Source organism: Reella acinonychis (genome assembly GCF_052828705.1).
In genome coordinates this window covers 459694-517364 of record NZ_CM128256.1, presented here as the reverse complement: position 1 = coordinate 517364, position 57671 = coordinate 459694, and the positions used below count along the sequence as shown (strand labels likewise).

Genomic DNA, 57671 nt, shown 5'->3' with positions numbered 1-57671 from the left:
CGTGTACACAAAATAATATGTAGTTATTTATTCTGCACGAGAATGATCCTAAATGAAGCACAGAGACACAATTTGAGTGAAAATTAATTATCCGATTTAGTAGATGAAAAAATCACCAGAACATTATTCTGGTGATTTTTTAGCAATTACGATAAGTAATTGGATTTTGTGGTGCTTTATAATCTTCATTGGAGGAATAGGTTAATTTATCAACCAGTTCTTGGTAGATCGGTGAATCTTTAGGTAAAATTTTTCCTTCAAATCCCCATCGTCCTTGCCGTTCAATAGGTGCTTCAACCCAATGAGAAATTTCATAGACAGCCAATGTCCAACCTCGATAAACAGCAACGGCATATTTCACTTTTTCGCGGCGTTGGCTCATTTTCCAATAACCACGAGTTCGATTATAAATTTCTTGTTCAATATCAGCTTGTTTAATTTCACCTGATTTAAGTTTACGTTTTAAATCATTATAATTTCTATTAATTGTGATTAAAACAATAGGCAAATCCGTTTTTAATTCTTGTGGATCATAAAGATTTTTCAATTCAGATAATGACATCAAGCCTTTTTCAGATGAATGCGTTCCACCTTGAATATTTGTTAATGGTTGCTGATTAGGTTTGACTAATGATAATAAATCAATCGCTAAAGCCTCGTATTCTAATGCTTGGCTCTCGGTTTGGATATTATGACGAAGAATGTAATATAAAGGTTCAAGTCCTATTTGATAAATGTCTTTAATTAATTCAATTTTTTCACTTTCTTTCGCTTTTCCTGTCAAAACTCCTTTCGCGTGTTGAAATACGCGGTTTCCTTTGCCTTTTCCAACATAAAAAATATTTTGGTCACGAGGATCAACTAAACAGTAAATGTAATAATTGATTTTTTCTGTGATTGAGATTGAAAACATATTAATTAACCAATTACAATTCTTGCTCTCGAACTAAAGTGAATTTATGGTTGCATTTACTACAACAGTAGTAATAACGTTTTTTTACCATTGTTGTTTGCATATATCGCTCACGAATTTTTCCCGATGCCATTTTTTCACGGACTTTTGTTTTTCCTATCCAGCGATCTATTTCTTTTGTGCTCTCTAATTCAACATCTCCAGAATCACAATTAGGGCATTGAATTAAAGAAGTATTACTTGTAAAAAGTAAAAAAATTAAAATAGCTAAGGCTACGAAAAATACGGTTGTACCTTTTCCTTGAAAAAAATTGCCACCGCCCTGAAAAAATTCAGCCAAATATATTAAAACTATCAAAAATGATATTGTTCCAGCGATACACCTAATCAATTTCCAAAGAATACGCAATGTCAGATCCTCATTTCAACTAATTTGGAGTAGATTGTAGTCAGAAAAATTTTGAGTTCCACCAACAATTAATGTATAGTAAACACACAAGTTGTTGTAAACACTAACGAATTTGTAGGTATGAAATGAACGTAAACGAGAAAATTCGCAAGATCAGAGAAGCAAAAGAGTGGTCGCAAGAGCAAATGGCAGAAAAAATGAGTATGTCATTGAATGGTTATGCCAAGATTGAGCGAGGCGAAACAAAGTTGTATTTGGATAAGCTAGAACAGATCGCACAAATTTTGGATATTGATATTGTTAGTTTAATTTCACCTGATGACAAAAATGTTTGTGTTCAAATTAGTGAGCATATACATTTAAGTCCTGTATATCAAGGAAATAACGATCAATCATTAATTATTGAGATTGAGAAATTAAAACTTGAAGTTAAACATAAAGATGAATTACTTGAACAAAAGCAATTAGAAATTAATAGATTAGATCGTATTATACAATTATTAGAACAAAAATAAGTGAAAGCTGTTGTTGAGAGACAACAGCTTTTTTACATTACAATTCAACACTTTGATTCATACATTGTTCAACAAAATTCCCCCAATCGTCCATTAATGGTTTACGTTGTTCGAGATAGGTAGAACGATTGTAAGCATTTCGTACTTTATTTTGGCTTTTATGCGAAAGGCAAGCCTCAATAATTTCAACATTCAAATCAATAAATTTTTCACTTAGATAAGTGTTTGCAATAGAGCGCAAACCGTGTGATGTCAATATACCCTTGTAACCCATTTGTTTGATATTGTTATTGGCAATTTGCGCACCAATGGGTTGCGAAGGTTTTTTGATGCTTTGGAAAATGTAAGCACTACGACCTGTTATGGGTTGCAATTTTTGTAAAATTTTAACCGCTTGTTTTGAAAGTGGGATTGTAAAGGGCTGCTTCATTTTCATTCGTTCAGCAGGAATGTGCCAAAGTGATTGTTCAAAATCAATTTCAGCCCATTTGGCATTAGCAGCTTCTTTAGGACGAGCAATCGTTAAAAGCAAAAATTTAATCAATGATTTAATGATGAAATCAGCGTGTGAATCATTTAGTGCAACGAAAAATTCAGGCAAATGTTCAGGACGAATGGTTGGGTGATGAGTGGATTTGGCTTTAACAAAGGTTTCAGCAATATCAGTACATTTATTGTATTCGATAATGCCACGATTCACCGCAAATCGCATTATTTCGTTGATTGTTTGCAATAACGATATGCCTGTTGCATTAACACCACGTTGGAACAAAGGGGTTACCATTTGAGTAACTTCAATGGGTTTAATTTGAGCAATGGGAATATTGCCTAATGTCGGAAAAGCATAGAGTTCAAGACGACGCCAATGATTTTTTAATGTTGCGGTTTTGATTTCAGCTGATTTTTTTGACTTCCATTGTTCAGCAATCGCAAAAAACGTATTTTGTGTTGCTTGCAATTTTTCGTACTTTTCAGCTTTGATATGTTGTTGTGGGTCAATGCCGTTAGCAACAAGTTGTCGATATTCATCACGCAATGCACGTGCTTTTGATAGACTGATTGCAGGATATTGACCCAATGACATTTTGGTTCGTTTTTTCGTAATCGGCTGATAATAGTTGAATCGCCACGATTTTGACCCCGTTGTCGAAATCAACAGAAATAGTCCGCCACCGTCAGTCAATGTATAGGGTTTATCAGCTGCTTTTGCTTTTTTGATTTCAGTATCAACCAGTTGATGTACCTTTTTCGCCATTGTTCACCTCGTATAAGTTCAAAACATGAACATAAAATCATCGTTTATAGCTATAATAGTAACCATAAAAATAACCACCTCAATGATTGGATACCAATATGGTTACTAAAAAGCTGGATTTTGATGCGATATTATGAATTATAATGAGTTATTCAAAATATGTAAACCTATTGATAATTAAGGTATTTTGCTATTTTGTGGTATACTCTGAAATATTAGAGCAATTTATATATAAAAATTTTCCTAACACCTCATAAGTTATAATTCCATCATTTTCACTTATTAAATTTTTAAACCATTTAGTATTAGTGCTATTTTTGTCAATATCTAGTACTTCAAAAATTTCACTTTTAGTTAAAGGCTTTTGGTATAAAGAACGGGATGGCGCAGCCTCTTTATTGGATAACATCAATATATTAGGATTTTCTTCTGCAAATTTAGCAACTCCTCTTGCTAGGGTGCCTATATTTGTTAAGCGTTTAACGGCTTCAACAACAATATCTTGCATACAGCTAGGAACCCATTTTAATCCCACTTTACCATTTTTTGCGGGTATCCATCGAATACCTAATTGCTTATTTCCTAAGCTATCATTCTCCCATTCTAAGCAATTAACAGATAACGACATTAACTCAGAACAACGAGATGGAGCAACCATAAGTAGAGCCATAACAGCTGTGTAATATTCAGTTTCTTTGTCTAAATTGGGGGCATCATGAAAGAGTTTAGCTACCAACATCATTTCTTCATCAGTTGGCATTTTACTGGAGCGGTATTCTTTTCCTTTTTCATCCAGTAATATAGTCAAATCTCTAGGGCGTTTGTAAGGACTTTTCCATAAAGGTAGTTGAGGTGTAATTTGATTTTCTCTACAAAAATCAAATAATTTTTGAATTTGATAACCTAATTTATTGACTGATTCCGTACCTTTTTTATATTTTTTTGATACGATATTTTCTACTTCATGAATAACTAAATAATCAAGCTGAAGTATGTCAGCTTTTCCTTTAATATTGTAGAGAGCCATTTCAACTATACGTAAAGATTCAGTATGTCGGGCTAAATTCCGAATAGGATTTAGAGAATAAGTATAACGAATATAGGCTTTGGCAAATTCAATGAATGGTGCAGCTAATGGCTCATATTTATAAGCTGTAGATTTAATTCTTTCTGTGGAAAAACGAACCTGAACTGGATAAATGCTGAATGTTGTTTTCCATTGGTTGTTTTCCCAGCAATCATTTCCAAAGGTAGTAAGCTGATTTTTACTGAAATTAATAAATTGCTCTAAATTAGATTTAGGATTATTATCTTGTGGAGTAAAAATTAGATTATTCATAATTAGTGGCTCCCAATAGTTCTTTTCATATCATTGCAAGCTTGAACAACATACTCAACAGCTAAAATAATACGATCTTTGGATGATGCATAATCTATGCTTTTGGTTTGTTTTAAACGTTCTTCCTTTTCCTCATACAACTTATTTAAGATTTGTTGATGAGGACCATCAACGAGCGGTCTAAACTTAGGACATAAATAACAAGTTTCATAGCCAGTTATACAAAAATCATTTGTACCACAAGCACCTATTGTATCTATTCCGTTATTGGTTATTAAAGATGTTGGATCGTGCCCCCTCTCGCTTTCATTTAAGTTAGAAATAATTCTACCTGTAAATGCTTGAGCTAGTTTTCCCATTTCAGCACCCATAACACGATCAATGTATTGCACTGTATCAGCTGTATTTTCAGTATAAACTTTAACGTTTTGTGTATCTGTATGATCTAGGAGCTCTGCTATAATCGTTGCCCCACCCCCTTTTCTTCCTAGATTTGTTCCTCTAGTATGGCGAAAACGTCTTGCTGTTACATGAATAATTTCACCTGTTCGTTCTGAAATTGCTTTTTGGTGAATACAGAATTTTCGTAATGCGTATAGCTCCAACGAAGAAGCAGAATAATGAAAAATATCTTTGTTTAATAATGAAAGATCAAAATTCCTATTTTTGATATTCTTCTTTAAACAATTCCAATCAATAAACATTGGTAATTTCATTTTATAACTAGAAATAAAGGTTTCATCAACCAGACTAAGCAATTTCTTATATTGATGTTCCATAAAGTTTAGGAGAATTAAATATAAGTCCTCTGTGATAGCAAGCTTTTTAAACGTTTCTCTAAATAGCCCTCCTCTTTTTTTTGCACTAGGGATATTTAGAAAATAATTCCATGTTCCTTGAGAGATTTCCTTTCTTAGGTCTTCAAATTTTAAATGGCGTATTTGAATGGGTCTTCTAGCTGTAGATTGAAGTAAGTGAATATATGCATATGTTTCAAATGAAATAAGATCTTCTCTCCAAAGTCTAGCTAGTTCAGCCATTAAAGCTAAAATTTCATTTTCGGTAAATGCTCCTGTATAAGGGCATCTCATTAATACCGATTTACCTTTATCATTTCCACTCAAAGTAAAACTTTCTAGCAACGACACAACAGATTTGTCAACTCCATAATAGCCATACTCATGCCATGACAGTAAAAAACCCTTTAATGCTCCTAAATGCCACTCACGTTCTTTACCTAAAGTAGCTTTCCAATTTATTATCACAGATGTATCAATAATATTTGAGTTAGTAGTCATTACAAATTCTTGGAATCGACGATGCATATTAAAAGTATGGTAGCTAGAATATTTTTCAGCATAAATAGCAAGTGTTTTTTTAAATCCTTCTAGTGTTTTATGATCTATATCTAATACAGATTGAGAGAAATTAATTGTAATATCTTTACTTATATGCCAAGAGTTTTCATTTTCATCAAATACATACCCATCTCTTGACTGTCTAAAACGTTTATTCTGATTCATAATTATCAACCTTTTTTTGAAAGTCAATCTGAAGATCTAATAATATTTTGTTAGCTTTTTCTCTTATATAACGTTGATTATAAATATTTCCTGATTTCTCGGATGTATGTCCCATAAGATGTTGTCTCATCTTTGCTTCTTTTTCGGGAGAAATAAAATCTTTATGAGAAGAATCATGATTTACATTTTGATTATTTTTATCCACCTTTCGTGAAAAATCTAAGTTCCATTCATGACGAAACATATGTGGATGAATAATCGAAAATTTAGAATCTATCTTTTTCATCGTTGGTACAATAACATTATCAAAAGAACTGGTACTAATTGGGTTTCCTTGTGTTTTTCCTTTTCGATGGGTTACAAATAAATATGGATGTTTATTAGCGTTAGGAATCTTAGAGCGATAGTTCATAATATAGTCATTGATAAGTTGAGCTATATTTTGTGAAATAGGAAGTCGCCTTTCTTTCGTTTTACTTACAGCTTGCTTCTTCCTTGTGTCAAATTTATCATCATGCGTGCGTCTAATTGTAATTGAGGATTTAGCTGTTCCTATATCAATAAATGGGATTTGAATTGATAATAGCTCTCCTCTTCTAATCCCTAATTCCTTTAATAAGATAAACATTAAATGGTTTCTTTTTCTAATTCCAATATCTTGAAATGGATTATTAGGATTAGAAAAGCTAGCAATAGACATAAACTCATCTAACAATCCATCAGGTAGCTCACTTTCTGGTTTGATAGATAATGTTTTATGATTTTTAGGTCTTGACTCTTTAATTAACGTAATTAGTTTCGTCAATTTTTCAATATATTCATTAGATACATTAATTACTTTAGATAGAAATAATATGTATTCTGAAAGCGTTGTTAGTCTATTATATTGATGACTAAGAGATACGGCAGAATAAATATCAATAAATTGAGTCCTACCTTTCATTAACACACTTTTTTTTGTATTGATTACATTCTTTCGCTTTTTTACATTTATTCTCATATGTTGGATAAGAGATTCTAATTGGTTTTCTGTTAAGAGTACTTTGTTATGAATTAGATCACTAATAACAAGATTATTCTGTTTTTCCCAATTCATTATCCACTGTATAGTTCCCAGCTTATTTCTAATTGTGTTTACTGCGGATTGATTACGTAGTTCTACAGTTACCCATAAGGTTGAATAAAAATCAGGAATACCAGTTTTAACATTAACCAATATAGGAAAACGTTCTCCATTTGAAAAAAGGACTGTTTCTAATCTATGCATATCCATTTAATTTACAAAAATATCATATATAAATACTATCAAATTAAAGATATTGTGTCAAAATTAATGTAAAAAAAGAGAACCCTTTTAAAATAAAGGGTTCTCTATATTTATATGGATTTTATTTTACAGTTTTAAATTATATGTAACTCAGAACGGAATATTATCATCCCCGAAATCATCTACTGGCGCTTGAGTAGGTTGAGTTTGTTGCATAGGCGCTGACTTAGCAGCTGGTTTGCTATAACCTGTATTGCTACCAAAACCATTATCTTGTGGTGCAAATCCACCTTGGTTTGCATTGCGGCTATCTAACATTTGCATTACATCGCCTTGAATTTCGGTGGTGTAACGCTCCTGACCAGATTGATCTTGCCATTTGCGTGTACGTAAGCGACCTTCTACATAAACTTGTGAACCTTTACGTAAATATTCCCCTGCAACTTCCGCTTGACGACGATAGAACACAATACGATGCCATTCAGTCACTTCGCGGCGTTCGCCTGTATTTTTATCTGTCCAACTTTCACTGGTTGCCACACTAATATTTGCGACTGCTTCGCCATTTGGCATAGTGCGAATTTCAGGATCATTACCTAAACGTCCTACGATAATTACTTTATTGATACCCGCCATAATTTCCTCTTTTGACTCAAAATTTGTTGTTTATTGTGCCTGAAAACAACTGGAAAATCTATAAATTTTCACTGGTTATTTTAACAGATATAAAAATGTGTGATAATAGTTCCAGTTTTAAAAAATAATGTTGTGATATTGGAAAGCGAAATGGATCAAATTGATATTCGAGGGGCCAGAACCCATAATTTAAAAAATATAAACCTCACTATTCCACGTGATAAATTGATTGTCATCACTGGTTTATCGGGTTCTGGAAAATCCTCTTTAGCCTTCGATACGCTTTATGCTGAAGGGCAGCGTCGTTATGTGGAAAGTTTATCTGCTTATGCACGTCAATTTCTTTCCCTAATGGAAAAACCAGATGTGGATAGCATTGAAGGTCTATCTCCCGCCATTTCGATCGAACAAAAATCAACGTCGCACAATCCTCGTTCTACAGTGGGTACGGTTACCGAAATTCACGACTATCTTCGTCTTTTATTCGCTCGAGTGGGGGAGCCACGCTGCCCTAAACATGATGTGCCATTAGAAGCGCAAACTATTTCGCAAATGGTGGATAAAGTATTAAGTTTACCTGAAAATAGCAAAATGATGTTACTTGCTCCCGTAGTGAAAGCGCGTAAAGGCGAGCATGTCAAAGCGCTAGAGCAAATTGCAGCGCAAGGTTATATTCGAGCGCGAATTGATGGCGAAATCTGTGATCTTTCCGATCCTCCAAAATTAGAATTACACAAGAAACATACCATTGAAGTGGTGGTTGATCGATTCAAAGTGCGGTCTGATTTAGCCACAAGATTAGCGGAATCTTTTGAAACCGCATTGGAACTCTCGGGTGGTACAGCGGTTGTTGCTGATATGGATAATCCAAATGCAGAAGAGCTTATCTTCTCCGCTAATTTTGCTTGTAGCCATTGTGGTTATTCCGTACCCGAATTAGAGCCACGGTTATTTTCATTTAATAATCCAGCAGGCGCTTGTCCAACCTGCGATGGCTTAGGTGTGCAGCAATATTTTGATGAAAGTCGCGTGATTCAAAATGCATCGATTTCTTTGGCAAATGGGGCAATTAAAGGCTGGGATCGTCGCAATTTTTATTATTATCAAATGCTCACATCCTTAGCGAAACATTATCAATTTGATATTGAAACACCTTATGAGGACTTACCTTCGCATATCAAACAAATTATTTTACATGGCTCAGGGCACGAAGAAATTGAATTTACCTATTTAAATGATCGTGGTGATAGCGTGATTCGTCGTCATAGTTTTGAAGGTATTTTAAATAACATGGCTCGCCGTTATAAAGAAACGGAATCTATGTCAGTCCGCGAAGAATTAGCTAAAAACATTAGCACGCGACCTTGTGTGGAATGTGGTGGCTCACGATTACGTTCAGAAGCGCGTCATGTTTATTTAGCGAACACGACACTCCCAGATGTGTCCGAAATGAGCATTGGTGAAGCATTGGTTTTCTTTGAAAATCTTTCCTTAACAGGTCAAAAAGCGCAGATTGCAGAAAAGATCTTAAAAGAAATCAAAGAGCGACTTTCTTTCTTAGTCAATGTTGGATTAAATTATTTATCTCTTTCACGTTCAGCGGAAACCTTATCTGGTGGTGAAGCACAACGTATCCGTCTTGCTAGCCAAATTGGTGCTGGATTAGTCGGTGTCATGTATGTATTGGACGAACCTTCTATTGGCTTACACCAACGAGATAACGAACGTTTACTTAATACTTTGTTACACTTACGTAATTTAGGCAATACAGTGATTGTGGTTGAGCATGATGAAGATGCCATTCGTGCCGCAGATCATATTATTGATATTGGACCAGGCGCAGGGGTTCATGGCGGACAGGTGATCGCACAAGGCACCGCTGCACAAATTATGACAACGCCAGAATCCATTACGGGTAAATTTTTGTCGGGCGAGGAAGCAATAAAAATTCCCCAAAAACGCACCGCACTTAATAAAGAAAAATTGCTCAAACTCAATGGTGCAAGCGGGAATAATCTTAAATCCGTTGATTTAGAAATTCCTGTTGGACTATTTACTTGTATCACTGGTGTTTCTGGCTCAGGCAAGTCAACGCTGATTAACGACACGCTATTTCCTCTAGCTCAGAATGCGCTAAACCGCGCAGATAATATTCATTTTGCGCCTTATAAATCCATTGAAGGTTTAGAACATTTCGACAAGGTGATTGATATCAATCAAAGTCCTATTGGGCGAACACCACGTTCAAACCCAGCCACTTATACGGGATTATTTACCCCAATCAGAGAACTCTTTGCAGGCGTACCTGAAGCACGAGCAAGAGGATATAACGTAGGACGTTTTAGCTTTAACGTGCGCGGTGGACGTTGTGAAGCCTGTCAAGGTGACGGCGTGATCAAAGTGGAAATGCACTTCTTACCTGATGTATATGTGCCTTGTGATCAATGTAAAGGTAAACGCTATAATCGTGAAACCTTAGAAATCCGCTATAAAGGCAAAACCATTCATCAAGTACTTGATATGACAGTGGAAGAAGCGCGTGAGTTTTTTGATGCGATTCCTGTAATTGCACGTAAATTACAAACCCTTATTGATGTGGGATTATCCTATATTCGTTTAGGGCAATCTTCTACTACTTTATCTGGCGGTGAAGCACAACGTGTTAAATTAGCCACAGAATTATCTAAACGTGATACGGGGAAAACCCTTTATATTTTAGATGAGCCAACCACAGGTCTGCATTTTGCGGATATCAAGCAATTATTAGAGGTATTACATCGCCTACGCGATCAAGGCAATACCATTGTGGTGATTGAACATAATTTAGATGTAATTAAAACGGCAGATTGGATCGTGGATTTAGGTCCAGAAGGTGGCTCTGGTGGTGGACAAATTATTGCCACCGGTACACCAGAACAGGTTGCTCAACATCCACATTCTCATACTGCACGATTCTTAAAACAGATATTAGAGAAATAATAAAATGGCTTAAACTGATAGAAAGTTTAAGCCATTTTTATTACCTTAAAATTAAGTTAGAAAATCACTTCTAAACGTAAAAACGCACCGAGATGATGTTTACGATCATGCTTTCTATCATTGTAGAAAGTCAGTTCAGGTTGAATAAAGACCCACTCGCGCAAGATTGGTTGTCGCCAGTTCACAAAAGGTCCATAATGATTAACATCAAATTTCTTACGCCCAATATCGCCCCCAATAGAAAGACCATAGTTTAAACGTTTATAACCAGCGAAATTATGTTGGCGGTAAAGACTGTTGCCCCAAGTTGTGTTTTCATCCTCATCATGTGTATATTCCAGATAAGTATGGTTATTGAAAAAGGTGCTATCAGAATCTTCAAATTTATTCTCTAGGTTAGTGCGTAAATAATGCTTACTCTTAATTCCATAACGATAAATTTGCTCTAATCGGGTTGAGAATTGGTCATCATGTTGCCATGTTTTACTTGCTTTGAAACGTAAAAACACATCAGCGCCTGAACGAATACCTAAATCGACATCCGTATCAATTCCCCATTGTTTAATGCCATCAGACCAGCGGATCGCAAAGGAATTATTGTCATGACGCGCTTGTTTCTTATCGTAGTGTTTATCCTTTTCCAATGGGGTGCGATAATTAGGTGCCGTTTGGTTACCATCGCGAGATTGGTTATCTAAATCTTCATCCCCCATCACCACGCTAATATGTTTTTTCAACGCAGGTAAACGAATTTTCGCGCGCACTCTTGGCTTTATTGAATAACCATCATAATGATTCCAAGCGCTATCTAGCATCAGACGTAAATTGGCGCTCGCGGGTTTATTCGGATCTGGTGTTCCCACCCAATCATCAATGGTATTCGACCAACTATGAAGCGTTTCTTTTACTTTCGCATGCTGTTGATCCACGACAGTATCATTTGCTAGTGCCATGGTTGGCAGTAAAAATACCACAATTGGCATCGCCCGTTTTATCTGTTTCATGGAATCCCCCTCATAAATCAGCTTTCATATTACGCTAAAATAAGAAAAATCCAAACACAATCCTCTTTTCAAAAAGAAAAATTTTGAATACAATTAGCGCGCCTCAATTGAGGTAATTTATAACTAAATATAATTAAGGAAAATCAATATGAAAATTAGTGCTCGTAACCAATTAAAAGGTAAAGTAGTATCTTTAGAGCGTGGCGCGGTAAATGCGATTGTGGGAATTGACATTGGTGGACAAGTCATCACTTCAACTATTTCTGTTGCAGCAGCTGAAGAATTAAAACTTGAAGTTGGCAAAGAAGCTTATGCTGTAATTAAAGCAACTTCTGTAATGATTGCAATCGACTAATCATTATCCAAAAAGAAAGAGGCAATTTATTGCCTCTTTTTCGTTTCTGACGACTGAAAAAGTGCGGTGGATTTTCTTTCATTTTTATTTTCGCTATAATGCCAAGCTCAATGTAGAGGGACTTCAACAATGACGCAATATAATAAATTACGAATTGAATGGGATTGCAGACGCGGTATGTTAGAGCTTGATAAAGTGATTATGCCATTTTATCAGCAACATTTTGATGAACTATCCGAAGCACAAAAAAATACCTTCATTCGTTTGCTTGCTTGTTCCGACCTACAATTATTTTCTTGGTTTTTCAACCGCACTTCTGCGCCTGATGAAGAATTACAGGCAATGGTTGACTATATCCAACAAACACTTCAATTAAATAAATAACTTTTTGCAAGATTTTGAAAAAAGATTGAACTTTTTACAAAAGGCTTGCTCTAATTCAATACAAGACACTTGCGGCTTTTCAGTTAAGCAAGTAACAAGAGAAAATATGGCTGAGCAAATTACAGATCAGGCTTTAGTAGAAAGAGTGCAGCAAGGGGATAAAAAAGCCTTTAATTTGTTGGTTTCTCGTTATCAAAATAAAGTCGCAGGTTTATTAACACGTTATGTGCCACGAAATGATATTCCTGACGTTGTGCAAGAATCCTTTATCAAAGCGTATCGCTCAATGGATTCCTTTCGCGGTGAAAGTGCTTTCTACACATGGCTTTACCGAATCGCTGTCAATACAGCAAAGAATTATTTAACGGCGCAAGGTCGCCGACCACCAAATGAAGATATTTTAGCAGAAGATGCTGAAAGTTATGATTCAGGTGTCAATTTACGTGATGTCGATACGCCAGAAAATGAACTTCTGTCGGCAGAATTAAAGAAAATTGTGTTTGATACCATTGATTCCATGCAAGAGGAATTAAAAACAGCAATTACATTACGTGAACTTGAAGGTTTAAGTTACGAGGAAATTGCCGAAATTATGGATTGTCCAGTTGGCACCGTACGTTCTCGCATTTTCCGCGCTAGAGAAATTATCGAAAATAAAATTGGTCCGTTGTTACAACGATAATGCAAACGTTATAACAATGACAAAAAATTAATATTGGGGTATTTACATGCAAAAAGAGTTACTTTCCGCATACATTGATGGTGAACAAGTAAGTAACGAATTCACTGCAACATTATGTCGTGACGAGGGCTTACAACAAAGCTGGCAAAGTTTCCACGCAATTCGTTCAGTAATGCGTGAAGAAACACCAGTTTTCCTTGGTGCTGACTTTACAGCGAAACTTGAGAGTCTCATTGGAGCCGAAGAAAATATTCAAGTATCACAGCCGTTGCCAGAAGAAGTGAATACATCACCATTTATGCAAAAGCTCAAAGCTATGTTAATGCCATTAAGCCAAGTTGCAGTGGCCGCAACAGTTTGTTTAGTTGCAGTGTTAGGCGTGCAAAGTTTTAATGCAAATCAAGCAGATAAAAGCGCAGATACACCGGTTTTACAAACCTTACCATTTAACAATGGCGTGCAACAAGTAAGCTATAATGCGCCAAGCAAAGATGTCATTAGCAATGAACAACTTGAGCAAAAAAATAAACGTATGGGCGCGATGTTACAACATTATGAACTACAACGCCGCTTACATGCAGATGGCATGAACTTAGGTCAAAATCACAAGTAATTCCCTCTTTAATAGATGATCACCACCCTTTGAGGTGGTGATTTTGTTTAGGACAGCATATGGCAAAAATAATCAAAATTTACACCGCACTTTCATTATTCTTTGGACTATCCTCTGCAGTATGGGCGGAAACAGCATCGCCAAAACAATTATTAGAATCCATGCACAAAGCACAAAGTCAGCGAAATTATCAAATGCTGTTCGTGCAAAACAATGTAGCGGGTTTACAAACTTTCCAGTACAAACATATCAATACGGACAATAAAAGTTACGCGCAATTAACCAACTTAGATGGCGCTAAGCAAGATATTATTCGCCGCGATAATTTAGTCAGCTACTTACACACCAATTTTGCGCCATTTACTATTAAAGCGGCACATATTGTGGATCATTTGCCACAAATTATGTCCTCCAATATCAACAAGTTAGCTGAAAATTATGACTTCTCAGATTTGGGGCGCAATCGTATTGCCGATCGCTTAGTGAAAATCATTAAAATCATGCCAAAAGATAATTTTCGTTATCAATATGTCGTCTTCATTGATGATGAAACCCAACTTGTTTTACATAGCGATATGATTGATCGTGCTGGCAATGTGTTAGAAAGTTTTCATGTGGTTAACTTAGAATTAAATACGGATAAACAATTAAGTGAACAACTGGATAGTTTGACTTACCCTCCATTATTAACAGAGCAGCATGAGGCTCAACAAAAAATAACCAACTGGACAACCACTTGGCTGCCAAAAGGTTTCCACATTATTCATGAAAGCATTGATGTAGAAAATAAAGAAAACGAGAAAATAATAGAAAGTCGTTTATATAGCGACGGTTTGTTTTCATTTACCATTTATGTGGCAGACAAAATCATTAATGAGCAACAAGAAAGTCTATGGCAGCAAGGGGCGAATACTATTTATAGCGAAACCATTAACGACAAGGAAATTACCTTAATCGGACAAATTCCTGCTGCTACTGCCAAACGTATTGTGCAAGATATCAAATTCAAATAGGCAAAATATGATTACCGAAAAAGCCATTGTGATCGACTATCAAGCGGGCATTGCTACAGTGCAATGTCAATCAAAAACCGCTTGTGGTAGCTGTTCAGCCAAACAAGCTTGCGGTGCAGCTGCCCTTTCTGAGCTCAATGGCGAAAATACGCATCATATTTTTACCTTGCCTTGCATTACGCCATTAAAAAAAGGGCAAATTGTGGAAATTGGACTATCGGAAAGTGCGGTGCTTTTTTCCGCATTATTACTCTATGTTATTCCATTGATTACGCTTTTATGTACCACTCTAATTAGCGCTCATCTGTTTGACAATGAATTGATCAGCGCTATTTTTATCCTTTTTTGCACCGCACTTTCCTTTTTTGCTATTCGTATTTACGCAAAAAAAGTACAAAAAAAATCGGCATTTCAGCCGATTTTATTAAGAGTGGTAGCGTAAAGCTATTCTGCTTTTTCTGTTGGTTTACGTCGCTTACCAATATTTTTACTGTCTTTATGACGTACTTTTTGTTTCGCGGTTTTAGTCGCCGGTTTCTTGGTGTGCGTCGCTTTTCCTTTGGACTTCGACTTCTTACTACTTTTCTTTTCTTCACCCTCTTTCGGTGCTTTAGTTCGAGGCTCAAGTCCTTCAATAATGCGAGGTTTCAATAATTCGCCCGTATAGCGTTTAATTTTACCCAATAAGTAATAATCATGCGCTTCAACAAAAGACACCGCTGTCCCTTTTTTACCTGCACGAGCAGTACGACCAATACGGTGCAAATAAGTATCCGCACTATAAGGCAAATCAAAGTTCATCACATGGCTGACATCTTCCACATCTAAACCACGCGCTGCCACATCAGTGGCGACAAGAACAGTTACTACGTTATTTTTCAGTTTATCAATGGCATTATTACGTTGCGTTTGCGCCATTTCACCCTCTAAATAAGTGCTACGAATCCCCCGTTTACGTAAGGTTTCAGACAGTGTTCTTGTTTCTTCACGACGACGAACAAAAATAATACCTCGGCTTACTTCTTCATCAGCAATAAAGCGTGCCAATAATTTGGTTTTATGCTCTTTACTGTCTGCATGATAATACCATTGATTGATTTTCTTACGCTCACGACGGCTTGGTTCAGCATCAATTTGCACCGGATCTTGCAATAAGCGCCCTGCAAAGTCCGTTAATAACTCGCCTTCCAAGGTTGCAGAAAATAATAGGGTTTGCTTACGCCAACGGGTTTCTGCCGCAATTTTTTCTGCATCTTGCCCAAATCCCATTTGCAACATGCGATCCGCTTCGTCAAAGATCAAAATCTCAACAGAACGGCAATCAAAATTTTCTTCTTTAATGTATTGCAGCAAACGACCTGGCGTAGCAACTACAATATCTTGGTTTTTATTAAACACTTCACCATGGTTTTGATACGCCACACCGCCTGTAATAGTCGCAATGCTTAAATGAGTAAACTGAGCTAATTCTTCCGCTTGCTCCGCTACTTGCATGGCTAATTCACGCGTTGGAGTAAGTACCAATACTCTTGGTGGACCCGGTTTTCTTCGTGGATAATCTAGTAAATGTTGGATTGCTGGTAATAAAAAAGCAACGGTTTTGCCTGTACCTGTTGGTGCAGAACCTAACACATCTTGTTCATCCATCGCCGCAGGAATGGCTTCCGATTGAATAGCAGTTGGGCGGTTATAACCTTTTTTAACTAATGCTTTTAATAGTTCTGGCGAAAGATCAAAATCATCAAAAGTCTGTGCTGACATTATTTTCTCTACTTATCGTTGTCAAAATTGTGCTAGATTATACCGCACTTTATGGGCTTAGGGGGATTTATGTCAGGCTTTCGCTTTAAACAATTTCATATTCAGCATGATCGCTGCGCAATGAAAGTGGGAACGGATGGCATTTTATTGGGTGCTTATGCGGATATTTGCCAAGCACAGCGTATTTTAGATCTCGGCACAGGCACAGGTTTAGTTGCGTTAATGCTGGCACAACGTAGCAATGCAACAATTTATGCCATTGAATTAGATAATGCGGCTTATTTACAAGCACAAGAGAATATTCAACATTCCCCTTGGCAGCAACAAATTCAACTTATTCAACAAGATGCGTTGGAATTTTGTCAAAAGTGCGGTGAAAAATTTGATCTTATTGTAGCAAATCCCCCTTATTTCGCACCGGGCATTGATTGCAAAACAGAGGCAAGAAATCAAGCGCGTTATATGCAACAATCCCATTTAGCTTGGTTAGAAAGTGCAGCACAATGTCTTGCACCTAATGGAAAAATCCAATTTATCTTACCTTTTGATTGTGCAGAAACTTTGATAAAACAGACCGCACTTTATTGTGTGGAACGTTTAGAAATTATGACTAAATCAGGCAAAGCGCCACAACGGATGATCGTTTCTTTTCAATCTCAACCCAAACCCACAATCACAAAATCGCTCACCATTTATAACGAACAAAACCAGTACAGCCAAGATTTTGTTGCGCTAACCAAAGATTTCTACTTAAAAATGTAAAAGGGCGTAGAAAACGCCCTCTTAATTTATTTTAATTTTCCGCTCTGACCAACTTCGTCCAGTTCCAATAGCCATATAAGGAATTTAGCAAGTAAGCACCATACATCAAGTACATCGCTGGCGTATTTTGCCACAACACAATGGAAAGCACATTCACTGCAATCCATAAAATCCATTGTTCACGATAACGCAAAATCATCAACAACTGTGCAACCACCACTAATACCGTCGTTAATCCGTCAATATTGGTTGAGCTACCACCTGCTGCAATCAGCGCTTGCACAAATAAGAAAGTACCAATAGCAATAGTCGCAAGTAAAATTATCCAACCTTTCGGCGTTAATGATTTGGCAATCACCGCTTCTGAATTTTGCTCTTTTTGTAAGTTTTCTTTCCACAGGAAGTAACCAATAAATTGCGCAGGAATATATACATACAACGTGGTATTCATTTCCCCTAAAAAGTTATTTCCCAAAGAAATGTAAAAATAAGTATAAGCGAAAATTAAACCGAAAAAGTAGTTACTCACTTTCCCTTTACTCACAAACACCACACAAAGAATACCAGCGATCCCTGAAACAATTTCTAATAGGGAACTTGGTTGTGCTGCTTGAGTGAATGCCCAAATTTGTGCAGCGATAAAAATCGCTAACCAAATCAGTTCAAAAGGTTTCCACCCACCGAAAAACTCATTTTTAATTGTTTGAAAATTCATCTAAATGCCCTCTTATGTTTTAAACTGAGCAAATTCTTACACCACGAACGACAAAAGTCAATGATAAATTACAAATTCAATGAAAATACACCAAACTTTTTATAATTTTGTTATATATAGAATACAAAATAGAATATTTATCTCAACAAAACCCAAATTTTGAACTTTTTATGCTAAAGAATCAGGCATAAAAAAACTGCATTCTACTCGGGAAAACCCTTTCAAATGCAGTTTAATTAGTTAATTAGCTAACGAAGTTAGCGAGGTATTACCATTGGTAACCCATACCAACACCACCAGATACATGGCCTTGGCTATTTGCAGTACCTTGGATCTTCAAGATAAGTTTACCATTGTCACTTGCTCTTGAGTAACCCACTGCAACCGCAGATGCGCCACCGTATGTACCAGCTGCTGCTGCTACCATTGATTTACCAGGAATGTAAACCTGTGGTAAAGAAGCTGCTGCTGCTGCACTTGCACCAACGCCACGAACACGTTTATCAAGTTTGTTCACTTTGTTGTTGACATTTGCAACATCACCTGCCACTTGATGTAACTGGCTACCATTTACAGCGTCCTTACTGTCTTTCGCAATACGTCCTGGTGCAACGTTAGTGATCTTGACTGCTTTACCGCCTTTACCACCAACTTGTAAATCACCATTCTTATTGTTAGTGATATTCACAGATGGACCTTTACCATTGTTCAATTCAACACCTTTGAACTCTGGAGTTTCAGCAATTTCTACTACTAACTCACCGTCTTTGTTAGACACATGAGTATTCTTCGCTGAAACTGGTTTAGCAGGTTTACCACCTTTATTTTCAATACCACCACGAACAGTTAAGGTTTCGTTCAGTTTCTTAACAACTTCTTTACCGTCGTTACCTTTGAACTTCAAGCCGTCGTTTAAGGTTGCCACTTTCTCTTCAACTGGGTTACCTTTCGGATCTACCGCAGGTTTACCTGTTGCAGGATCAACTGGTGTATAAACGATACGTGGTTTACCATCAACACCGTCTTTGCCAGGGATACCTGGGAAACCGTCTTTACCATCAACACCAGCAGGACCTTCACCGATCTTCAAGGTTGCGCCAACGCCATCTTTACCGTCTTTGCCTTTCGGACCTTGTAAACCGATAGAACCATCCTTACCATTGATAGCAACTGCTGCGCCATCAGCACCTTTCGCACCGATCGAGCCGTCTTTACCATTAATAGCGACACCAGATTTACCATCTTTACCGTTTACACCGATATATCCGTCAACACCGTCTTTACCCGGTTTGCCGTCTTTACCTGGTACTGATGGGCTACCAAGCACTACGTTATCTTCTAACGCATAAGTCACTTTAGTTGTTGAGCCATCTTGTTCTTGTTTCACTTTCAAGTTTTTACCTGAATTGAATTGAACAGTTTCACCAGGTGCAACAACTGATGGTGGGTTACTATCTGTTTGTTCAAAGTCTTCTTTATCTTTACCAGTCGTTGCTTTCCAACCACCATTGTTGATAACAGTTACTTCTTTAACAATTTTCTCTAAGTCAACATTGACTTTCACAGTACTAACTTTACCTTCATCATCAGCTTTAACTTCTACTGTGGTACCTGTACCATTAGCAAAGTTTACAGTGTCGTAAGGTTTCACAAAGTCAACTGGAGTGCCATTGCCTTGTAAGTTCCATCCTGCATTCAAGATGTCGCCAACGGTTGCTACATTAGTTACTTTGTTTTCAACACCATTTGGTAAATCCTGTGCTTTCGTCACTGGTTCACCATTTTTATTTACCGCATCTTTGTTATAAGTGTCCGGTAAATTAGACTTAATGTTGTTAATCGTAACTGGCGCTGGGTTACCATTTTCATCACGACCTGCAAAGGTTACTGTGTTTTTATTTTCATCTCCTGGATGACTTACGATAGTGATTGGGTTCACTTTCTTCGTATTATCATTAGGATCTGAAGTACCAATCGTCAAGCTATTGAAGTCTGGGTTTTCAGCAATCTTAACAATTAACTCACCATCTTTGTTTTCAACATAAGTATTCTTATCTGAAACTGGTACAGATGGAATCTTAGCATTTGGATCATTTGGATCTACTTTACTATCAATACCACCTTTAACTGCTAAGGTTTCGTTCAATTTCTTAACGATTTCTTTGCCATCGTTACCAACGAACTTCAAGCCGTCGTTTAATGTTGCCACTTTCTCGACCACTTCTTTATCACCGTTTTGGTAAACGTATTCGATACGTGGTTTTTGTGGTTTACCATCTTTACCGTTCAAGCCATCAACGCCGTCTTTACCGTCAACGCCAGCAGGACCTTCACCGATTTGAAGTTTAGCTGAAACTCCGTCTTTACCTGGTTGACCGTCTTGACCATCCTGACCATCTTTACCATCTTTCGGCTGTTTAAGCGTAATGGTTTCAATATCTTTCAAGTCTTTGTCAACATTAAAGGTAACATTGCTGACTTTACCACCTTCAGTTACTGTTACATTCGCTTTAGTATTTTTACCATCAACAAATGCGACTGTATCATAAGGTTTCACAAAGTCTTTCTCAGTTGTATTCTCTTTCAAGTTCCAACCTGCATTCAACACATCACCAACAGTTGCACCGTTATTAAAGATTTCATCTTTATTAGCAGGTGCAGATTGAGATTTAGTTTCATCACCTTCAGCAACTTCTGCATTTTCTGATGGTTTACCACCAGTAGGTGCGTCAGAACCGTCTGCATTAACAATTTTCTTATCACCTTGATTGTAAGTGTTCGGTAAGTTACCACCTACATTTGATAACTGCATTGGGTTTGTTTTGGTGTCATTGTCTCCATTGTTCATAGATGCGATGACATCACCTTTATCAACTGGCGTACCTGAACCATCTGGTTTGGTATTAAAGGTTACTGTGCCATCTTCAGCTACTTGTTTATAAACTTTGTCACCAGCTTTGTTTGTGTAAACCACAGGCATATCTACGTTTACGGTAATTTTACGTAAGTTATCACCTTCGTTTTTACCTTCAACGCGTACAGAACCTTCACCAACAAATTGAACTTCGTTCGCATTTTTCACAGTATTACTGTAATCGTTGTTTTTCGCAGAAACAACCCAACCCATATTACGTAAGTCACCAACAGTTGCAACATTGTTGTCTGATACATAATCAGGAGCGTCTTTATCACCACCTAAGTTGACTAAACCATCAGCCGCTTTCTTGGTATCAGGAGCGTCAGCTTGAGTATATGGTTTCAACCCACTGTTCACATTACCAATTGTGATCGGCGCACCTTTATCATTTGGTGCAGCATTTGGATTCACCGCATTTACCGTTAAATCTGCTGAATCAATTGGTGTTGAGTTCAAATCAGGTTTACCGTCAATGCCCACTTTGTAGAACTTATCGCCTACTTTAGCAACTGGATTGCCTTCAGAATCTGTAAACTGAACTGGCATACCAACAACATTTACGCTAACGTTGGTTACCGTGCCGTTTTCATTTGTTTCAACAACATGTTTAGTGTTTGCTCCATCAACAAAGTTTACTGTGTCGTAAGGTTTCACAAAGTCACGATCTTCACCGTTTTCTTTCACATTGAAACCAGCATTCAACACATCACCAACAGTTGCAGCGTTAGTTACTTTGTTTTCAACACCATCTGGTAAATCCTGTGCTTTCGTCACTGGTTCACCATTTTTATTTACCGCATCTTTGTTATAAGTGTCCGGTAAATTAGACTGAATGTTGTTAATTGTAACTGGCGCTGGGTTACCATTTTCATCACGACCTGCAAAGGTTACTGTGTTTTTATTTTCATCTCCTGGATGACTTACGATAGTGATTGGGTTCACTTTCTTCGTATTATCATTAGGATCTGAAGTACCAATCGTCAAGCTATTGAAGTCTGGGTTTTCAGCAATCTTAACAATTAACTCACCATCTTTGTTCTCAACATAAGTATTCTTATCTGAAACTGGTACAGATGGGATCTTAGCATTTGGATCATTTGGATCTACTTTACTATCAATACCACCTTTAACTGCTAAGGTTTCGTTCAATTTCTTAACGATTTCTTTGCCATCGTTACCAACGAACTTCAAGCCGTCGTTTAATGTTGCCACTTTCTCAACCACTTCTTTATCGCCGTTTTTGTAAACGTATTCGATACGTGGTTTTTGAGGTTCCGCATCTTGACCGTCTTGACCATTTAAGCCATCAACACCGTCTTTACCGTCAACGCCAGCAGGACCTTCACCGATTTGAAGTTTCGCTGAAACTCCGTCTTTACCTGGTTGACCGTCTTGACCATCCTGACCATCTTTACCATCTTTCGGCTGTTTAAGCGTAATGGTTTCAATATCTTTCAAGTCTTTGTCAACATTAAAGGTAACATTGCTGACTTTACCATCTTCTGTTACTGTTACATTTGCGTTGGTATTCTTACCATCAACAAATGCGACTGTATCATAAGGTTTCACAAAGTCTTTCTCAGTTGTATTCTCTTTCAAGTTCCAACCAGCATTCAACACATCACCAACAGTTGCCGCGTTAGTTACTTTGTTTTCAACACCGTCTGGTAAATCCTGTGACTTAGTTACGTCTTTTTCATCACCTGGATTTAACGGATTATCCTTATTGTAAGTGTCCGGCAAGTTAGAATTAATATTATTAATGGTCACTGGTGCTGGATCACCATTTTCATCACGACCTGCAAAGGTTACTGTGTTTTTATTTTCATCTCCTGGATGACTTACGATAGTGATTGGGTTCACTTTCTTCGTATTATCATTAGGATCTGAAGTACCAATCGTCAAGCTATTGAAGTCTGGGTTTTCAGCAATCTTAACAATTAACTCACCATCTTTGTTCTCAACATAAGTATTCTTATCTGAAACTGGTACAGATGGGATCTTAGCATTTGGATCATTTGGATCTACTTTACTATCAATACCACCTTTAACTGCTAAGGTTTCGTTCAATTTCTTAACGATTTCTTTGCCATCGTTACCAACGAACTTCAAGCCGTCGTTTAATGTTGCCACTTTCTCTTCAATCGGCTTACCATCTTCACCTACCGCAGGTTTACCTGTTGCTGGATCAGTTGGCGTATACACGATACGAGGTTTACCATCAGCACCGTCTTTGCCTGGGATGCCAGGGAAGCCGTCTTTACCATCAACACCAGCAGGGCCTTCGCCGATCTTCAAGGTTGCACCTAAGCCGTCTTTACCGTCTGAACCATCCGCACCCTTAGGACCTTTAGGACCTTGTAAGCCGATAGATCCATCTTTTCCATTGATAGTCACTGAGGCACCATCTTTGCCATTTACACCGATAGAGCCGTCAACACCGTCTTTGCCTGGTGCACCATCTTTACCTGGCTCACTTGGTTTACCAAGTTCGATATTATCAGCAATATCCACTTTGTAATCAGTAAGGTTAGTAGCAGGATCTTTATCTCCAGACGTTACTTTCACATTAGTTGAACCAGCACTTACAGTTGTACCGTCAGCGTTTACAGTGAACGTAATTTTGTCATCAGTTTCGTCTTTATTTACGTCATTAACGTTTGTGCCTTTAACAACCTCGACTTCTTTACCACCAGTACCTGTGCCATCACCTGGCTCACCTTTAGGGCCTCGTGGACCAGTTGCAGGAACGTTAGTGTCGGTACCATCAATTGTCCAGTTACCTGTCGCTGGGTCAATGCTTGGTGTTTTACCATTTGCACCATCTTCACCTTTTGGACCAGTTGCAGGAACGTTAGTATCGTTACCACCGATTGTCCAGTTTCCGTTAGGACCGATTTGTGGAGTTTCTCCATTGGTACCGTTTGTACCATTAGTACCATTGTCACCTTTTGGACCAGTTGCAGGAACATTAGTATCGTTACCACCGATTGTCCAGTTTCCGTTAGGACCGATTTGTGGAGTTTCTCCATTGGTACCGTTTGTACCATTAGTACCATTGTCACCTTTTGGACCAGTTGCAGGAACATTAGTATCGTTACCACCGATTGTCCAGTTTCCGTTAGGACCGATTTGTGGAGTTTCTCCATTGGTACCGTTTGTACCATTAGTACCATTGTCACCTTTTGGACCAGTTGCAGGAACATTAGTATCGTTACCACCGATTGTCCAGTTTCCGTTAGGACCGATTTGTGGAGTTTCTCCATTGGTACCGTTTGTACCATTAGTACCATTGTCACCTTTTGGACCAGTTGCAGGAACATTAGTATCGTTACCACCGATTGTCCAGTTTCCGTTAGGACCGATTTGTGGAGTTTCTCCATTGGTACCGTTTGTACCATTAGTACCATTGTCACCTTTTGGACCAGTTGCAGGAACGTTAGTATCGTTACCACCGATTGTCCAGTTTCCGTTAGGACCAATTTGTGGAGTTTCTCCATTAGTACCGTTTGTACCATTGTCACCTTTTGGACCAGTTGCAGGAACGTTAGTATCGTTACCACCGATTGTCCAGTTTCCGTTAGGACCGATTTGTGGAGTTTCTCCATTGGTACCGTTTGTACCATTGTCACCTTTATCACCTTTCGGACCTGTGGCTGGAACGTTAGTGTCTGTGCCACCTACTGTCCAGTTACCTGTCGCAGGATCAACAGTTGGCGTATCACCTTTATCTCCTTTCGGACCTGTGGCTGGAACATTAGTATTCACACCATCAATTGTCCAGTTACCTGTCACTGGGTCAATAGTTGGAGTTTTACCATCTGCGCCTGGAGTGCCGTTTGTACCATTGTCACCTTTATCACCTTTCGGGCCTGTGGCTGGAACGTTGGTGTCGTTACCATCAATTGTCCAGTTACCTGTCACAGGGTCAATAGCTGGGGTTTTACCATCTGCGCCTGGGGTACCTGGAGTACCAGAACCTGTACCATTTGTACCATCTTCACCTTTGTCGCCTTTATCACCTTTCGGACCTGTGGCTGGAACATTAGTATTCACACCATCAATTGTCCAGTTACCTGTTGCTGGGTCAATAGTTGGAGTTTTACCATCTGCACCTGGAGTGCCGTTTGTACCATTGTCACCTTTGTCACCTTTCGGTCCTGTAGCTGGAACATTAGTATCTGTGCCACCTACTGTCCAGTTACCTGTCGCAGGATCAACAGTTGGCGTATCACCTTTATCACCTTTTGGACCAGTTGCTGGAACGTTAGTATCGTTACCACCGATTGTCCAGTTTCCGTTAGGACCAATTTGTGGAGTTTCTCCATTAGTACCGTTTGTACCATTGTCACCTTTATCACCTTTCGGACCTGTGGCTGGAACATTAGTATTCACACCATCAATTGTCCAGTTACCTGTTGCTGGGTCAATAGTTGGAGTTTTACCATCTGCGCCTGGAGTGCCGTTTGTACCATTGTCACCTTTGTCACCTTTCGGTCCTGTAGCTGGAACGTTAGTATCTGTGCCACCTACTGTCCAGTTACCTGTCGCAGGATCAACAGTTGGTGTATCACCTTTATCTCCTTTCGGACCTGTGGCTGGAACATTAGTATTCACACCATCAATTGTCCAGTTACCTGTCACTGGGTCAATAGTTGGAGTTTTACCATCTGCGCCTGGAGTGCCGTTTGTACCATTGTCACCTTTATCACCTTTCGGGCCTGTGGCTGGAACGTTAGTATCTGTGCCACCTACTGTCCAGTTACCTGTCGCAGGATCAACAGTTGGTGTATCACCTTTATCTCCTTTCGGACCTGTGGCTGGAACATTAGTATTCACACCATCAATTGTCCAGTTACCTGTCACTGGGTCAATAGTTGGAGTTTTACCATCTGCACCTGGAGTGCCGTTTGTACCATCACGACCTGGGGTACCTTGCGCACCGGTGTCACCTTTGTCACCTTTAGGTCCTGTAGCTGGAACGTTAGTATCTGTGCCACCTACTGTCCAGTTACCTGTCGCAGGATCAACAGTTGGCGTATCACCTTTATCACCTTTTGGACCAGTTGCAGGAACATTAGTATCGTTACCACCGATTGTCCAGTTTCCGTTAGGACCAATTTGTGGAGTTTCTCCATTGGTACCATTTGCACCATCACGGCCTGGGGTACCTTGCGCACCGGTGTCACCTTTATCACCTTTCGGACCTGTGGCTGGAACATTAGTATTCACACCATCGATTGTCCAGTTACCTGTTGCTGGATCAATAGTTGGAGTTTTACCATCTGCACCTGGAGTGCCATTTGTACCATCACGGCCTGGGGTACCTTGCGCACCGGTGTCACCTTTATCACCTTTTGGACCTGTGGCAGGAACATTAGTATCGTTACCACCGATTGTCCAGTTACCGTTAGGACCAATTTGTGGAGTTTCTCCATTGGTACCATTTGCACCATCACGGCCTGGAGTACCTGGGGCACCTTGCGCACCTGTATCACCTTTGTCACCTTTCGCACCATTTGTTACAAGCGCGCTAGTTGTGCCAGTTTTATCTGTAATTGTAATGGTATGTGTGCCGTTCGGGTTTGTAACCACGTTCGCAGTTGGGCTTACACCATCTACACCATCACGACCTGGAGTACCTGGGGCACCTTGCGCACCTGTATCACCTTTATCACCTTTCGCACCTGGATCACCTTTTGGTCCTTTAGGCAAAGTAGTAGGATCGATTTGGAACGTAAATGTATTACCATTTTTGATAATTTGAATTCCCGTACCACCATTCAAAGTTACTTGGTCATTCGGTTTAATGTTACTAACATCATCCCCTGAACCATTACCTGTACGGTTAATTTTCCAATACGAATTATTAATCGCATTAGCAACTTCTGATGCAGTAGGGAAGAAATCACCAGCAGTGAAACTACCTACTTTACCGCCATTCATTGTTAAACTGCTTTTGTTCACATCAAAAGTAATTTGATTCTGAGCAGTAATACGAGCAGTAGTGCCATTACCATTAATAAATAGCAGTTCGCCACCTGGATTAATCACACTACCATAAGAACTATTTACTTTCGGACGGAAACCTGATTTTTTCAATGCTTCAACTAAATCTTGAGCAGTAACTACACCGTCAGCAGCTTTGGTAATATCACCTGTGGTTTGATCCCCATTTACATCGCCTGTTTTGATATTTACTTTCGATGTAATAACGTTGGTGTTTGCATTTTCTGTGTTAGTGACAGTCACTACATCAGCAGTATCTGTTTCTACAAGAGTTTTCTTCGCAGAAATAGTGAAGTTTTCTATAGTTTGAGCAATCTTGATATTATTTCCAGCGATAAACTTCAATGTATCGCCTAATTTCACATCTTCAGTAGTAGAACCTGAGTTTTCACCACTTCCTGTTTGACCCGAAGTTACCATCCACTTCGCATCACGCATAACAGCGAAAAGTTGTGAACCATTGATTGCGTCGGTTGAATCACCAGAAATTTTACCTGCTGCCACATTTACTAATTGGCGCGTTGCTACAGTACCATCTGGAAGTTGACCGCCAACAGACACAACACCAACTGGGTTATTACCCGCAAAAGGATTTGCTTGAGAAGCATATTCCACGCCATTGACTGTCGCATTAAAGTTGCGCTCTTGAGGTTTAGTCCGCGAAGCGTTACCTAATGCCACACTATTTGCATGGTCTGCAGAAGCATCCACACCCAAAGCCACTGCACCCGCTTGTAAGGCTTTAGCACGTGACCCCACTGCTAAGGTTGACTCCGCTGAAGCATTCGAACCACCACCAAACGCACTAGCATTTTTTGCAGAAGCATTTGCATTGCCCCCGATTGCCGTTCCGTATTGTCCTGTTACACTTGCGCTATTACCAATAGCAATACCCTCATCTGCACCTGTTGCGACATTGGTATTTTTACCAATTGCAACAGCTTGTACTGCTGATGAAGTTGCTTGTGTACCAATAGATATAGCATCTGTTGCCCCCGTTGCAGTTATTGCACGATCACCCATAGCCACGGAGCTTTCTGCTTGAGCTTTTGAATATCCACCAACTGCCGTTGCTGATCTGTTCAATGCTTTGGCATCACGACCAAGTGCGGTTGAATTTTCCCCATTTGCTTCAGTATAAACCCCAATCGCCGTTGAAGAAGTACTAAGCGCTTTTGCATTACGACCGAAAGCTGACGAATCTACACCTGAAGCTACTGAATATGAACCTACCGAAGTGGCAAATTCATTTGAAGCATTAGAATCATGGCCTATAGCAATGGTGTCTCTATTTGAAGTGCGAGCCCCCTGACCAGCAGCAAATGATGATGTACCATTTGCATAGGCAGCAGAACCCACTGCTGTTGCTCGTACTCCATCTGCTTTTGCAGCAGAACCTACTGCAGTTGCACGTTCCGCACTTGCATTTGAATCAAGCCCCACAGCAGTTGAACGGTCTCCTAAAGCATTAGATTGAGGACCTAATGCGGATGAACCCAAACCTGTGGAATTAGTACGAGTACCAATCGCCACCGTAAAGGTATTATTGGCAGCGTTTGCGTTTGAACCTATAGCAATAGAGCCTTCTCCTAATGCAGTAGAAGCCTGACCGAATGCACTTGATACACTTCCTGCTGCCATAGAACCAGCACCAACAGCTGCAGAATTCACTCCAGTTGCTTTTGATTCTGTCCCCACCGCTGTTGCTGCTTGGTTTGCTGTTGCTCTGTTACCAAGTGCAGTAGAGAAATCTAGTTCAGCTTTAGTATTAGAACCTATTGCCACAGATTCACGTCCTGTTGCCCGAGAATTTCGCCCAAAGGCAGACGCACCGTTTTTATCTGCGTATGCATAATGACCAACAGCAGTTGTGCTAGCTTCCAAAGCTTGTGCTTTCGCCCCAATTGCTGTAGCGCCTAAGTTACCATTTCCAGCATAGGCTCTCGCACCATTCCCGAATGCTGTGGAGTCACCACCGCCATTAGTCTGTGTATTTGAACCGACAGCAATATCCGTACCAGATTCTCTAATTCCTTGATAGACACCACTAACAGCCGAAGCCTCTAAACTCAACACGCCCAACGCCGCTGAAACAACCACTGCTGCAGTTGCCACCGACTTGGTTTTACCTTTTGCTCGCTGCAATTCTGACACTGCCACCCAAGTTTGCGTGGCGTAATTCCAAATCACTTTAAATATTTTATTCATAAGATTTCCATTAGCTTTAAAATAATAAAGTGCGGTTAAAATCCATCAAATTTTCATCCAATGAACCAACAGCACTCCATAAATAAAAAAATATTTTCTTATTGCCTATTTGTCTAATAAAATAGACGGCTTATTATCCCCCCCCACACGCATAAAGTCCACACTTTTTTTGTAAATTTATTGCAAAGTTTCAGCAAATTTAAAGGGTAAATTTCGGCATAAGCATAAGCATAAGCATAAGCATAAGCATAAGCATAAGCATAAGCATAAGCATAAGCATAATTAAATCATACCTTTACAACCTGATATTGCGATCTGTTTTGAACCTTATTTTACGGACACCAGCGTGGTGTCCCTACTTAAATAGCTCATAACAAAAAAACGCGGTGAAATTCACCGCAGTTTTTGTGGTTTAGGGGATGATGAATATATTGATCTCATCTTGCTACATTGTGGTTTGAATATGTTTGAGTAAAACATCATTAATACGAGTTTGCCAGCCCTTGCCTGTCGCGCGAAAAGCCGCCAAAACTTCAGGCGATAATCGGAGATTAACAGCCTCTTTCGTTGGCTTACGTTGCTTGCCTCGTGGCTTGCGAACTTTGCCCAGTTTAGCTCGCTCCTGCTGGTTATTAAGCACCATAGCGACAAAATCAGGCGGCATAACTTCCGCCAATGGACGAAATTGTCCTAGTTCTTCATCCGTAAAAGGCACATTTTCTACATCATCATAATCTACATTATTTATGACTTTCATAATATTTTATCTCCCTTGCATTCGCCTTGCGAAAACTGATAACCCGAATACCGTCTTTAATGGGGGTAAAACAAAGTGCGTGCAATCGTTTATTTAGTAAAGCAAGTGTACAGAATCGAGGCTCTGGATAATCTTTCCGCGTATCTTGCCAAATAAGCGCCTCCTCCCAATCCAGATCCCTAGCTAACTCAAAAGAAAGCTCTCGCTGCTCAATATTACGTTGATTTTTTATTGGGTCGTAGTCAATTCGCATAACAACTTGTTATATGTATCACATAATCATATTGTAGATACAAAATAAGCATTGTCAAGGATAAAACCGCGGTGAAATTCACCGCAGTTTTGGGGTTGAAGGGAAATTGCGAATAAACAAAAATCAACAAAAAGGTCTCACAAACTTGCTCGTTCAAGTTAAATACGCGACAATGCGCGTTATTCAATAAAATGACAGAAAAATTGATTCGCAATGAAACCAATAAACTATTTTTTAAAAATGGAAGAACACTTCCTCTATGTGCCTTATTATAACGAACACCGCCGTATTCGCGTGTTGTTGCCAAAGGATTATCATAAAGACAGCTGGCAACGTTATCCTGTGTTGTATATGCACGACGGACAGAATATTTTTTATAGTCGAGAATCTTATTCGGGACATTCGTGGAAAATTATTCCCACTATTAAAGAACATCAAGAATTTCCAAAACTGATTATTGTGGGCATTGATAATGCAACAGTAAATCGCATTGATGAATATGCACCTTGGCAAACAGAAGTGGGGCAACATAGTATTGCGCGCCCTGTGGGTGGAAAGGGGATGCTCTATGGCGATTGGGTAGTTAATAAAGTAAAACCTTTTGTGGATCAACATTATCGCACCTTGCCTCAGCGAGAAAATACGCTACTTGCAGGCAGTTCAATGGGCGGCATTATTACCGCTTATATGGGCGCTGCCTATCCACATATTTTTGGGCATTTAGGCGTATTTTCCCTTGCCTCTTGGTTTAGCGAAGGTGCATTTTTGGATTTTCTGCACCATCATCCGCTCCATTATCAAAACCGCGTGTTTATCCAAGTGGGTACCAATGAGGGCGATGATATCGACGCACAATATATTTCTAATATGAATCAAACCTATATTGATAGCACTTTGCGTTATTATCAAGCCTTAATCCGCACTAGACACCCATTAGATCATATTCGTTTAAAAATTATGGCAAACGAAACCCACCACGAAGCCCATTGGGCAAATCATTTTGTGGAATTTCTACGCTTTGCATTAATGGGGAAATAGCAAAAAGTGCGGTGAAATTCACCGCACTTTTGTCAGAAAGATTGCTCCCAATAAGTAGGGACGCGACGCTCGCGTCCTAGGAGATTAACTTTACATTGAATGCCATTTTATTCGGACGCCAGCGTAGCGTCCCTACATGTAACAATCAAATAATCCCCTGTTCTTCTAATTTGGTTAAGAAGTAAGGCATTTGTACTTTCCACCAAGGCCAGTCGTGATCCACATCATGTCCCCAAAAATCGAACCAGCCTTCAATGCTTTTGGCTTCAAAGGCTTGTTTTAGCTGATGCGTTGCGCTGATGTGTTGTTCTTCCCACGCGCCTTGACCAACAGCAACCACAAAGTGATTTTGGCGATAGCGATTTAAGAACCAGTCATCATCTTGCGCCCATAGGTAATCAACCGGTGAATTGAAATACACCGCTTGATCGCCATAAAATTCGCCTGTAAAGAAACGTGCATCATATACGCCACTGAGTGCAATGGTAATATCAAATAAATCAGGATGGCGTAAGGCGAAATTGACCGCATGGAATGCGCCCATACTGCAACCTGTTGCCATCATGGTGCCATTCCATTGTGATTCATGGCGAATTAATGGCACTAATTCATGCACAATGTAGCGGTCGTAAGCATTATGTGCTTGCGCCATATCATGACTTGATTTCCATTCTGCTAGCCAAGATTCTTTGTCGTAAGAATCTGGGGTGTAAAATTTGATTAACCCTCGTTCAATAAACGAACGACAAGCATCAATCATGCCAAAATTCGCATATTCGTTTTGGTCACCACCAGAAGAAGGAAACACAATCACAGGTTTGCCTGCGTGACCATATACATTGAAGTACATTTCACGCCCTAATTCGCCACTCCAGTGGCTACGTCTTTCAAAATGCATAATCTCTTAATTCCTTATTGTTTTTGTTGAGCAAACTGTACAATTTCACGCATTTGCTCCAAGGTTTCGGTACGAGCCAAAATGCCTTCTTCGCCCATAATTTTCGCAAATACTCCCGGCACGCTTTGAATACTGATAATATTCGAGCCAAATTTTTCCCAAATAGCTTGAGTTGTATTAGCGTAGTTTTTGTTGGCTTTGCGAGAGATATAAACCACGTTCCACGGGTGCGTGATGTTGGTGTAGAACTTGTTTTCACGCACGATGTTGGCGTATTCATTAAACACATCAAAATCATTGGCGTAGTTCCACATATCAATGGTTAAGCCACCTGGTGGACGGCAGTTGATTTCAAGCGGCATAATTTCGCCGGTTTTTTTCACGCGGAAAAATTCAAAGTGGAAGAAACGTTCACGCACTTTGAAAGCTTTGACGCACTCTTTGCCCAATTCCACCAATTTTGGCGAAATTTCGCGTGGCACATAGTAGTACATATCGTTGTCTTGGCTGACGGTGTCGATTACCGCTTCGGAATATTCCAGGCCTGCGTAGAACACGATATTGCCGTCGTGATCAGCTAAGCCGTCAAAGGTGATGATGTCGCCTTCGATGAATTCTTCCATAATGTATTCAGTGCTTGGGTTGCGATTAGCAAAGAACTGTTCCAAATCTTCTTGGGTTTTCACTTTGTAAGTATCACTTGCCCCTACGCCAGAGTTTGGCTTGATGATCACAGGGAATTTCAACTCTTCGACTAATTTTTGAGCGTCTTTGTCATCGCCAAACACACGTCCTTTCGCCACTTTCAGCCCTGCTTTGCGGAACACTTCTTTCATTTGGGCTTTGGTTTTGATCGACAACATATCGTCGTTTTTATAGCCGAACACGTTGAAATCGGTGCGTAATTTCGCATCCAGTTCCAACCAATATTCATTGTGCGACTCAATGCGATCAATGCGTCCATACTTATGAGCGAAATAACCTACTGCACGATAAACTTGCTCATAATCTTCCATATTATCCACACGATAATATTCAGTCAGAGAATTGCGTAAGCCTTCGCTTAACTGCTCATAAGGGGTGTCGGCAATGCCGAGGGTATTGAACCCCTGCGCTTTCAACCGAGCCGCAAAAGGCTCAAAATTGGTTGGAAAGTGCGGTGAAATCATCACAAAATTCTTTGGCATAGACATAGGCGTATCTCCATTAATAAAAGGACTATAAACTGATTCTATGTTAGTTTCATGCGTTTGGCTATCAAATTTAATCGTTTGCGTCATAATAAAAGAAAACTTGTAAAAAATGCACCGCACTTTCAAAGACTATGAAAAGATCGTCTGGTTTAAAGAGGTTTATTTTGATGCGCGTCTCCACTACAATGAACAACAAATTTAGACTTTGTGGGGGACAATATGAAACCGATCACTTTTAATTATCATCATTTAAAACATCATAAACAGCAAGAAACCAGTAAAAAAACCTTATGGCTTTCCCTTGGTTTGACTTTGTTTTTTGCTTTGGTGGAATTGTTAGGGGGAATATTTAGCCAATCCCTTGCGCTTATTTCAGACTCTTTCCATATGTTTTCTGATGTTGTCGCGCTACTTTTAAGTATGATAGCTATTTATTACGCAGCCAAAGAGCCAAATGAAAAATTTACTTATGGCTATGAACGCTTTGAAATTATCGCCGCTTTTCTTAATGGTTTGGCGTTAATTATTATCGCCATTGGGGTTGCTATTGAGGGAATTTCACGCTTAATTAATCCTGTGGATATTGATTTTACTTCCATGTTAGTTATCGCTTGCATTGGTTTATTAATTAATATTGTGCTCACTGTTATTTTAATGCGGAGTTTAAAAGCAGAAAATAATCTTAATATCAAAAGTGCGCTATGGCATTTTATTGGCGACTTGCTCAATTCTGTGGGAGTGATTGCTGCCGCAATTTTAATTTACTACACAGGTATTATTGAAATTGATGCCATCATCAGTTTGATCATCAGCGCTATTCTGTTTGCTGGCGGTTATAAAATCTGTAAAAAAGCCTTTTTCATTTTAATGGAAGCGGTGCCTGATACACTGGATCTAAATAAAATTCATCAATCCATTTTAGCCATTGAACATGTGAACGAAATTCATGAATTTCATTTATGGTCAATCGGGGAAAATTCTTACAGTTTGTCATTTCATGTGCTACTCAATGAATATCAAAATGTGAATGATTATGAAATTGTTGAAGCCATTTGCAAAATGCTAAGACAGGAATATCAAATTGAACATGTCACCATTCAAATTGAGAATTTAGCGATTAATACGCATGAAGAACAGTAGAAAACTGGCAAAATAAAACTTGGATAGACTTATAAAAATACGATAAAAAAACCGCACTTTATACCAATAAAGTGCGGTTAAATTTAACTGAATTTTTAGCCTATGGTCCACAACAAAATGGCGAGTAGTTGCGGCGAAATAATCCTTAAGAACATGGTTAAAGGATACACTGTCGCATAAGCCAATGGAGAAGCCCCACTATCCTCTTTAATCGCATTTGCAAAGGCTAAGGCTGGGGGATCAGTCATAGAACCGGCGAGTAAACCACATAAAGAAAGATAGTTCATCTTCGCGTACATGCGGGCGATAATACCGACCACCATCAATGGAATAAAAGTAATTAAAATACCGTATCCCATCCATTCTAAACCATTTCCGTTGACTAAGGTTTCAACGAAATTGCCACCAGATTTTAACCCCACAACAGAAAGGAAAAGGACAATACCAATTTCACGCAAAGCTAAGTTAGCACTTGGTGGCATGAACCAATAAAGTTTGCCGATAGAACCAATACGCGCCAAAATTAATGCCACCACTAATGGACCACCAGCTAGACCTAATTTTAATGGTACAGGGAAACCAGGGATATGGAACGGAATAGAGCCTAATAACACCCCTAAGCCAATACCAATAAAGACAGGCAGCATCTGCACTTGTTGTAATTTCGATTGCATATTGCCTAGCACAGAAATCACTTTATCCATAACCTCTGCACTACCAACAACATGAACAACGTCCCCGAATTGTAAAGTCGTACTTGCAGTTGGTACCAATTCCACCCCCGCACGATTTAAACGAGAAATCACTACGCCATATTTTTGGTGGAAGGCTAAAGTGCGGATACTTTTACCTAATACTTTTTCGTTGGTAATTACCACACGTTCCGAACGCAAGTTGCCTTTAATCGTTGACGGTTCAACATTGACAGCTTCACCAATTACCAAACGGACCTTATTCAATGCAGTTTGTTCACCAATTAAATGAAGTAAATCACCCAAATAAATTTCCGTATCGCCTTTAGGTACGCTGATATTTTCGCCACGAATTAAACGGGTACAAAGTACATCGCCTGTTTCAAAACCAGGAATCTCTTTCAGTTCAATGCCGTCTAAATTAGGGTTGTTTACGCGTAAGTCAATTTTTTGTAAGGTTTCTTTGTCTTTACCACTTTTCTTATTAAAGTTCGCTGCTTCATCATCCACTTTTACTTTAAAAAATAAACGGATTAGCCACATACTTAATAAAATACCGCAAATACCAAAAGGATAAGCCACCGCATAAGACATACCCATGGTTTCGGTAATATTTTTCATACCGAGTTCAGACAGAATTTGTTGCCCTGCACCTAAAGATGGCGTATTGGTTACTGCACCAGAATACACACCTAAAATTACATCAAGAGGCACATCGCCCATTTTATAAATTAAAACGACGATTAAAGCGGCAAGAAATACATTTAATGCGGCAAACGCATTAAGTTTTAACCCTGACTGACGCAAAGAAGCAAAGAAACCCGGGCCGACCTGAATACCAATAGTATATACAAACAAAATCAAACCGAATTCTTGCACAAAATGAAGTGTATGTTTATCAAGATGCAAACCATTTTGATGCGTAAAATGAGCAACTATGATCCCCCCAAATAATACACCGCCAATGCCAAGACCGACGCCCTTGATCTTCCAATGCCCAATCCACAGGCCAACGACAGCCACCAAGGACAAAATCCCTATGGTGATGGCTATTTCAGACATAAAGCCTCCTTAAAAAGATAAAATTTAACCGATATAAATTATAATCCAAGCAATATAACTGAAAATAGTTAATATAATAAAGTTTGATTTTCATCACATTTTTTCTTGCTTAATTACAGTATTTACTGAAAAATAATTAAAAGTTTTAATAAAAAATTAACTGAATGAATTATGAATTATGCACAAGAGCTGTTGACCTCATTTATTTGGATCTTAAAAACCCTCGCAATAACTGCGGTATTATTCACCGCAGTTGTTTGGTTTTTAGTTAAAACAACCAAATGGGGCGAACAATTTTGGTTCCTCGCTAAAGGTTACATTTCACCAAAACAGAGTTTGAAACCACTGCTTTATTTTGTCGTTATCGTGTTTTTTAATTTACTCGCCGTTCGCTTAGATATTCTTTTCTCTGAATGGTACAAAGCCATGTATGACGCATTGCAGAATATGCATGAAAATATTTTCTGGGTGCAAATGGTGGTCTTTTCAATTTTAGCTACAATACATATTAGTAATGCATTGCTCACTTATTATTTAAGCCAACGTTTTACTATTCAATGGCGTACGTGGCTCAATGAAAATATGGTGGATAAATGGCTACAACATCAAGCTTATTACAAAACCCAATATGTGTATAATCAATTAGATAACCCAGACCAACGTATTCAACAAGATGTGCAATCCTATGTGAGTGCGTCCTTAAGTTTTGCTACTGGTGTGATTTCTTCGGTGGTATCCATTGTGGCTTTCACCCAAATCTTATGGAAACTAGCAGGCCCTATGACTATCGGATCTGTAACCATTCCACATGCGATGGTCTTTTTAGTCTTTATTTACGTGTTAATCACCAGTATTTTTGCCTTCCGCATTGGTCGTCCATTAATCAAATTAAACTTCGCCAACGAAAGATTAAACGCGAACTATCGTTATTCCTTAATTCGTATCAAAGAATATGCGGAAAGCATTGCTTTCTTCCGCGGCGAAAAAATGGAACGTTCAGGTCTAATGAAACAATTTGATCAAGTGATTGATAATGTATGGAAAATGGTCCATATGACATTGAAATTATCGGGTTTTAACTTAATCATGACCCAAATTTCAGTGGTCTTTCCATTTATTATTCAAGCAAGTCGTTTCTTCAGCAAACAAATTCAGCTAGGGGATTTAATTCAAACTGCACAGGCTTTTGGACGCGTACAAAACGCACTCTCTTATTTCCGTAATGCCTATGATGAATTTGCTAGCTATCGTGCGGTTTTAGATCGTTTAACTGGCTTTCATAGTGCCATTGAACAAGCCACACCAAGCCCTCAACTTTCATTACAATCGCATCAAAGTGCGGTGCAATTTAAGCAAGTTTCTATTTGTAAACCAACAGGTGAACTCCTCATTCGCAATCTCAATTTAAACTTACCACAGGGTAGTTCCTTGTTGATCAAAGGCCCTTCAGGATCGGGCAAAACGACCTTATTGCGCACAGCTGCAGGCTTGTGGTCTTATGCACAAGGGGAAATTGAGCGTCCACAACAGAATGCACTCTTTTTACCGCAAAAACCTTATCTGCCTCAAGGGCGTTTAATTGACGCCTTATTCTATCCAGAACTGGCACCACAGGATTTAGATTTGCAGCAAGCAGCTGAAACTATGCGTTTAGTGCAATTAGGTCATCTCAGTGATAAATTAGAGCAAGAAAATGACTGGACAAGAGTGCTTTCTTTAGGCGAACAGCAACGCTTGGCTTTTGCACGCTTGTTGATTATTCAACCACAAGTGGCGTTTTTAGATGAAGCGACAGCAAGCATGGATGAAGGTTTAGAGGATGCGATGTATCGCTTGCTCAAACAAAAATTACCGAATACAACGATTATTAGTGTGGGACATCGTTCTACATTAAACGTACACCACCAACAACAATTGCTGATCGACCCTAGCACACAAACTTGGCAATTACAGTAAAGGATATTATGGCTAAAACCCTATTCATCGCCGATTTACACCTCAGTGAAAATCGCCCAGATTTAACCGCACTTTTTGTGGATTTTATCCAACATATTGCGCCACAAGCAGAGCGTTTATATATTCTTGGCGATTTATTTGATTTTTGGATCGGCGATGATGAAGATTCCGTACTTGTTCGCCTTGTGAAAGAGCTAATTCATCAAATCACTGCACAGGGAATTCCTTGTTACTTTATTTGTGGTAACCGTGATTTTTTATTAGGTCAACAATTTGCCCAAAGCTGTGGTTTGCAATTATTAAATGATTATGAAGTAATTGATTTATATGGTACGCCAACCTTAATTTGCCATGGCGACACCCTTTGCATCGATGATCATAAATATCAACAATATCGCCGCAAAGTGCATCAAAAATGGCGACAATGGCTATTTCTACATTTGCCATTAAAAGTGCGGTTAAAAATCGCACAGAACATTCGCAATAAAAGTCGTGCAGACAAAAAACACAAACCGCAACAAATTATGGACGTAAATCCTGATTTCACCTTGCAAACCATGCAAAAATTTGGCGTAACACGTTTAATTCATGGGCATACTCATCGACAAAATATTCATCAAATGGCACCGCACTTTGAGCGGATCGTGCTAGGCGATTGGGGGGAAACGTCCTCGATTTTACAAGTGGATGAACAGGGTTACCAATTTTTGAATTTATCTCTCTCGCCTAATTTAAATTAAGCTGAATCGCAGAGGCAAAACAAGCCAATCGACATTCACCGCAACCGTTACATAATTCTGAGTTGACCAACAATGTTGGCGAAATCGCTTGTTGTGGGCAGGCTTGCTGACAATCGGTACAAACTTGTTGGCTGTGTTGTACACAGTTTGAAGTGAAAACAGGGCGCTGTTCAGTATCAGCCTTAAAGGAAGGATGTAAAGCATAGCGAGTGCAGCTTTTGGCACAATCGCCACATAGCGTACAGCTAGCATAAGACAAATCCAATATCGCCTTATTTTGTTCTATTTGAATTAAGCCGAGATCGCAAGCCTTTACACAATCACCACAGCCATCACAAGCTGTTAGAAACAGATTTTCTTCCGCAGCAAAAGGTGGACGTATGGCTGTACGCAATTGCGTTTTTTGCAATGCTTTTTCCGTACTGCCCAACAAGCCTCGAAATAACCCTCGCCTTGAAATCTGGTGATGGGATAAATAAGCTTGATAATAGCGTTCATCTTTTTGCATAACCATGCCCTTGGCAAAAACGATTAAAAATATAACCGCACTTTTTCCGTTTTCACGCCTAAATATTGCTGCCAACCTTGCAATGTCAATTGCGTAAGCTGAGCAATGCCTTGATAAAACAAGGACTGTTGCTGATTCGCCATTAATTCTAAATAGCGTTCAACCCAAGTCATAAGGTGCTTTTGCATAAATTCAGCAAGCAAATCTGGCTGATTTTCAGCGAGGTAAGCAGCAAACATCAGCATTAAACCAATATGATCTTCTGGCTCATTATTATCTGAAGTAAAGCTCAATTGATGTTGTTGTAAGAACTGGCGCAATTCAATAAGTGATTCACCAAATACAACACTTTCAGGATCTAAATACACCGATCCCCAAGGCGGCGCGATTAAATTATTGGGACCAATAAACAAGGCTTGATATTCTGCTTCAATTTCAGGAGAATGGATACCATGAGCGATCTTTTCAATGATCTCCCCTGAAACTTCCGTTTCCCAATCTTGTTGCCAATCAGCTTGTTGGAAAAATTGGAAAATTGGTGAAAGTTGTGTTGAAGAAGGTTCATAATAAAATAGCGCGCCAAGCAAACGCCCTGAAGTTGAAATCCAATCGTAAGACGGCTGATTTGTCATAATTACTACTCGAATGAAAAGGGCGTATAGAATACGCCCAAACAATTAAATCATGCGGTTATGCACCAATGGCTGTACCGGCGGTCATATGTAAAGCATAGAATAAACTACGACCGATAAATTCAGCACCAAAAATCAATAATACTGCAAGCACTTTGCTGATAGCACCTGTTGGTTTGCGTAATGCCCAAAATAATAACGCAACACCAAGACCAATGCAAAGCACGCGGATCGCAGTTAATACCGCAAAATCTGGTACTAAAGCGTTGGCTTTTTGCGCAGAAGTAATGATGTGACCGAAACTAAAACCTTGGTAAATCGCAACAACAGCAGCTAATAATAAGCCAATTCCCACCGCAGTTGGCACCCATTTTAAAATTCTCGCATCAGGGCGATCACTTTGTAACAACGCATAGCCTAAAGCAAAACCCGCAATAACCACTGTTAAATAGAAGTTCCAAGAGGTAAATACCGTATTCCAGGTTGGCACTGTGGCGATATGATAGGTTTGGTTCATAAAGAACATAAAGGCTAAGCCAACAAGTGCGGTTAAAATTAACCATAAATTACCCAATGCTTTTGGCATTTTCCCTGTAATTGCAATTAACCAATACAAACCTGCTAAAGCGAAAAATAAGGCACCAGAAGCAATTTCATTACTCATCATGGACTCGCCAATACGATTAAGGGAATTAAACGCTCGTAACGGTGAACCTAAATGGGTAATTGACGCCACAAATGCAACACCTTGCAATAGCAGTAAAACAAACATGGCTTTGTGTACATAAGCACGATAGTGCTTATCTTGTGCCGAACATAATGTGAGGGTAAAGAGTAAAAATGCCCCCACAACAGATTGGCTTAATACGGTAAAAATGATTAGGGGTAATTCGTGTAATCCGTTCATTTTACACCTCTCTTGGATTAGCTAAGAAACCAGACGTATCACCACTTGGGCGCGCATTTTTATTTGCTTTTACCACTAAATTTGGTTGCGTTAAATCTGCAGGCGGTAAAGGTGCAATTGCTGCTTCATTACCATATTTAGCACGTAATTCAGCAATAGGTGCAAAATCTAACGCACGTAAAGGACATGCATCCACACAAATTGGTTTTTTGCCCTCTTTGACGCGAGAATAGCAACCATCGCATTTGGTCATATGCCCTTTTGCCGCGTCATATTGTGGCGCATCATAAGGGCAGGCCATGTGGCAATAGCGACAACCAATACAGGTTTCTTCATTCACAATCACGAAACCATCTGCATTTTTGTGCATTGCCCCTGTTGGACAAACTTTAGCACAAGCAGGATCATCACAATGGTTACAAGAAATCGACATGTAATAAGCGAATACATTTTGGTTCCAGCAACCTTGCTTATCTTGAATCCAATTACCACCGCTATATTCATAAATACGACGGAAATTGACTTCGGTGCCTAAATCTTTGTAATCTTTACAGGCTAATTCGCAAGTTTTACAGCCTGTGCAGCGTTCTGAATCAAAATAAAAACCATATTGTTCCATAACTCACTCCTTAGACTCTTTCAACTTGAACTAAATTAGAATGTTGTGGGTTACCCTTCGCTAAAGGCGATGGACGTTGCGTTGTCAATACATTCACACAGCCTGAATGATCAATACCTTGGCTATCAGGTGCATACCAAGCCCCTTCACTTAATGCCACCACACCAGGAATAATTCGAGGGGTCACTTTGGCATTAATGCGTACTTCACCACGATCATTAAAGATACGGATCACATCACCATTTTTAATTCCCCTGCTTTCTGCATCAATCGGGTTGATCCATACCTCTTGTGGATTTGCCGCTTTGATTACATCCACATTGCCATAAGTTGAGTGAGTACGCGCTTTATAATGGAAACCCGTCATTTGTAACGGATATTTTTCCATTAATTTATCGCCATAATGTTCAAAGCTATCTACATGAATTGGCAACGGATGAATGACTTCGTCTTCTTTTAATTCCCAACTTTTCGCAATATCTGCAAGACGTGAGGAATAAATTTCAATTTTGCCTGATGGTGTTTTTAATGGATGTGCTTCTGGGTCATTACGGAAATCTTTATAAGCCACATAGAAACCATTTGGATCCACTTTCTTGAACATACCCTGTTCTCTGAACTCTTCAAAAGTTGGCAATTCAGGCAATTTTTCACGAGATAATTGATATAGATGACGCAACCATTCTTCTTGAGTACGACCTTCAGTAAATTGATCTTTCACGTCCATTTTTTCTGCAAGTGCGGTCATCATGTCGTAAATTGTGCGACATTCAAATGAAGGCGTAATAACCTGATCAGCAAAAATAATGTAGTTCATATTGGCCACATAAGCGTCCATACAGAAATCCATTTGCTCTGAAGCTGTACAATCAGGCAATAAAATATCACTGTATTTTGCAGTCGCCGTCATATGATTATCGATGGTAACAATCAATTCACATTGGCTTTCATCCTGTAGGATTTGATGAGTACGATTAATATCAGAATGCTGATTAATCAAACAGTTACTTGCATAATTCCAAATCACTTTGATTGGCGCAGTTAATTTTTCCACACCACGAATACCATCAGTTAATGCTGTCATTTCATGAGCGCGGAAAATTGCATCTGTCCATAAAAACATTGGAATGCTTGCTTTAACAGGGTTCGTTAAGGTTGGCATGCGTACAAATGGAATTTTGTAAGCACTTTCTCTTGCCCCTGTGTTACCACCATGAATACCCACATTGCCTGTTAAAATTGGTAACATCGCAATGGCACGAGAAATTAATTCACCATTACTACGGCGTTGCGGTCCCCAACCTTGCGAGATAAATGCCGGTTTGGTAGTTCCAATTTCACGCGCTAACTTAATAATACGATCGGCTGGAATACCGGTAATTTTCGCCGCCCATTCTGGTGTTTTAGCAATACCATCATCGCCTTGACCTAAAATATAAGCTTTGTAATGTCCATTTTTCGGCGCGTCTGCTGGTAAAGTTTTCTCATCATAACCCACGCAATATTTGTCCAAGAATGGCTGATCTACTAAATTCTCCGTAATCATCACATAAGCTAATGCTGAAACAAGCGCTGCATCTGTACCTGGTCGAATTGGGATCCATTCATCCTCACGACCCGCTCCGGTATCTGTATATCTTGGATCAATAATAATTAATTTCGCATTGGATTTTTCACGTGCTTGCTCAATACAATAGGTTAAACCACCGCCACTCATACGGGTTTCTGCTGGGTTATTACCGAAAAGTACGACCAATTTACTGTTTTCAATATCAGCCATACCATTACCCAATGCCCAGCCACCACCATAGGTGTAATCTAAGCCCACCGCAATTTGTGCAGTACTATAATCACCGTAATGATTTAAATAGCCACCCAAACAGTTCATAAAACGAGCAATCAAGGTCGCACCCGGTGGCCACGATTTTGTCATGGTACCGCCTAAAGTCCCTGTACCATAGTTCAAATAAATGGACTCATTACCATATTTCTTGATATTTTTACGTAATGAAGCGGCAATTTCCGTTAATGCCTCATCCCAACTGATGCGTTTAAATTTACCCTCTCCACGCTTACCAATACGCTTCATTGGATATTTCAAACGATCTGGATTGTACACACGACGACGCATTGAACGACCACGTAAACAGGCGCGTACCTGATGATCCACATTATAGGTATCAGTCCCTGTATTATCCGTTTCCACATAAGTAATTTTGTTATCTTTCACATGCATTCTTAACGGACAACGGCTACCGCAGTTTACGGTACAAGCACTCCAAACTACTTTTTCATCAGAAAGATCCACCGCACTTTTTTCTGCTGAAGCTTTAAAAGGCAGTGAAATATTTGTCGCAGCTACTGCTGCCCCAATAGAAGTCTTTTTCAGTAAAGATCTTCTTGTTAAGCTAGGATTCATAATTGATTTCTCCATCACTTCCCCCACTGGTTAGACCATAAAATAAAAAATATCTTATTTAAGCATTTACAATATTGAAACATCATGAGCTAGATCAATTTTCCAAAGGATAAAAAGAAGTTTTTTTCAAAAATGTGATTGAAATCAAATTGATAACTGATAATAATTAGCATTTATCAAATTTTGTATAATAAAACTACAATTCATATTATGATAAACAGCATGATTAACAATGCGAAAACACATTCTTTTCTTGCTTTCCCTACCCCATAGTGTCAAACTGTGCCCAACTTAATTGAAAGGAAATAATCACCTTATGGCACGTAAAAAAACTTCGCCAAAACAGACCGCACTTATCGATGTGCTTCACCTTGATCCCAAATATCAGCAAGAAAAACGCAAATATTCCAACCCAATTCCTAGTCGAGAATTTCTGTTACAAATCATTCGTGAGCATAATGCACCAATGAGACGAGAAGAAATCATCACGACTTTTGGTTTAAAGGGCGAAGATCAATTAGAGGGAATTCGTCGCCGTTTACGAGCCATGGAAAATGATGGTCAGCTCATTTTTACCAAGCGTAAACGCTATGCTTTGCCTGAAAAACTTGATTTATTAAAAGGCACTGTTATTGGTCATCGTGATGGCTATGGTTTTCTTGAATTAGAAGGTACCGTCAATCAAAAAGACTTATTCATTCCCAACGGGCAAATGCAACGCGTTATGCATGGCGATTTTGTGTTAGCACAACTGAGTGGCTTTGATCGAAAAGGTCGCCAAGAAGTGCGTATTGTTCGTGTGTTAGAAAACCGTAAAAAACATCTCGTTGGTCGTTTCTTCTTAGAAAATGGGATCGGCTATGTGGTGCCAGATGACAGCCGTATTGGACGAGATATTTTAATCCCTGATGAACATCGTATGGGCGCAAGAATGGGACAAGTTGTGGTGGTGGAATTAAAAGCACGCACTGCAAGTTTTAGCCAACCAGTTGGCGAAATTGTAGAAATTCTTGGCGATAATATGGCGAAAGGCATGGAAGTGGAAATTGCGTTACGTAATCATGATATTCCACATCAATTTCCAGCAGCAGTAGAAAAAGCCATTAAGAAATTCACAAAAGAAGTGCCAGAACAAGCCAAAATAGGTCGCGTTGATTTACGCGAACTTCCATTGGTAACCATTGACGGAGAAGATGCGCGTGATTTTGATGATGCAGTCTTCTGTCGCAAAGAACAACAAGGCTGGCGCTTGTGGATTGCTATTGCAGATGTGAGCTATTATGTGCGTTTACGTTCTGCATTAGATAATGAAGCACGCAGTCGAGGCAATTCGGTTTATTTCCCAAATCGTGTTGTGCCAATGCTGCCAGAAGTGTTATCCAATGGACTTTGTTCCCTGAATCCACAAGTCGATCGCTTGTGCATGGTGTGCGAAATCGAGATTTCCACTAAAGGTGAAATCAAAGGCTATCAATTCTACGAAGGCGTTATGAATTCGCACGCACGCTTAACCTATAATAAAGTGGCGCAAATTTTACAAGGCGATGAACATCTACGTCAGCGTTATGAATCATTAGTACCACATTTAGAGCAACTTTATGCCTTATACCAAGCATTAAATGACGCACGCCAAGCACGTGGTGCCATTGATTTTGATACCATTGAAAGCAAATTTATTTTCAATGAATTAGGACGAATTGAACGCATTGAACCAGTTGTACGCAATGAAGCGCATAAAATCATTGAAGAATGTATGATTTTAGCTAATATTTGTGCAGCGAATTTTATGGAACGTCATCAGGAGCCCGCACTATTCCGTATTCATGCCAGCCCAAGTGAAGAAAAATTAACTTCATTCCGTACTTTCTTAGCGGAATGTGGCTTATCATTGCGTGGCGGTTTAAAACCAACCACAGCGGACTATGCTGAGTTATTAGCTCAAGTCAAACAGCGTTCTGACCACGAATTAATCCAAACCATGTTATTACGCAGTCTTAGCCAAGCCATTTATCATGCAGATAATATTGGGCATTTTGGTTTAGCGTTAACGGAATATGCACATTTTACTTCACCAATTCGTCGCTACCCTGATTTAACTTTACATCGTTCTATTAAGTATTTGTTAGCAAAAGAAAAAGGTTCAAAACGAAAAACCACCGAAACAGGCGGCTATCACTACCAATTGGATGAAATTGATGAACTGGGTGATCATTGTTCTATGACCGAACGTCGTGCTGATGATGCAACCCGAGAAGTCGCAGACTGGCTCAAATGCGAATTTATGCAAGATCATGTAGGCAGCGAATTTGATGGCATTATTTCTTCCGTTACGGGATTTGGATTATTTGTGCGATTGGACGATTTATTTATCGATGGTTTAGTTCATATTTCCACCTTGGACAATGATTACTACAAATTTGATCCTGCAGGACAACGCCTCATCGGTGAAAATAGTGGTATGCTATATCGCTTGGGCGATAAAGTCAGAATTCGGGTAGAAAATGTCAGCTTAGAGCAACGTCAGGTGGACTTTAGTCTCATATCCAGCGAACGTAAACCTCGTCGTCAAGGGAAAACCGCTAAAACCAAAGCCAAGCAAGCTGAAAAGTCAGCAAAAATTGACCGCACTTTTCACAAAAAGAAAGAAAAAAGTGCGGTGAAAAAAGCCAGTAAAACATCAAAGAAAAAGAGAAATTAGTCGTTAGCAAGGAATAAATATGTCAGAACAAATTTATGGTATTCACGCAGTAAAATCATTTTTAGATCGTAGCCCTGAGCGAATGATTGAAGTATTAGCGTTAAAAGGACGTGAAGATAAGCGTTTACAACCACTATTAAATGAAATCCACGCTATCGGTGTTTCAGTGCAATTTGTCAATCGCCAAACCCTTGATAACAAAGCCAATGGCGAAGTCCATCAAGGTATTATTGCCCGAGTACAAGCTGCAAAAGAACTCAATGAAAACGATCTCGACCAATTGCTACAACGTCAGTCTAATCCTTTATTATTAGTGCTTGATGGCATTACAGATCCCCATAATCTAGGCGCTTGTTTGCGTACAGCAGATGCGGCAGGCGTTGATGCAGTAATCGTGCCTAAAGATAAATCGGCGCAACTCAATTCCACTGCGCGTAAAGTGGCTTGTGGCGCAGCTGAAGTCGTTCCCCTTATTCGTGTCACCAATTTAGCTCGTACATTGCGTGAATTGCAACAAGATTATAATTTATGGGTGGTAGGTACTGCTGGGGAAGCCACAGAAAATCTCTTTGAAGCCAAATTAACAGGTCCAATTGCGTTAGTGATGGGCGCAGAAGGCGATGGTATGCGTCGTTTAACGCGTGAATGTTGCGACCAATTAATTAGTATTCCAATGGCTGGATCGGTTTCTTCTCTTAATGTTTCCGTTGCCACAGGTGTTTGTTTATTTGAAATTGTGCGCCAACGTTTAGGCAAATAAAATTCGAAATAAAGGCATATCCCAACTTTCAATGGGCAGCGCATCAACTTGTTGGCATTGGTGCGCTAAACCAACTGGTACAAAGGATTTTTGTTGCCAATCGGCTAAAGTACGATCATAAAAGCCGCCGCCCATGCCAAGCCGATTGCCTTGCAGATCAAACGCCACCAAAGGCGTAAAAATCATATCCAATTTCGCCAAAGGCAACACATCTTTTACGTTCAACTGCGGTTCAAAAATCCCAAATTTATTTTTCACTAACAGGCTATCTGGTCGATAATGCAAGAACAGCAAGTGCCCTGCACAAAAAGGATGTAACACAGGCAAATAGACTTTTTTACCTAATTGCCATAATGCTTCAATCAAGGATTGGGTCGAAATCTCACCATCAAAGGATAAATACAACGCAATATGTTGGGCTTGGCGTTGTTCAATCAGTGCTAACGCTTGTTGCGTAATACATTCTTCCGCTTGTGCTTGTTCAAGTGCGGTCAAATTTTGCCGAGTTTTACGGATTTGTTGACGTAATTGTTGACGCAATTGTTGGATAGAAAGATTGCTTTGCATAAATAGAAATGGAATGGTTAAGAAAGGAACCCCGAGATGCCGTTGGGGGTGGTCGGTCCTTGAACCCGACGGTTCAAGGGAGTCGGTTTTAGTTATTTTTAGGCTTCTTAGTGAAACTAAGCCTGCACACCAATAACACAGAGAACCAACTCATAAGTATGTAAGTATCGGCTCAGGGACGTAACCCTCTCGCGAACATCTCAGGTAATCTTTGCACTTAATACTAACCTAAATCCATCAGATTGACTAGCGCTAATTGCTCGAAAAAGCGTTAGCCAGATCACATTTATTGGATCTCGTAAGCCGTTTGCTGATTTGTTGGTCGCATTAAGATGTTTTCTAATGAATTTGATAATTGCTGAATCTGATCTTGTAGCACTTTTTCCATCGCATTGTTTTTGTACTTTTCTTGCAACAGTTCGAAACTCAAATTCAATGCCACAATATTTACCGCACGATCCACTTGCACCGTTTGCATGCGCTCTTTCATTTCATTGACACGAAGATCCAATAGACGCGCAGCTTCTCGCAAATCATCATGCTGCTCTTCAGGCACATTCAGTAAAAAAACTTGCCCTAAAAAATTCAATTCAATCTTTTTTAATGCCATTCGTTTCACCATTCATCAAATTTTTCGCTATTATGCCATAGAGAAATATTTTCTGTCATAAATAATCTGTTAGAATTCCTTCATCTTCATTAAAGGAAAAAACAATGCTCAATTACGATACACTTAATCAACAACTTCATCATGCGGGTATCGCCCTATCTGCCACTGAATTACATGGATTTTTAGCCGGCTTAATTTGTGGCGGTTTAGATGATCAAAGCTGGCAGCCTTTACTTTACCAATTCACCAACGATAACCATGCCTATCCAACCGTACTTCTCAACGAAGTCAGTGAAATCTATGCGGAAATTGACCGCACTTTAGCGGATATTGACGGTTTCAATTTTCAATTAATGCTCCCCGAAGACAGCGATGTATTTACCCAAGCGGACAAACTCTGCGAATGGGCAAACCACTTTCTACTCGGCTTAGGATTAGTTCAAACTCAATTAGATAAAGAAAAAGGCGAAGTTGGCGAAGCCATTGATGATTTGCACGACATTTGCCAATTAGGTTATGACGAACAGGACGACAAAGAAGAGCTTGCGGAAGCATTAGAAGAAATCATTGAATATGTGCGTACCATTGCGGCATTATTTTATACGCATTTCCGTCCAGCAAAAGCAGAGAAACCCACAATTCACTAAGGATTAAGCGTTATGGACTTAGCTTATATGGCAAACTTGCCAGCGCAAGAATTTATTGAACGCCGCGAAAAAATGTATCAGCAAATGCAAGATAATTCCGTTGCTGTGATTTTTTCCGCCATCGAACAAACACGCAATAATGATTGCTGCTACCCTTTTCGCCAAGACAGTTATTTTTGGTATCTTACGGGTTTCAATGAACCTAATGCGGCGTTAGTGCTGATTAAAAAAAATGGACAAAATCACACCGCACTTTTTCTGCTTCCTTCCGATCCCTTAATGGAAACTTGGCATGGTCGCCGTTTAGGCATTGAAAAAGCGCCACAAAAATTACAGTTGCAACAAGCAGGCGATATTCAAAAGTTCACTGAAGAATTCAGCAAAATTTTGCCAAATTGCACCGCACTTTATTATGCTAAAACAGTACAGGCTTGGGGCGATGAACTCATTAATCAAACATTAACCCAAACTGATCATTCACTTGAACAATTAGATTGGCGACCAATTTTAGACGAAATGCGTTTATTTAAGTCCGATAATGAAATTCGTCTTATGCAACAAGCAGGGCAAATAACTGCCCTTGCGCATATTAAAGCCATGCAATCAACGCGCCCAAACCGTTTCGAATATGAGATTGAAAGTGAAATTTTGCATGAATTTAACCGCTTTGGTGCAAGATATCCTTCATACAACAGCATTATTGCTGGCGGAGAAAATGCCTGTATTTTGCATTACAATGAAAATGATCAGCCCTTAAAAGACGGCGATTTAGTGCTCATTGATGCAGGTTGCGAATTTGCTATGTACGCAGGCGATATTACCCGCACCTTCCCTGTAAATGGGAAATTTAGTCAAGCACAACGTGATATTTATGAAATTGTATTACAAGCACAAAAACGAGCCATTGAATTACTCGTTCCCGGCAATTCCATTCAACAGGCTAATGATGAAGTGATTCGTATCAAAGTGGAAGGCTTGATTAAACTGGGCATTTTGCAAAGCGATGTTGATGAATTGATTGCTAACAATGCACACCGAGAATTTTATATGCATGGTTTAGGACATTGGCTTGGGCTGGATGTGCATGATGTGGGCAGTTACAGTAACGAGCAACAAAACCCAGACCGAAACTCGAGAAAAAGAGACCGCACTTTACAAGTTGGCATGGTGCTAACCGTTGAACCTGGTCTTTACATTTCAGAAAATGCCAAAGTACCGGAACAGTACAAAGGGATTGGCGTACGAATTGAGGATAATATTTTAATTACTGAGTACGGTAACAAAATCCTCACCTGTGCCGCCCCAAAAGAAATTGAAGATATAGAAAAAATAATGGCGCAATAAAACAAAAAAGGCTTGGATAACCAAGCCTTTTTTCTCATTATTGCAACAACGAAATATCCGCCACTTGCAAGAACAAGTTCTGCAACGCATTCAAAATCGCTAGACGGTTTTGGCGAAGTTTCGGATCGTCCGCATTCACCATTACGTTGTCGAAGAAGTTATCCACAGGCTGACGCAGGCTAGCTAATTTATCCAACACCGCCGTGTAATCGCCGTTGGCAATCAATGGCTGAACGTCTTTTTCCAACGCTAAAACGCTTTCCGCCAAGGATTTCTCCGCAGGTTCCACGCAAGCGGCAAGATCAACGGCACCAATTGCAATGTCCGCTTTAGCTAGAATGTTGCTCACACGTTTGTTCGCTGCCGCCAAGGCTTCCGCTGCATCTAAGCTACGGAAATGCGACACAGCACGCACACGGGCATCGAAATCAGACGGCTTGGTCGGACGACGAGCCAAGACCGCTTGGATCACGTCCACAGCGATTCCTTCGTCTTGATACCACGCACGGAAACGTCCGAGCATAAAGTCCACCACTTCTTCAACCACATTTTTATTAGTGAGTTTCTCGCCAAACAATATGGCAGATTTTTGCACTAAATCGCTCAGATCAAGCGGTAAATTTTTCTCTACGATAATGCGTAACGCACCGAGTGCCGCACGGCGTAGAGCGAACGGATCGGCACTGCCTTTTGGCTGCTGTCCGATACCGAAAATGCCTGTGAGCGTGTCGAATTTATCCGCTAAGGCAACGCTGCTTGCCACCAAGGATTTCGGCAATTCATCGCCGGCAAAACGTGGCATATATTGCTCGTTCAATGCCACAGCCACTTCTTCGTCTTCGCCATCGTGGCGGGCGTAGTGCATTCCCATTACGCCTTGGGTGTCGGTAAATTCAAACACCATATTGGTCATCAAATCGCATTTTGACAGCAAGCCTGCACGTTTAGCTTTGGTCTCACTCGCTCCGATTTGTTTGGCAATTTCGCCAGCCAGTTGCTCAATACGAGCGGTTTTATCACGCAAGGTACCAAGTTGTTGTTGGAATAGCACGGTTTCTAAACGTGGTAATTGATCTTCCAAACGCTGTTTTAAGTCAGTTTTGAAGAAAAATTCCGCATCGGTTAAACGTGGACGAACCACTTTTTCGTTCCCTTCAATGATTTTGCTTGGATCTTCTGGATTGATGTTCGACACAAAAATAAAGTGCGGCAACAATTTGCCGTCTTTATCGTAAATTGGGAAATACTTTTGGTCGCCTTTCATAGTATAAACTAAGGCTTCCGCAGGCACGGCAAGGAAACGCTCTTCAAATTTCGCTGCTAATACATTTGGATATTCAACGAGTGAAGTGACTTCATCAAGTAAATCGTCTTCAATATCGGCAATACCGCCCAATGCGGTGGCTTTTTCTTGCGATTTCGCCAAGATCATTGCACGGCGTTGGTTGAAGTCGGCAATCACAGAGCCTTTTTCCGCTAACAATTGCGGATATTGATCGGCGTGAGTAATCTCAAATTGACGTTCGCCTAAGAAACGATGCCCACGAATGGTGCGACCGCTCTCTACACCTAAAATTTCGCCCGCAATTAACTCATCGCCCAGCAACATCGTCACCGTGTGAACAGGGCGAATAAACTGTACCGTTTTATCTGCCCAACGCATTGGTTTTGGAATAGGCAATTTCGCCAAGGCATTCGCCACAATATCTTTCAGCAAGTTTTTGGTCGGCTGCCCTTCGATCGTTGCACGATGCACCAACCATTCGCCTTTATCCGTCGCAATGCGTTCCGCCTGTTCAACGGAAATGCCACAGCCTTTCGCCCAGCCTTCCGCTGCCTTGGTCGGCTTACCTTCGGCATCAAACGCCGCCGACACCGCAGGCCCACGTTTTTCAACCTGCTTACTCGGCTGGCTCGTCGCTAAGCCCAACACCTTCACCGCCAAACGACGAGGTGCCGCAAACCATTCGACTTTTTCGAACGATAAGCCTGCTTGGTTAAGTTCTAATTCAACATTCTCTGCAAACGCAGTCGCTAATTTTTTGAGTGCCTTCGGTGGCAGCTCTTCAGTGCCGATCTCGGCTAGGAAGTTTTGTGTTGTCATTTTTGTTCTCTATGAATAAATTAATTTATTTTTTGCATCCAAACGCTCGACCAAATATTTCTGGATCTACTCGTTTTACAGTACTATTGGTAATATCGAATAACTTATAACTATAAGTATAAGTTGAGCTTGTATTAGCTTGGGTAGCGCTAGTCCAATGTGTTGAATGGCTAACATCACTTTGTATGATTAGTTGATAATCAACGTTAGCCTTTGGAGTAAAATACATACCAAATCCATATACATCCTCAGGATTATTAAATAATAAATTTATAGTCTTCCCGAATGTTTTGATAAATATAGTATAAGCTTTGTTTGGTTCTAATTTATATTCGTTTGATATATATGTTTTATCTGTGAACTGCACTCCATATTTTTCACTTAAATCTTGTAAAGAAATACTAGGCATTCCAACCGCTTTCTTTTTATTTTCTTCAAAGGGAGCCTTTGACCAGCCAGACCATATAGACCATCCTTCAGTAGTTCTTTTTGGGAATGTATTGTTTATATAAAAAACATTATCTGAAATACTGATACAATCTTTATTAGGTATAATAAATACATCCTTCAAATTTGTTGTTATCTTAAGTCGAGATATATTATTTCCTAATGTATCTGGTAGAACCTTATCTGTACTAAATCTCTCAAATTGGGTACAGGAAGATACTAACACTATAGGCACAATGGCTAAGCTAATCTTAATTAAGTTCATATATTATTCTCCTGAGAAATTTTGTATCTAACCAAGGACCTTGATTTATTTATTAGCAGTCGTTCGTGGACTCCTAGTGGTCTTTTCTCCATAATTAAATTTTATCTTTTAAAACCATTTTCTAAACAAATTTGCTTATTCGTTTTTAATTCAAATGCGAATAATTTATTTGGGTAATCATAATAATACTGATGGCTTTCTTCTAAACCTTTTTCTTGAGCTAATGCGACAGTCCTCAAAGAACAAGTACGATAAATCAAATCTTTTTGCATATTATTCTGAAGAGCACTTTTCTCAATATTATTCAAATTATTCCACCAAATTGACTCAAATGAATACTCATAAATAACTTGATGTTTTCTTGCCTTGACATCTTCAATATATAAATGACCGCCTAATGACATGCGTTTCTTACCATTCATTTCAGCTTTATCTTTTTTCGCTCCATTGATTGCAAGCTGTTCGACCGATAATCCCTCGATTTCTTTAGAAAATTGAGCAACATATTCATCAGGTTGAGCATAACGTTTAGCATATAAAGAACGAATTTCTGTATCACTCATTGAACATGCTGATAACAGAATGCTAATAAATAAAATAGATGAAAATTTCTTCATTTTTGTAGCAAGCCAACTACTTCGGCTGTGTTTCCCCCAAGGCTGGATATTTTGCATTCATTTTTTTCGCCCAATCGACCAAGTGCGGTGTAATTTCGTTTAGATTTACGCCAAGTTTTTCCGCTCGCATTACATACCAATCAATCACGCATACGGCAGAAATCGTGCCTAAATTTAGTTCATCGCCGAAAGATTCAAGAGAATGCGCTAACTCGTTGAAACTGCGGATATTTCGCTCCGTTAATTGCTGATGGCGAGCTGTCCACCATTCGTTTTCGGGGCGGAGCAGACGTTCAGAAATTACAGGCAAGGTGTTTTCCATAATACCATCGGTTAAGGCGTGCAGTTGTAGCACTTTCCAACGTTGGCTATTGAGTGGCAGAAGCAATTTTTCTGGCTGACCGTTCGCCCCGAGATGATCGAGATATTCCGCAATCACTTGGCTGTTGTAAAGCCAGTCGCCGTTATCCAGTTGTAACGCCGGCACTCGCCCAAGCGGATTGTCTTGGTTATGGGGCGAGTTCGGATCAAACGACGATTGAATGGTTTGCAATTCAATTTGATTGTCCAGTTGATGATGTTTAATCACCGCCATCACTTTGCGGACATACGGGCTTGTGGTGGAATGCCAGAGTTTCATTTTTTGCTCCTATTTTGCAAATAAGGTGCTGAGTTCGTTCAAATCCAAAATCACTCGTTCATCTGCTAGCAACAACGCAGGAATGCCGATATAACCGTTAGCTTTGGCGTTGGTAAAAGCGGGGTGATGATCACGCAATTTCAGAAAGCGTTTGAAATTTGCCATTGAAGACATAATTTCCACCGCTTCATATTCCACTTTTAAGCGGTTGAGTTCTGCCACGAACGGAACGGTATCGGGGCAGAGCTCAGCGAAAAAGAGTACGGGTTTTGTCATTTTATTTCCCTATATTCTCAAAGTGCGGTCAAAAAACCATTAGTTTTGTTCTTTCATTGCAGCCAACGCCGTAGGATTTGGTGTAGGTTCCGCAATTTTGGTTAAGCGATTTCTGTCAGTATGATTAAACGGATCTGGATAATTTGGCACCACGAGTACGGTATTTTGCTCATAAGACCAAGTTCCGTCATCGTTAATTTTCACTGTGATTTCATAACTATCCGTACGGAAATTTTGTTCAATAAATGGATTTGAAATAATTCCATTTGTTAATGAACCTCTAACCGCTTTTACCGTAAATGTTTTCGCATCTGGTGCTGCATTCCCGACCGCCATCACTGTTTGCCCACGAGGAATACTTAATGTGAACAAAATATTGCCCGTCGCAGGTTCCCATAACCAATAACCTACTTGATCATGGAAGGTTTCCACTTCATTTGGCTGCACAATTCGGGTGTGGTAACGCAAACCATAAAACAACTGTGGACCATTTGCCTGTGCATCAATAGGTTGTAATTCAATATGTTCAATGTAAGGATCTTTCTCTGGACCTTCCGCTTTTGGATTAATATCCAAACCACGTTTACCTTCCCAAATACCAGCCATTGGCGCAAGTGGTCCCAAATTTGCCAATGTGTTTACATCTGGCTCTGTTTCCGTATAAATGTCTTTTGGATATTGATAATCGCCCATTTTTATACCATTTTGTTATGTTAATTGAATGACTTATACACTGATGATTTTTTATGTTTAACATCTAGTTACAAATAAAATGTAATAATGCAATTCGTTCTTTTAAATTTCTCTCTGCAACTTCACGTCCAATTTTATATTCTTCATTTCTATGTTCTTGCTCAATTTTTTTATTTGTAAAACTAAAATAAGGTTCATATTTTAAATTGCTGATACCTTTTGTATTCAATATTGCACTAATTTGACTAGCATAATAATTTTCATAGTCAGTATAGTATGTAGTTGCAATATTGATTTTCACGCCTTTAGCTGATTTAAAATCAGTACATAACTTATTACTTGCTAAAAACTTAGCTCGCCCAATTCGACCTTTGCCAAAATCATAGAAATCCAATTCTTTTGTAGAAGCTAATATTTTTGCATCTTGTTCTGCATAAGGATTGAGTGATTTTTTATCAACAAGAAAAATAGCCCCCATGGCATACTTATCCTGATCAACAAGTGGATAAAAATCACCTATGGTTCTAAAAGTATCTAAACCACCAAATGTGCCCTTTTGAATCGCCGAGCCATAAGAAATATTTATTTTTCCCTTTTCCTCATCTGATAAAACCCTTTCCATAAAGTCCATATACTGTATCGAATTATCGATATCTAAATAAGGACGCCATTTAAAAGGAGAACCAGTTGAAAAGTCTGCACAAGCAGACAATATAAATGGCATTGCGATTATGAGCTTATTCATCGTTTTCATCTTAATTCTCCTTTGGGATATATTATTTCTTACAGCCAGGGAACCCTAACGCTTCACGGCTAGCGTAGTACGCTTCGGCAACGCCTTTGGTTAAGGCACGGATGCGTAAGATGTAGCGTTGGCGTTCGGTGACGGAAATCGCTTTGCGTGCGTCGAGCAAGTTGAAGCTGTGTGCTGCTTTTAAAATACGTTCGTAAGCTGGCAACGGCAGTGGTTTTTCCAATGCTAAGAGTTCGCTGGCTTCTTTTTCGTATTGGTCGAAACAGTAGAATAAGAAATCGGTGTTGGCGTATTCGAAGTTGTAGGTGGATTGCTCCACTTCGTTTTGGTGGAATACATCGCCGTAAGTGGTTTTGCCTAATGGACCGTCTGACCACACGAGATCGTACACGCTGTCCACGCCTTGAATGTACATCGCCAAGCGTTCTAAACCGTAAGTGATTTCACCTGTTACGGGTTTGCATTCTAAACCACCGACTTGTTGGAAGTAGGTAAATTGGGTCACTTCCATTCCGTTTAACCACACTTCCCAGCCTAAGCCCCACGCCCCTAGTGTTGGGTTTTCCCAGTTGTCTTCCACGAAACGAATGTCGTTTTGGGTTGGGTCGAAACCGAGCATTTTTAAGCTGTCTAAATAGAGTTCTTGAATGTTATCTGGCGACGGTTTGATTACTACTTGGAATTGGTAGTAGTGTTGCAAACGGTTTGGGTTTTCGCCGTAGCGACCGTCTGTCGGGCGGCGTGATGGTTGCACATACGCCGACGCCATTGGCTCAGGGCCTAGGGCTTTCAAGCAAGTCATTGGGTGAGAAGTTCCCGCCCCCACTTCCATATCAAATGGCTGAACAATCACACAGCCTTGGTTTGCCCAGTAATCTTGTAAAGCAAGGATCATTCCTTGGAAGGTTTTTATGTTAAATTTTGTCATCATTTTGTCTTCTATCATTAGCCTGAAAATCTGTCTATTATACGAAAAAATCACCTAATATAAAAGGCGAACCGCCATTGCAATTCGCCTTATTTTTCTAGGATAATCCTACAAATCACCAAAACAAACCTGCAAAGCGGTAATAGCTGTCAACGCGGCTGTTTCTGTGCGCAGAACCCTTGGCCCAAGCAACACTTCAGTAAAACCTTGTTGCTCTGTTAAGGCAATTTCTTGTGGTGATAAACCGC

General features: G+C 39.5%; 49 protein-coding genes and 1 other RNA gene (1 of these 50 running past the window's edge). 17 read left to right on the top strand and 33 right to left on the bottom strand.

Going from position 1 to position 57671, the window contains the following annotated elements; translation table 11 throughout:
* Nucleotides 1-139: 139 nt before the first annotated feature.
* Nucleotides 140-913 (bottom strand): LEM-3-like GIY-YIG domain-containing protein, encoded by a 774-nt coding sequence (locus tag ACUXZ4_RS02510; protein WP_464973485.1) that lies wholly within the window; start codon nucleotides 911-913, stop codon nucleotides 140-142.
* Between the two features lie 13 nt (nucleotides 914-926).
* Nucleotides 927-1322 carry a hypothetical protein gene (locus ACUXZ4_RS02505; protein WP_464973484.1) on the bottom strand — a complete coding sequence of 132 codons (396 nt, stop codon included), beginning with the start codon at nucleotides 1320-1322 and terminating at the stop codon, nucleotides 927-929.
* Nucleotides 1323-1447: 125 nt separating this feature from the next.
* On the opposite strand from ACUXZ4_RS02505, the gene ACUXZ4_RS02500 reads away from it, so the two are divergent.
* Nucleotides 1448-1837: a helix-turn-helix domain-containing protein gene (locus ACUXZ4_RS02500; RefSeq protein WP_464973483.1), complete on the top strand. Its 390-nt coding sequence runs from the start codon at nucleotides 1448-1450 to the stop codon at nucleotides 1835-1837.
* Between the two features lie 37 nt (nucleotides 1838-1874).
* On the opposite strand, the gene ACUXZ4_RS02495 is transcribed toward ACUXZ4_RS02500, so the two are convergent.
* The 5 genes from ACUXZ4_RS02495 to ACUXZ4_RS02475 all read right to left on the bottom strand — a co-directional run bounded on the left by ACUXZ4_RS02495 (nucleotide 1875) and on the right by ACUXZ4_RS02475 (nucleotide 7857).
* Nucleotides 1875-3092 carry a tyrosine-type recombinase/integrase gene (locus ACUXZ4_RS02495; RefSeq protein WP_464973482.1) on the bottom strand — a complete coding sequence of 406 codons (1218 nt, stop codon included), beginning with the start codon at nucleotides 3090-3092 and terminating at the stop codon, nucleotides 1875-1877.
* 190 nt (nucleotides 3093-3282) lie between these two features.
* Complete coding sequence (locus ACUXZ4_RS02490) at nucleotides 3283-4431, bottom strand: hypothetical protein (RefSeq protein WP_464973481.1); 1149 nt, start codon at nucleotides 4429-4431, stop codon at nucleotides 3283-3285.
* A gap of 2 nt (nucleotides 4432-4433) precedes the next feature.
* The gene (locus ACUXZ4_RS02485; protein WP_464973480.1) at nucleotides 4434-5954 is read right to left on the bottom strand and encodes a site-specific integrase; all 1521 of its coding nucleotides are present in this window, start codon (nucleotides 5952-5954) and stop codon (nucleotides 4434-4436) included.
* On the bottom strand, nucleotides 5941-7221 hold the full coding sequence (locus ACUXZ4_RS02480; protein ID WP_464973479.1) for a site-specific integrase: 1281 nt from the start codon (nucleotides 7219-7221) through the stop codon (nucleotides 5941-5943). Before ACUXZ4_RS02480 ends, ACUXZ4_RS02485 begins: the two co-directional genes overlap by 14 nt.
* A gap of 150 nt (nucleotides 7222-7371) precedes the next feature.
* Nucleotides 7372-7857 carry a single-stranded DNA-binding protein gene (locus ACUXZ4_RS02475; protein WP_464973478.1) on the bottom strand — a complete coding sequence of 162 codons (486 nt, stop codon included), beginning with the start codon at nucleotides 7855-7857 and terminating at the stop codon, nucleotides 7372-7374.
* A 150-nt stretch (nucleotides 7858-8007) separates the two neighbouring features.
* Between ACUXZ4_RS02475 and uvrA the strand changes: the two genes are divergently transcribed.
* Entirely contained in the window at nucleotides 8008-10836 is a 2829-nt protein-coding gene (gene uvrA, locus ACUXZ4_RS02470) for an excinuclease ABC subunit UvrA (protein WP_464973477.1), read from the top strand.
* A 56-nt stretch (nucleotides 10837-10892) separates the two neighbouring features.
* Here the strand turns inward: uvrA and ACUXZ4_RS02465 are convergent, their stop codons facing one another.
* On the bottom strand, nucleotides 10893-11840 hold the full coding sequence (locus ACUXZ4_RS02465; protein ID WP_464973476.1) for a hypothetical protein: 948 nt from the start codon (nucleotides 11838-11840) through the stop codon (nucleotides 10893-10895).
* Nucleotides 11841-11988: 148 nt separating this feature from the next.
* Here ACUXZ4_RS02465 and ACUXZ4_RS02460 point away from each other — a divergent pair, with 148 nt between their 5' ends.
* From ACUXZ4_RS02460 to ACUXZ4_RS02435, 6 genes are all read left to right on the top strand, one after another.
* Entirely contained in the window at nucleotides 11989-12195 is a 207-nt protein-coding gene (locus ACUXZ4_RS02460; protein ID WP_464973475.1) for a TOBE domain-containing protein, read from the top strand.
* 129 nt (nucleotides 12196-12324) lie between these two features.
* Nucleotides 12325-12579: an FAD assembly factor SdhE gene (locus ACUXZ4_RS02455; protein WP_464973474.1), complete on the top strand. Its 255-nt coding sequence runs from the start codon at nucleotides 12325-12327 to the stop codon at nucleotides 12577-12579.
* 106 nt (nucleotides 12580-12685) lie between these two features.
* Nucleotides 12686-13261, top strand: a complete 576-nt coding sequence (gene rpoE / locus ACUXZ4_RS02450; RefSeq protein ID WP_464973473.1) for an RNA polymerase sigma factor RpoE — start codon at nucleotides 12686-12688, stop codon at nucleotides 13259-13261.
* Nucleotides 13262-13307: 46 nt separating this feature from the next.
* The gene (locus ACUXZ4_RS02445; RefSeq protein WP_464973472.1) at nucleotides 13308-13874 is read left to right on the top strand and encodes an RseA family anti-sigma factor; all 567 of its coding nucleotides are present in this window, start codon (nucleotides 13308-13310) and stop codon (nucleotides 13872-13874) included.
* Nucleotides 13875-13933: 59 nt separating this feature from the next.
* Nucleotides 13934-14887 carry a sigma-E factor regulatory protein RseB gene (rseB, locus tag ACUXZ4_RS02440; protein ID WP_464973471.1) on the top strand — a complete coding sequence of 318 codons (954 nt, stop codon included), beginning with the start codon at nucleotides 13934-13936 and terminating at the stop codon, nucleotides 14885-14887.
* Between the two features lie 7 nt (nucleotides 14888-14894).
* Nucleotides 14895-15329, top strand: coding sequence for a SoxR reducing system RseC family protein (locus tag ACUXZ4_RS02435; protein ID WP_464973470.1), 435 nt, complete (start codon nucleotides 14895-14897; stop codon nucleotides 15327-15329).
* Between the two features lie 2 nt (nucleotides 15330-15331).
* On the opposite strand, the gene srmB is transcribed toward ACUXZ4_RS02435, so the two are convergent.
* The gene (srmB, locus tag ACUXZ4_RS02430) at nucleotides 15332-16648 is read right to left on the bottom strand and encodes an ATP-dependent RNA helicase SrmB (protein ID WP_464973469.1); all 1317 of its coding nucleotides are present in this window, start codon (nucleotides 16646-16648) and stop codon (nucleotides 15332-15334) included.
* 69 nt (nucleotides 16649-16717) lie between these two features.
* Here srmB and ACUXZ4_RS02425 point away from each other — a divergent pair, with 69 nt between their 5' ends.
* Nucleotides 16718-17410: a tRNA1(Val) (adenine(37)-N6)-methyltransferase gene (locus ACUXZ4_RS02425; protein WP_464973468.1), complete on the top strand. Its 693-nt coding sequence runs from the start codon at nucleotides 16718-16720 to the stop codon at nucleotides 17408-17410.
* A gap of 31 nt (nucleotides 17411-17441) precedes the next feature.
* Here the strand turns inward: ACUXZ4_RS02425 and pnuC are convergent, their stop codons facing one another.
* The 4 genes from pnuC to ACUXZ4_RS02405 all read right to left on the bottom strand — a co-directional run bounded on the left by pnuC (nucleotide 17442) and on the right by ACUXZ4_RS02405 (nucleotide 30269).
* Nucleotides 17442-18125 carry a nicotinamide riboside transporter PnuC gene (gene pnuC / locus ACUXZ4_RS02420; protein WP_464973467.1) on the bottom strand — a complete coding sequence of 228 codons (684 nt, stop codon included), beginning with the start codon at nucleotides 18123-18125 and terminating at the stop codon, nucleotides 17442-17444.
* Nucleotides 18126-18393: 268 nt separating this feature from the next.
* Complete coding sequence (locus ACUXZ4_RS02415) at nucleotides 18394-29259, bottom strand: YadA-like family protein (RefSeq protein WP_464973466.1); 10866 nt, start codon at nucleotides 29257-29259, stop codon at nucleotides 18394-18396.
* A 445-nt stretch (nucleotides 29260-29704) separates the two neighbouring features.
* Nucleotides 29705-30016, bottom strand: a complete 312-nt coding sequence (locus ACUXZ4_RS02410) for a BrnA antitoxin family protein (RefSeq protein WP_464973465.1) — start codon at nucleotides 30014-30016, stop codon at nucleotides 29705-29707.
* Nucleotides 30000-30269 carry a BrnT family toxin gene (locus ACUXZ4_RS02405; RefSeq protein WP_464973464.1) on the bottom strand — a complete coding sequence of 90 codons (270 nt, stop codon included), beginning with the start codon at nucleotides 30267-30269 and terminating at the stop codon, nucleotides 30000-30002. The genes ACUXZ4_RS02410 and ACUXZ4_RS02405 overlap by 17 nt, the downstream gene beginning before the upstream one ends.
* Before the next feature lie 213 nt (nucleotides 30270-30482).
* Between ACUXZ4_RS02405 and ACUXZ4_RS02400 the strand changes: the two genes are divergently transcribed.
* Complete coding sequence (locus ACUXZ4_RS02400; protein ID WP_464973463.1) at nucleotides 30483-31307, top strand: alpha/beta hydrolase; 825 nt, start codon at nucleotides 30483-30485, stop codon at nucleotides 31305-31307.
* A 145-nt stretch (nucleotides 31308-31452) separates the two neighbouring features.
* Here the strand turns inward: ACUXZ4_RS02400 and ACUXZ4_RS02395 are convergent, their stop codons facing one another.
* The gene (locus ACUXZ4_RS02395; RefSeq protein ID WP_464973462.1) at nucleotides 31453-32205 is read right to left on the bottom strand and encodes an esterase family protein; all 753 of its coding nucleotides are present in this window, start codon (nucleotides 32203-32205) and stop codon (nucleotides 31453-31455) included.
* A gap of 14 nt (nucleotides 32206-32219) precedes the next feature.
* Complete coding sequence (locus ACUXZ4_RS02390) at nucleotides 32220-33398, bottom strand: ATP-grasp domain-containing protein (protein ID WP_464973461.1); 1179 nt, start codon at nucleotides 33396-33398, stop codon at nucleotides 32220-32222.
* Between the two features lie 219 nt (nucleotides 33399-33617).
* Here ACUXZ4_RS02390 and ACUXZ4_RS02385 point away from each other — a divergent pair, with 219 nt between their 5' ends.
* Nucleotides 33618-34538, top strand: a complete 921-nt coding sequence (locus ACUXZ4_RS02385; protein WP_464973460.1) for a cation diffusion facilitator family transporter — start codon at nucleotides 33618-33620, stop codon at nucleotides 34536-34538.
* Nucleotides 34539-34633: 95 nt separating this feature from the next.
* Here ACUXZ4_RS02385 and ACUXZ4_RS02380 read toward each other — a convergent pair whose 3' ends face one another.
* A complete protein-coding gene (locus ACUXZ4_RS02380) occupies nucleotides 34634-36292 on the bottom strand; it encodes a putative transporter (protein WP_464973459.1) in 1659 nt (552 codons plus the stop codon).
* Nucleotides 36293-36463: 171 nt separating this feature from the next.
* Between ACUXZ4_RS02380 and ACUXZ4_RS02375 the strand changes: the two genes are divergently transcribed.
* Both ACUXZ4_RS02375 and lpxH read left to right on the top strand, forming a co-directional pair.
* A complete protein-coding gene (locus tag ACUXZ4_RS02375) occupies nucleotides 36464-38248 on the top strand; it encodes an ABC transporter ATP-binding protein/permease (protein WP_464973458.1) in 1785 nt (594 codons plus the stop codon).
* Between the two features lie 8 nt (nucleotides 38249-38256).
* A complete protein-coding gene (lpxH, locus tag ACUXZ4_RS02370) occupies nucleotides 38257-38988 on the top strand; it encodes a UDP-2,3-diacylglucosamine diphosphatase (protein WP_464973457.1) in 732 nt (243 codons plus the stop codon).
* Here lpxH and napF read toward each other — a convergent pair.
* From napF to ACUXZ4_RS02345, 5 genes are read right to left on the bottom strand one after another with little or no spacing between them, the layout of a single operon-like run.
* The gene (napF, locus tag ACUXZ4_RS02365; RefSeq protein WP_464973456.1) at nucleotides 38975-39496 is read right to left on the bottom strand and encodes a ferredoxin-type protein NapF; all 522 of its coding nucleotides are present in this window, start codon (nucleotides 39494-39496) and stop codon (nucleotides 38975-38977) included. The genes lpxH and napF overlap by 14 nt on opposite strands.
* A 23-nt stretch (nucleotides 39497-39519) precedes the next feature.
* Nucleotides 39520-40128, bottom strand: a complete 609-nt coding sequence (gene dmsD, locus ACUXZ4_RS02360) for a Tat proofreading chaperone DmsD (RefSeq protein ID WP_464973455.1) — start codon at nucleotides 40126-40128, stop codon at nucleotides 39520-39522.
* Nucleotides 40129-40186: 58 nt separating this feature from the next.
* A complete protein-coding gene (locus ACUXZ4_RS02355) occupies nucleotides 40187-41035 on the bottom strand; it encodes a dimethyl sulfoxide reductase anchor subunit family protein (protein WP_464973454.1) in 849 nt (282 codons plus the stop codon).
* 1 nt (nucleotide 41036) lies between these two features.
* Nucleotides 41037-41654, bottom strand: coding sequence for a DMSO/selenate family reductase complex B subunit (locus ACUXZ4_RS02350; protein WP_464973453.1), 618 nt, complete (start codon nucleotides 41652-41654; stop codon nucleotides 41037-41039).
* Between the two features lie 10 nt (nucleotides 41655-41664).
* Nucleotides 41665-44088 carry a DMSO/selenate family reductase complex A subunit gene (locus ACUXZ4_RS02345; RefSeq protein ID WP_464973452.1) on the bottom strand — a complete coding sequence of 808 codons (2424 nt, stop codon included), beginning with the start codon at nucleotides 44086-44088 and terminating at the stop codon, nucleotides 41665-41667.
* A 301-nt stretch (nucleotides 44089-44389) separates the two neighbouring features.
* Between ACUXZ4_RS02345 and rnr the strand changes: the two genes are divergently transcribed.
* Nucleotides 44390-46771: a ribonuclease R gene (gene rnr / locus ACUXZ4_RS02340; protein ID WP_464973451.1), complete on the top strand. Its 2382-nt coding sequence runs from the start codon at nucleotides 44390-44392 to the stop codon at nucleotides 46769-46771.
* A 19-nt stretch (nucleotides 46772-46790) separates the two neighbouring features.
* The gene (rlmB, locus tag ACUXZ4_RS02335) at nucleotides 46791-47531 is read left to right on the top strand and encodes a 23S rRNA (guanosine(2251)-2'-O)-methyltransferase RlmB (RefSeq protein WP_464973450.1); all 741 of its coding nucleotides are present in this window, start codon (nucleotides 46791-46793) and stop codon (nucleotides 47529-47531) included.
* Here the strand turns inward: rlmB and ACUXZ4_RS02330 are convergent.
* The 3 genes from ACUXZ4_RS02330 to ACUXZ4_RS02320 all read right to left on the bottom strand — a co-directional run bounded on the left by ACUXZ4_RS02330 (nucleotide 47520) and on the right by ACUXZ4_RS02320 (nucleotide 48708).
* Complete coding sequence (locus ACUXZ4_RS02330; RefSeq protein ID WP_464973449.1) at nucleotides 47520-48098, bottom strand: 5-formyltetrahydrofolate cyclo-ligase; 579 nt, start codon at nucleotides 48096-48098, stop codon at nucleotides 47520-47522. The genes rlmB and ACUXZ4_RS02330 overlap by 12 nt on opposite strands.
* Nucleotides 48099-48122: 24 nt before the next feature.
* Nucleotides 48123-48308: non-coding RNA, 6S RNA (ssrS, locus tag ACUXZ4_RS02325), on the bottom strand.
* 76 nt (nucleotides 48309-48384) lie between these two features.
* Nucleotides 48385-48708 carry a cell division protein ZapA gene (locus ACUXZ4_RS02320; protein ID WP_464973448.1) on the bottom strand — a complete coding sequence of 108 codons (324 nt, stop codon included), beginning with the start codon at nucleotides 48706-48708 and terminating at the stop codon, nucleotides 48385-48387.
* 104 nt (nucleotides 48709-48812) lie between these two features.
* Between ACUXZ4_RS02320 and ACUXZ4_RS02315 the strand changes: the two genes are divergently transcribed.
* Together ACUXZ4_RS02315 and pepP are read left to right on the top strand one after the other, a co-directional pair.
* Nucleotides 48813-49355, top strand: a complete 543-nt coding sequence (locus ACUXZ4_RS02315) for a YecA/YgfB family protein (RefSeq protein ID WP_464973447.1) — start codon at nucleotides 48813-48815, stop codon at nucleotides 49353-49355.
* Between the two features lie 12 nt (nucleotides 49356-49367).
* Nucleotides 49368-50699: a Xaa-Pro aminopeptidase gene (pepP, locus tag ACUXZ4_RS02310; protein WP_464973446.1), complete on the top strand. Its 1332-nt coding sequence runs from the start codon at nucleotides 49368-49370 to the stop codon at nucleotides 50697-50699.
* A 37-nt stretch (nucleotides 50700-50736) separates the two neighbouring features.
* On the opposite strand, the gene glyS is transcribed toward pepP, so the two are convergent.
* The 9 genes from glyS to rsmE form a co-directional block, all read right to left on the bottom strand.
* Nucleotides 50737-52803, bottom strand: a complete 2067-nt coding sequence (gene glyS / locus ACUXZ4_RS02305; RefSeq protein ID WP_464973445.1) for a glycine--tRNA ligase subunit beta — start codon at nucleotides 52801-52803, stop codon at nucleotides 50737-50739.
* 25 nt (nucleotides 52804-52828) lie between these two features.
* Entirely contained in the window at nucleotides 52829-53515 is a 687-nt protein-coding gene (locus ACUXZ4_RS02300; protein ID WP_464973444.1) for a hypothetical protein, read from the bottom strand.
* Between the two features lie 101 nt (nucleotides 53516-53616).
* On the bottom strand, nucleotides 53617-54078 hold the full coding sequence (locus tag ACUXZ4_RS02295; RefSeq protein ID WP_464973443.1) for a hypothetical protein: 462 nt from the start codon (nucleotides 54076-54078) through the stop codon (nucleotides 53617-53619).
* Between the two features lie 70 nt (nucleotides 54079-54148).
* Nucleotides 54149-54772 (bottom strand): glutathione S-transferase N-terminal domain-containing protein, encoded by a 624-nt coding sequence (locus tag ACUXZ4_RS02290; RefSeq protein ID WP_464973442.1) that lies wholly within the window; start codon nucleotides 54770-54772, stop codon nucleotides 54149-54151.
* Nucleotides 54773-54781: 9 nt separating this feature from the next.
* A complete protein-coding gene (locus ACUXZ4_RS02285) occupies nucleotides 54782-55048 on the bottom strand; it encodes a hypothetical protein (protein WP_464973441.1) in 267 nt (88 codons plus the stop codon).
* A 39-nt stretch (nucleotides 55049-55087) separates the two neighbouring features.
* Nucleotides 55088-55741, bottom strand: a complete 654-nt coding sequence (locus tag ACUXZ4_RS02280) for an FABP family protein (RefSeq protein ID WP_464973440.1) — start codon at nucleotides 55739-55741, stop codon at nucleotides 55088-55090.
* A 64-nt stretch (nucleotides 55742-55805) separates the two neighbouring features.
* A complete protein-coding gene (locus tag ACUXZ4_RS02275) occupies nucleotides 55806-56495 on the bottom strand; it encodes a DUF8095 domain-containing protein (protein ID WP_464973439.1) in 690 nt (229 codons plus the stop codon).
* Between the two features lie 22 nt (nucleotides 56496-56517).
* A complete protein-coding gene (glyQ, locus tag ACUXZ4_RS02270) occupies nucleotides 56518-57423 on the bottom strand; it encodes a glycine--tRNA ligase subunit alpha (protein WP_464973979.1) in 906 nt (301 codons plus the stop codon).
* 108 nt (nucleotides 57424-57531) lie between these two features.
* Nucleotides 57532-57671, bottom strand: partial view of a 16S rRNA (uracil(1498)-N(3))-methyltransferase gene (gene rsmE, locus ACUXZ4_RS02265; protein WP_464973438.1) — the final stretch only. The gene runs 592 nt beyond the window's last position; 140 of the gene's 732 nt are visible here — the last part of the coding sequence; its start codon lies beyond the right edge, outside the window; its stop codon occupies nucleotides 57532-57534.

What these genes read in the sequence shown, in the direction of transcription:
- ACUXZ4_RS02355 (WP_464973454.1), bottom strand. Translation starts at nt 41,035, where the DNA reads ATGAACGGATTACACGAATTACCCCTAATCATTTTTACCGTATTAAGC.
- ACUXZ4_RS02495 (WP_464973482.1), bottom strand. Translation starts at nt 3,092, where the DNA reads ATGGCGAAAAAGGTACATCAACTGGTTGATACTGAAATCAAAAAAGCA.
- ACUXZ4_RS02315 (WP_464973447.1), top strand. Translation starts at nt 48,813, where the DNA reads ATGCTCAATTACGATACACTTAATCAACAACTTCATCATGCGGGTATC.
- rseB (WP_464973471.1), top strand. Translation starts at nt 13,934, where the DNA reads ATGGCAAAAATAATCAAAATTTACACCGCACTTTCATTATTCTTTGGA.
- ACUXZ4_RS02510 (WP_464973485.1), bottom strand. Translation starts at nt 913, where the DNA reads ATGTTTTCAATCTCAATCACAGAAAAAATCAATTATTACATTTACTGT.
- uvrA (WP_464973477.1), top strand. Translation starts at nt 8,008, where the DNA reads ATGGATCAAATTGATATTCGAGGGGCCAGAACCCATAATTTAAAAAAT.
- ACUXZ4_RS02500 (WP_464973483.1), top strand. Translation starts at nt 1,448, where the DNA reads ATGAACGTAAACGAGAAAATTCGCAAGATCAGAGAAGCAAAAGAGTGG.
- ACUXZ4_RS02280 (WP_464973440.1), bottom strand. Translation starts at nt 55,741, where the DNA reads ATGGGCGATTATCAATATCCAAAAGACATTTATACGGAAACAGAGCCA.
- ACUXZ4_RS02375 (WP_464973458.1), top strand. Translation starts at nt 36,464, where the DNA reads ATGAATTATGCACAAGAGCTGTTGACCTCATTTATTTGGATCTTAAAA.
- ACUXZ4_RS02405 (WP_464973464.1), bottom strand. Translation starts at nt 30,269, where the DNA reads ATGCGAATTGACTACGACCCAATAAAAAATCAACGTAATATTGAGCAG.
- rlmB (WP_464973450.1), top strand. Translation starts at nt 46,791, where the DNA reads ATGTCAGAACAAATTTATGGTATTCACGCAGTAAAATCATTTTTAGAT.
- ACUXZ4_RS02320 (WP_464973448.1), bottom strand. Translation starts at nt 48,708, where the DNA reads ATGGCATTAAAAAAGATTGAATTGAATTTTTTAGGGCAAGTTTTTTTA.
- ACUXZ4_RS02395 (WP_464973462.1), bottom strand. Translation starts at nt 32,205, where the DNA reads ATGCATTTTGAAAGACGTAGCCACTGGAGTGGCGAATTAGGGCGTGAA.
- ACUXZ4_RS02300 (WP_464973444.1), bottom strand. Translation starts at nt 53,515, where the DNA reads ATGAACTTAATTAAGATTAGCTTAGCCATTGTGCCTATAGTGTTAGTA.
- ACUXZ4_RS02380 (WP_464973459.1), bottom strand. Translation starts at nt 36,292, where the DNA reads ATGTCTGAAATAGCCATCACCATAGGGATTTTGTCCTTGGTGGCTGTC.
- napF (WP_464973456.1), bottom strand. Translation starts at nt 39,496, where the DNA reads ATGCAAAAAGATGAACGCTATTATCAAGCTTATTTATCCCATCACCAG.
- ACUXZ4_RS02480 (WP_464973479.1), bottom strand. Translation starts at nt 7,221, where the DNA reads ATGCATAGATTAGAAACAGTCCTTTTTTCAAATGGAGAACGTTTTCCT.
- ACUXZ4_RS02465 (WP_464973476.1), bottom strand. Translation starts at nt 11,840, where the DNA reads ATGAAACAGATAAAACGGGCGATGCCAATTGTGGTATTTTTACTGCCA.
- pnuC (WP_464973467.1), bottom strand. Translation starts at nt 18,125, where the DNA reads ATGAATTTTCAAACAATTAAAAATGAGTTTTTCGGTGGGTGGAAACCT.
- ACUXZ4_RS02275 (WP_464973439.1), bottom strand. Translation starts at nt 56,495, where the DNA reads ATGAAAACGATGAATAAGCTCATAATCGCAATGCCATTTATATTGTCT.
- ACUXZ4_RS02285 (WP_464973441.1), bottom strand. Translation starts at nt 55,048, where the DNA reads ATGACAAAACCCGTACTCTTTTTCGCTGAGCTCTGCCCCGATACCGTT.
- glyS (WP_464973445.1), bottom strand. Translation starts at nt 52,803, where the DNA reads ATGACAACACAAAACTTCCTAGCCGAGATCGGCACTGAAGAGCTGCCA.
- ACUXZ4_RS02490 (WP_464973481.1), bottom strand. Translation starts at nt 4,431, where the DNA reads ATGAATAATCTAATTTTTACTCCACAAGATAATAATCCTAAATCTAAT.
- ACUXZ4_RS02345 (WP_464973452.1), bottom strand. Translation starts at nt 44,088, where the DNA reads ATGGAGAAATCAATTATGAATCCTAGCTTAACAAGAAGATCTTTACTG.
- srmB (WP_464973469.1), bottom strand. Translation starts at nt 16,648, where the DNA reads ATGTCAGCACAGACTTTTGATGATTTTGATCTTTCGCCAGAACTATTA.
- ACUXZ4_RS02330 (WP_464973449.1), bottom strand. Translation starts at nt 48,098, where the DNA reads ATGCAAAGCAATCTTTCTATCCAACAATTGCGTCAACAATTACGTCAA.
- ACUXZ4_RS02425 (WP_464973468.1), top strand. Translation starts at nt 16,718, where the DNA reads ATGTCAGGCTTTCGCTTTAAACAATTTCATATTCAGCATGATCGCTGC.
- ACUXZ4_RS02290 (WP_464973442.1), bottom strand. Translation starts at nt 54,772, where the DNA reads ATGAAACTCTGGCATTCCACCACAAGCCCGTATGTCCGCAAAGTGATG.
- rpoE (WP_464973473.1), top strand. Translation starts at nt 12,686, where the DNA reads ATGGCTGAGCAAATTACAGATCAGGCTTTAGTAGAAAGAGTGCAGCAA.
- rnr (WP_464973451.1), top strand. Translation starts at nt 44,390, where the DNA reads ATGGCACGTAAAAAAACTTCGCCAAAACAGACCGCACTTATCGATGTG.
- ACUXZ4_RS02390 (WP_464973461.1), bottom strand. Translation starts at nt 33,398, where the DNA reads ATGTCTATGCCAAAGAATTTTGTGATGATTTCACCGCACTTTCCAACC.
- glyQ (WP_464973979.1), bottom strand. Translation starts at nt 57,423, where the DNA reads ATGACAAAATTTAACATAAAAACCTTCCAAGGAATGATCCTTGCTTTA.
- ACUXZ4_RS02460 (WP_464973475.1), top strand. Translation starts at nt 11,989, where the DNA reads ATGAAAATTAGTGCTCGTAACCAATTAAAAGGTAAAGTAGTATCTTTA.
- pepP (WP_464973446.1), top strand. Translation starts at nt 49,368, where the DNA reads ATGGACTTAGCTTATATGGCAAACTTGCCAGCGCAAGAATTTATTGAA.
- ACUXZ4_RS02475 (WP_464973478.1), bottom strand. Translation starts at nt 7,857, where the DNA reads ATGGCGGGTATCAATAAAGTAATTATCGTAGGACGTTTAGGTAATGAT.
- ACUXZ4_RS02455 (WP_464973474.1), top strand. Translation starts at nt 12,325, where the DNA reads ATGACGCAATATAATAAATTACGAATTGAATGGGATTGCAGACGCGGT.
- ACUXZ4_RS02445 (WP_464973472.1), top strand. Translation starts at nt 13,308, where the DNA reads ATGCAAAAAGAGTTACTTTCCGCATACATTGATGGTGAACAAGTAAGT.
- ACUXZ4_RS02295 (WP_464973443.1), bottom strand. Translation starts at nt 54,078, where the DNA reads ATGAGTGATACAGAAATTCGTTCTTTATATGCTAAACGTTATGCTCAA.
- ACUXZ4_RS02435 (WP_464973470.1), top strand. Translation starts at nt 14,895, where the DNA reads ATGATTACCGAAAAAGCCATTGTGATCGACTATCAAGCGGGCATTGCT.
- ACUXZ4_RS02485 (WP_464973480.1), bottom strand. Translation starts at nt 5,954, where the DNA reads ATGAATCAGAATAAACGTTTTAGACAGTCAAGAGATGGGTATGTATTT.
- lpxH (WP_464973457.1), top strand. Translation starts at nt 38,257, where the DNA reads ATGGCTAAAACCCTATTCATCGCCGATTTACACCTCAGTGAAAATCGC.
- ACUXZ4_RS02400 (WP_464973463.1), top strand. Translation starts at nt 30,483, where the DNA reads ATGAAACCAATAAACTATTTTTTAAAAATGGAAGAACACTTCCTCTAT.
- ACUXZ4_RS02385 (WP_464973460.1), top strand. Translation starts at nt 33,618, where the DNA reads ATGAAACCGATCACTTTTAATTATCATCATTTAAAACATCATAAACAG.
- dmsD (WP_464973455.1), bottom strand. Translation starts at nt 40,128, where the DNA reads ATGACAAATCAGCCGTCTTACGATTGGATTTCAACTTCAGGGCGTTTG.
- ACUXZ4_RS02415 (WP_464973466.1), bottom strand. Translation starts at nt 29,259, where the DNA reads ATGAATAAAATATTTAAAGTGATTTGGAATTACGCCACGCAAACTTGG.
- ACUXZ4_RS02410 (WP_464973465.1), bottom strand. Translation starts at nt 30,016, where the DNA reads ATGAAAGTCATAAATAATGTAGATTATGATGATGTAGAAAATGTGCCT.
- ACUXZ4_RS02350 (WP_464973453.1), bottom strand. Translation starts at nt 41,654, where the DNA reads ATGGAACAATATGGTTTTTATTTTGATTCAGAACGCTGCACAGGCTGT.